The organism is Nocardiopsis sp. JB363, assembly GCF_900143625.1.
Classification (GTDB): Bacteria; Actinomycetota; Actinomycetes; order Streptosporangiales; family Streptosporangiaceae; genus Nocardiopsis.
The window spans coordinates 1-57671 of record NZ_FRFF01000140.1 but is presented as its reverse complement, the minus strand read 5'-3'; the positions used below and the strand labels follow the sequence as shown (position 1 = coordinate 57671).

At 69.5% G+C, this 57671-nt stretch carries 50 protein-coding genes and 1 tRNA gene (1 of these 51 running past the window's edge); 12 read left to right on the top strand and 39 right to left on the bottom strand.

The window, feature by feature from the left end; all coding sequences use genetic code 11:
* Window positions 1-1325 carry the 3' portion of an ABC transporter ATP-binding protein gene (locus tag BQ8420_RS22645; RefSeq protein ID WP_087101175.1) on the top strand. Its footprint begins 493 nt before the window's first position, so 1325 of the gene's 1818 nt are visible here — the last part of the coding sequence; the start codon falls outside the window, past its left edge; it ends in the stop codon at window positions 1323-1325.
* 39 nt (window positions 1326-1364) lie between these two features.
* Here BQ8420_RS22645 and BQ8420_RS22640 read toward each other — a convergent pair whose 3' ends face one another.
* The gene (locus BQ8420_RS22640) at window positions 1365-2399 is read right to left on the bottom strand and encodes an FAD-dependent monooxygenase (RefSeq protein WP_087101174.1); all 1035 of its coding nucleotides are present in this window, start codon (window positions 2397-2399) and stop codon (window positions 1365-1367) included.
* Window positions 2400-2476: 77 nt separating this feature from the next.
* On the opposite strand from BQ8420_RS22640, the gene BQ8420_RS22635 reads away from it, so the two are divergent.
* Window positions 2477-3028, top strand: a complete 552-nt coding sequence (locus BQ8420_RS22635) for a TetR/AcrR family transcriptional regulator (protein ID WP_087101173.1) — start codon at window positions 2477-2479, stop codon at window positions 3026-3028.
* Window positions 3029-3110: 82 nt separating this feature from the next.
* Here BQ8420_RS22635 and BQ8420_RS22630 read toward each other — a convergent pair whose 3' ends face one another.
* The 3 genes from BQ8420_RS22630 to BQ8420_RS22620 form a co-directional block, all read right to left on the bottom strand.
* The gene (locus tag BQ8420_RS22630; protein ID WP_087101172.1) at window positions 3111-4013 is read right to left on the bottom strand and encodes a carbohydrate ABC transporter permease; all 903 of its coding nucleotides are present in this window, start codon (window positions 4011-4013) and stop codon (window positions 3111-3113) included.
* Window positions 4010-4858, bottom strand: coding sequence for a carbohydrate ABC transporter permease (locus tag BQ8420_RS22625; protein WP_087101247.1), 849 nt, complete (start codon window positions 4856-4858; stop codon window positions 4010-4012). The genes BQ8420_RS22630 and BQ8420_RS22625 overlap by 4 nt, the downstream gene beginning before the upstream one ends.
* A gap of 85 nt (window positions 4859-4943) precedes the next feature.
* Window positions 4944-6251: an ABC transporter substrate-binding protein gene (locus BQ8420_RS22620; RefSeq protein WP_087101171.1), complete on the bottom strand. Its 1308-nt coding sequence runs from the start codon at window positions 6249-6251 to the stop codon at window positions 4944-4946.
* A 222-nt stretch (window positions 6252-6473) separates the two neighbouring features.
* Here BQ8420_RS22620 and BQ8420_RS22615 point away from each other — a divergent pair, with 222 nt between their 5' ends.
* Window positions 6474-7493, top strand: a complete 1020-nt coding sequence (locus BQ8420_RS22615; protein WP_200816053.1) for a LacI family DNA-binding transcriptional regulator — start codon at window positions 6474-6476, stop codon at window positions 7491-7493.
* A 32-nt stretch (window positions 7494-7525) separates the two neighbouring features.
* Window positions 7526-9139, top strand: a complete 1614-nt coding sequence (locus BQ8420_RS22610; protein WP_087101169.1) for an alpha-amylase family glycosyl hydrolase — start codon at window positions 7526-7528, stop codon at window positions 9137-9139.
* On the opposite strand, the gene BQ8420_RS22605 is transcribed toward BQ8420_RS22610, so the two are convergent.
* The gene (locus BQ8420_RS22605) at window positions 9136-10092 is read right to left on the bottom strand and encodes a YafY family protein (RefSeq protein ID WP_087101168.1); all 957 of its coding nucleotides are present in this window, start codon (window positions 10090-10092) and stop codon (window positions 9136-9138) included. The genes BQ8420_RS22610 and BQ8420_RS22605 overlap by 4 nt on opposite strands.
* Before the next feature lie 62 nt (window positions 10093-10154).
* On the opposite strand from BQ8420_RS22605, the gene BQ8420_RS22600 reads away from it, so the two are divergent.
* Entirely contained in the window at window positions 10155-11327 is a 1173-nt protein-coding gene (locus BQ8420_RS22600; protein WP_087101167.1) for an epoxide hydrolase family protein, read from the top strand.
* A 198-nt stretch (window positions 11328-11525) separates the two neighbouring features.
* Window positions 11526-12614, top strand: coding sequence for a serine hydrolase (locus BQ8420_RS22595; protein ID WP_369825532.1), 1089 nt, complete (start codon window positions 11526-11528; stop codon window positions 12612-12614).
* 335 nt (window positions 12615-12949) lie between these two features.
* Here the strand turns inward: BQ8420_RS22595 and BQ8420_RS22590 are convergent.
* From BQ8420_RS22590 to nadD, 4 genes are all read right to left on the bottom strand, one after another.
* Window positions 12950-13022, bottom strand: a tRNA-Ala gene (locus tag BQ8420_RS22590).
* A 77-nt stretch (window positions 13023-13099) separates the two neighbouring features.
* Window positions 13100-13723 carry a histidine phosphatase family protein gene (locus BQ8420_RS22585; protein ID WP_087101166.1) on the bottom strand — a complete coding sequence of 208 codons (624 nt, stop codon included), beginning with the start codon at window positions 13721-13723 and terminating at the stop codon, window positions 13100-13102.
* 47 nt (window positions 13724-13770) lie between these two features.
* Window positions 13771-14166, bottom strand: a complete 396-nt coding sequence (gene rsfS, locus BQ8420_RS22580; RefSeq protein ID WP_087101165.1) for a ribosome silencing factor — start codon at window positions 14164-14166, stop codon at window positions 13771-13773.
* Between the two features lie 60 nt (window positions 14167-14226).
* Window positions 14227-14898 carry a nicotinate-nucleotide adenylyltransferase gene (gene nadD, locus BQ8420_RS22575; RefSeq protein ID WP_369825531.1) on the bottom strand — a complete coding sequence of 224 codons (672 nt, stop codon included), beginning with the start codon at window positions 14896-14898 and terminating at the stop codon, window positions 14227-14229.
* A 224-nt stretch (window positions 14899-15122) separates the two neighbouring features.
* Here nadD and BQ8420_RS22570 point away from each other — a divergent pair, with 224 nt between their 5' ends.
* On the top strand, window positions 15123-16223 hold the full coding sequence (locus BQ8420_RS22570; RefSeq protein WP_087101164.1) for a M48 family metallopeptidase: 1101 nt from the start codon (window positions 15123-15125) through the stop codon (window positions 16221-16223).
* A gap of 95 nt (window positions 16224-16318) precedes the next feature.
* On the opposite strand, the gene BQ8420_RS22565 is transcribed toward BQ8420_RS22570, so the two are convergent.
* The 5 genes from BQ8420_RS22565 to BQ8420_RS22545 form a co-directional block, all read right to left on the bottom strand.
* On the bottom strand, window positions 16319-17686 hold the full coding sequence (locus BQ8420_RS22565; protein ID WP_235006427.1) for an aromatic acid/H+ symport family MFS transporter: 1368 nt from the start codon (window positions 17684-17686) through the stop codon (window positions 16319-16321).
* A gap of 82 nt (window positions 17687-17768) precedes the next feature.
* On the bottom strand, window positions 17769-18488 hold the full coding sequence (locus tag BQ8420_RS22560) for an alpha/beta hydrolase family protein (protein ID WP_369825530.1): 720 nt from the start codon (window positions 18486-18488) through the stop codon (window positions 17769-17771).
* Between the two features lie 24 nt (window positions 18489-18512).
* Window positions 18513-20897 (bottom strand): bifunctional salicylyl-CoA 5-hydroxylase/oxidoreductase, encoded by a 2385-nt coding sequence (locus tag BQ8420_RS22555; protein WP_087101242.1) that lies wholly within the window; start codon window positions 20895-20897, stop codon window positions 18513-18515.
* Between the two features lie 112 nt (window positions 20898-21009).
* Window positions 21010-22659, bottom strand: coding sequence for a benzoate-CoA ligase family protein (locus BQ8420_RS22550; protein ID WP_087101163.1), 1650 nt, complete (start codon window positions 22657-22659; stop codon window positions 21010-21012).
* 87 nt (window positions 22660-22746) lie between these two features.
* On the bottom strand, window positions 22747-23871 hold the full coding sequence (locus BQ8420_RS22545; protein WP_087101162.1) for an acyl-CoA dehydrogenase family protein: 1125 nt from the start codon (window positions 23869-23871) through the stop codon (window positions 22747-22749).
* 168 nt (window positions 23872-24039) lie between these two features.
* On the opposite strand from BQ8420_RS22545, the gene BQ8420_RS22540 reads away from it, so the two are divergent.
* The gene (locus BQ8420_RS22540; RefSeq protein WP_087101241.1) at window positions 24040-24927 is read left to right on the top strand and encodes a PaaX family transcriptional regulator C-terminal domain-containing protein; all 888 of its coding nucleotides are present in this window, start codon (window positions 24040-24042) and stop codon (window positions 24925-24927) included.
* A 23-nt stretch (window positions 24928-24950) separates the two neighbouring features.
* Here the strand turns inward: BQ8420_RS22540 and BQ8420_RS22535 are convergent, their stop codons facing one another.
* From BQ8420_RS22535 to BQ8420_RS22505, 7 genes are all read right to left on the bottom strand, one after another.
* Window positions 24951-25385, bottom strand: coding sequence for a RidA family protein (locus BQ8420_RS22535; RefSeq protein WP_087101161.1), 435 nt, complete (start codon window positions 25383-25385; stop codon window positions 24951-24953).
* On the bottom strand, window positions 25386-26213 hold the full coding sequence (locus BQ8420_RS22530) for an enoyl-CoA hydratase family protein (protein WP_087101160.1): 828 nt from the start codon (window positions 26211-26213) through the stop codon (window positions 25386-25388).
* Window positions 26210-26974, bottom strand: a complete 765-nt coding sequence (locus BQ8420_RS22525) for an SDR family NAD(P)-dependent oxidoreductase (RefSeq protein WP_087101159.1) — start codon at window positions 26972-26974, stop codon at window positions 26210-26212. Before BQ8420_RS22525 ends, BQ8420_RS22530 begins: the two co-directional genes overlap by 4 nt.
* 296 nt (window positions 26975-27270) lie before the next feature.
* Window positions 27271-28245: a hypothetical protein gene (locus BQ8420_RS22520; protein WP_087101158.1), complete on the bottom strand. Its 975-nt coding sequence runs from the start codon at window positions 28243-28245 to the stop codon at window positions 27271-27273.
* 302 nt (window positions 28246-28547) lie between these two features.
* Entirely contained in the window at window positions 28548-29939 is a 1392-nt protein-coding gene (locus tag BQ8420_RS22515) for a glutamate-5-semialdehyde dehydrogenase (protein ID WP_255404897.1), read from the bottom strand.
* A 46-nt stretch (window positions 29940-29985) separates the two neighbouring features.
* Window positions 29986-30432, bottom strand: coding sequence for a type II toxin-antitoxin system PemK/MazF family toxin (locus BQ8420_RS22510; RefSeq protein WP_087101156.1), 447 nt, complete (start codon window positions 30430-30432; stop codon window positions 29986-29988).
* Window positions 30433-30468: 36 nt separating this feature from the next.
* Window positions 30469-31050, bottom strand: coding sequence for a TetR/AcrR family transcriptional regulator (locus BQ8420_RS22505; RefSeq protein ID WP_235006426.1), 582 nt, complete (start codon window positions 31048-31050; stop codon window positions 30469-30471).
* Between the two features lie 40 nt (window positions 31051-31090).
* On the opposite strand from BQ8420_RS22505, the gene BQ8420_RS32045 reads away from it, so the two are divergent.
* Genes BQ8420_RS32045 through BQ8420_RS22495 form a run of 3 tightly spaced genes read left to right on the top strand, consistent with a single transcriptional unit; the run spans window position 31091 to window position 32810 of the window.
* Window positions 31091-31231, top strand: a complete 141-nt coding sequence (locus tag BQ8420_RS32045; RefSeq protein ID WP_160049394.1) for a hypothetical protein — start codon at window positions 31091-31093, stop codon at window positions 31229-31231.
* A complete protein-coding gene (locus tag BQ8420_RS22500; RefSeq protein ID WP_087101154.1) occupies window positions 31228-32064 on the top strand; it encodes an SDR family NAD(P)-dependent oxidoreductase in 837 nt (278 codons plus the stop codon). Before BQ8420_RS32045 ends, BQ8420_RS22500 begins: the two co-directional genes overlap by 4 nt.
* Entirely contained in the window at window positions 32061-32810 is a 750-nt protein-coding gene (locus BQ8420_RS22495; RefSeq protein WP_087101153.1) for an SDR family oxidoreductase, read from the top strand. Before BQ8420_RS22500 ends, BQ8420_RS22495 begins: the two co-directional genes overlap by 4 nt.
* A 66-nt stretch (window positions 32811-32876) precedes the next feature.
* On the opposite strand, the gene BQ8420_RS22490 is transcribed toward BQ8420_RS22495, so the two are convergent.
* The 16 genes from BQ8420_RS22490 to BQ8420_RS22415 form a co-directional block, all read right to left on the bottom strand.
* Entirely contained in the window at window positions 32877-33764 is an 888-nt protein-coding gene (locus BQ8420_RS22490) for an alpha/beta hydrolase fold domain-containing protein (protein ID WP_200816052.1), read from the bottom strand.
* Between the two features lie 113 nt (window positions 33765-33877).
* On the bottom strand, window positions 33878-35041 hold the full coding sequence (gene proB / locus BQ8420_RS22485; protein WP_087101239.1) for a glutamate 5-kinase: 1164 nt from the start codon (window positions 35039-35041) through the stop codon (window positions 33878-33880).
* Window positions 35042-35139: 98 nt separating this feature from the next.
* On the bottom strand, window positions 35140-36504 hold the full coding sequence (obgE, locus tag BQ8420_RS22480) for a GTPase ObgE (protein ID WP_087101152.1): 1365 nt from the start codon (window positions 36502-36504) through the stop codon (window positions 35140-35142).
* Between the two features lie 164 nt (window positions 36505-36668).
* Window positions 36669-36926, bottom strand: a complete 258-nt coding sequence (rpmA, locus tag BQ8420_RS22475; RefSeq protein ID WP_087101151.1) for a 50S ribosomal protein L27 — start codon at window positions 36924-36926, stop codon at window positions 36669-36671.
* A 13-nt stretch (window positions 36927-36939) separates the two neighbouring features.
* Window positions 36940-37251: a 50S ribosomal protein L21 gene (gene rplU, locus BQ8420_RS22470; protein ID WP_087101150.1), complete on the bottom strand. Its 312-nt coding sequence runs from the start codon at window positions 37249-37251 to the stop codon at window positions 36940-36942.
* A gap of 273 nt (window positions 37252-37524) precedes the next feature.
* Window positions 37525-40731 carry an Rne/Rng family ribonuclease gene (locus BQ8420_RS22465; RefSeq protein WP_087101149.1) on the bottom strand — a complete coding sequence of 1069 codons (3207 nt, stop codon included), beginning with the start codon at window positions 40729-40731 and terminating at the stop codon, window positions 37525-37527.
* Window positions 40732-40893: 162 nt separating this feature from the next.
* The gene (locus BQ8420_RS22460) at window positions 40894-41676 is read right to left on the bottom strand and encodes a TIGR03936 family radical SAM-associated protein (RefSeq protein WP_235006431.1); all 783 of its coding nucleotides are present in this window, start codon (window positions 41674-41676) and stop codon (window positions 40894-40896) included.
* A 652-nt stretch (window positions 41677-42328) separates the two neighbouring features.
* On the bottom strand, window positions 42329-44266 hold the full coding sequence (locus BQ8420_RS22455) for a TIGR03960 family B12-binding radical SAM protein (RefSeq protein WP_087101147.1): 1938 nt from the start codon (window positions 44264-44266) through the stop codon (window positions 42329-42331).
* Window positions 44267-44448: 182 nt separating this feature from the next.
* Complete coding sequence (gene rodA / locus BQ8420_RS22450; RefSeq protein ID WP_087101146.1) at window positions 44449-45627, bottom strand: rod shape-determining protein RodA; 1179 nt, start codon at window positions 45625-45627, stop codon at window positions 44449-44451.
* Window positions 45627-47732, bottom strand: a complete 2106-nt coding sequence (gene mrdA, locus BQ8420_RS22445) for a penicillin-binding protein 2 (protein WP_087101145.1) — start codon at window positions 47730-47732, stop codon at window positions 45627-45629. Before mrdA ends, rodA begins: the two co-directional genes overlap by 1 nt.
* 4 nt (window positions 47733-47736) lie before the next feature.
* Entirely contained in the window at window positions 47737-48297 is a 561-nt protein-coding gene (gene mreD / locus BQ8420_RS22440) for a rod shape-determining protein MreD (RefSeq protein WP_087101144.1), read from the bottom strand.
* Window positions 48294-49193 carry a rod shape-determining protein MreC gene (gene mreC, locus BQ8420_RS22435; RefSeq protein ID WP_087101143.1) on the bottom strand — a complete coding sequence of 300 codons (900 nt, stop codon included), beginning with the start codon at window positions 49191-49193 and terminating at the stop codon, window positions 48294-48296. The genes mreD and mreC overlap by 4 nt, the downstream gene beginning before the upstream one ends.
* 1 nt (window position 49194) lies before the next feature.
* Window positions 49195-50229, bottom strand: coding sequence for a rod shape-determining protein (locus tag BQ8420_RS22430; RefSeq protein ID WP_087101142.1), 1035 nt, complete (start codon window positions 50227-50229; stop codon window positions 49195-49197).
* Between the two features lie 256 nt (window positions 50230-50485).
* The gene (gene ndk / locus BQ8420_RS22425) at window positions 50486-50890 is read right to left on the bottom strand and encodes a nucleoside-diphosphate kinase (RefSeq protein WP_087101141.1); all 405 of its coding nucleotides are present in this window, start codon (window positions 50888-50890) and stop codon (window positions 50486-50488) included.
* A 160-nt stretch (window positions 50891-51050) separates the two neighbouring features.
* Window positions 51051-51455 carry a DUF4233 domain-containing protein gene (locus BQ8420_RS22420; protein WP_087101140.1) on the bottom strand — a complete coding sequence of 135 codons (405 nt, stop codon included), beginning with the start codon at window positions 51453-51455 and terminating at the stop codon, window positions 51051-51053.
* A gap of 34 nt (window positions 51456-51489) precedes the next feature.
* Window positions 51490-52839 carry a folylpolyglutamate synthase/dihydrofolate synthase family protein gene (locus BQ8420_RS22415; RefSeq protein ID WP_087101139.1) on the bottom strand — a complete coding sequence of 450 codons (1350 nt, stop codon included), beginning with the start codon at window positions 52837-52839 and terminating at the stop codon, window positions 51490-51492.
* Window positions 52840-52950: 111 nt separating this feature from the next.
* Here BQ8420_RS22415 and BQ8420_RS22410 point away from each other — a divergent pair, with 111 nt between their 5' ends.
* A complete protein-coding gene (locus BQ8420_RS22410) occupies window positions 52951-54189 on the top strand; it encodes a hypothetical protein (RefSeq protein WP_087101138.1) in 1239 nt (412 codons plus the stop codon).
* Between the two features lie 77 nt (window positions 54190-54266).
* Here the strand turns inward: BQ8420_RS22410 and BQ8420_RS22405 are convergent, their stop codons facing one another.
* The gene (locus tag BQ8420_RS22405) at window positions 54267-55673 is read right to left on the bottom strand and encodes an LVIVD repeat-containing protein (RefSeq protein WP_087101137.1); all 1407 of its coding nucleotides are present in this window, start codon (window positions 55671-55673) and stop codon (window positions 54267-54269) included.
* Window positions 55674-55804: 131 nt separating this feature from the next.
* Complete coding sequence (locus tag BQ8420_RS22400; protein ID WP_087101136.1) at window positions 55805-57214, bottom strand: LVIVD repeat-containing protein; 1410 nt, start codon at window positions 57212-57214, stop codon at window positions 55805-55807.
* Window positions 57215-57671 lie beyond the last annotated feature (457 nt).

Sequence of the window (57671 nt, the reverse complement as noted above, 5' to 3'; positions counted from 1 at the left end):
TCCTCACCCTGATGCCCACCCTGGCCAAGAACCAGGAGAGGGCGCAGAACTCGCTCGGCCTGATGGGCGGGGTCCTCGACGGGTCCCTGCGCGCGATCCGCACCGTCAAGGCCGGCCGCGCCGAGGAACGTCTGGGCGACCAGATCCTGGAGCACGCCCGGGACGCCGCCGCGTACGGCATCCGGTCGGTACGCCGTGAGGCGGTGGCGTGGACGATCGCCTCCGGTGGCATCCAGCTGGCGATCATCGCGATCCTGGGACTGGGCGCGCTTCGGGTGGCCTCCGGCGAGATCGCCGTCTCCACCCTGGTGGCGTTCCTGCTCTACGCGTTCACGCTGATGACCCCCGTCATGGAGCTCTCCCAGAGCGTGACCACCCTGCAGTCCGGTATCGCCGCCGCCAAGCGCATCCGCGAGGTGGAGGCCATCCCCCTGGAACCCACCGCCGAGGCCCCCGTGCGGCACCCTCGCACCCCGTCCTCCGGACCGGACGACCAGGCGAGGGCCGCGGTCTCCGACAACGGTCACGGGAGCCCGTTGCTGGAGCTGCGCGGGGTCACCGCCCGGTACGCCCCGGGGGCCGAGGCCGCTTTGGAAGGGGTCGACATCACCATCCCTCGGCACGGGCACACCGCCATCGTCGGCCCGTCCGGCGCAGGTAAGACCACGGTGCTGTCGTTGCTGCTGCGTTTCCTCGAACCCGAGCACGGTGAGCTGCTGGTGGAGGGCAGACCGTACCGGGAGTTGTCCCCACAGCAGGTCCGGGCGCACTTCTCCTACGTGGAACAGGACACCCCGGTGGTGCCGGGCAGTGTCCGCGACAACCTGCTGTTCACCCGCCCCGAGGCCGGCGAGGACGAACTCCATCGGGTGCTGGACGACGTGCGACTGGCCGACAAGGTGGCCTCGCTGGAGCAGGGCTTGGAGACCCCGCTGGACGCCACCTCGTTCTCCGGCGGGCAGCGTCAGCGCGTCGCCCTGGCCCGGGCGCTACTGGGGTCCCCGGACGTGCTGCTGCTGGACGAGGCGACCTCACAGGTGGACGCGATCACCGAGGCCGCCATCACCGAGAGCGTCCGCCGGCAGGCCGACCGCGGCGCCGTGGTGACCATCGCGCACCGCCTGTCCACGGTCATCCACGCCGACCGCATCCTGCTTCTGGAGGACGGCCGGATCCGCGCGCGGGGAACGCACCGGGAACTGTTGGAACGGGACACCCTCTACCAGGAGCTGGTCGCGGCCCTGCACATCGCCCAGACCGAGGAACGCGGCCGTGAGCGGTCCGATCACGACGGTCAGGTGGCCGCCGGGGCGTCCCCGAACTGAGCCGGGCGCGGCGACTCGGGAAAACCCCACCGACCCGGGTCAGGAAACGGTGGCGGACCCGCGGGCACGAGGCGGCCCGGCCGTGACGGCGATCCGGTTCACCACCCGGGAGGCGGCCACGATCCTGCGGGTGGGGCCTCGGCGGGCACGGTCGTAGCGGGCCAGCGCCCGCCGGAGGGAAGGTTCGGCCACCAGGGCCTCGGTCAGGGCGACGGCGTCGATCAGGGACTCGCAGGCGCCCCGGCCGAGGTTGGGCGCCATGGCGTGCGCCGCGTCGCCGATGAGCACGTGGCGCCCCCTCACGTAGGGGCCGAACGCCGGCAGGTCGTACAGGGTCCTTCGGTCCACACCCTGAAACTCGACACCGGCCACGATCCGGGCGACGTCGGCGTACCAACCGGCGTACTCCCGGCGTAGGACGGTGGCGTGGACGGCCGGGTCGCGCGAGGCGAGTTCGGTCTTCGTGAGCAGGCGCCGGTCCAGGGCCGCGTACCAGTTGGTGGTGTGGGCGTCGAGCGGGGTGATGCCGAAGATCCGACGCCCGCCCCAGACCTCGGTCACCTGTTCCACCCTTCCGGGCAGCGTTCCCCGGTAGGCGACGGAGCCGAGGGGGCGCGGCGGGGCGGCCCGGGAGAAGGCGGTGCGTCGGACGAGGCTGTGGATCCCGTCGGCGCCGATCACCAGGTCGTGGCCGTGGTCGGGGGCGAGGTCGGCGGCGGTCACGGGGGTGTTCCACCGCACGGTTCCGTCGGGGAGCGCCGCGACCAGCAGGTCGAGCAGGGCGGACCGGGACACCAGGTGGCCGCCGCGGCCCTTCGCACCGAACAGGACCCGGCCATCGGGGCGGCGCAACCTCATCATGGACGAGTGTTCGGCGCGGGCGCGGACCTCCTCGCCCAGGCCGAGCCGGTCCAGGGCGGACATGGCGCCCGGCCACACGCCGAGGGCGCCGCCGATGTCGGGCGGGCCGGTGAGTCCTTCGCACACCTCCACCTCCCAGCCGCCGTCGAGCAGTCCGCGGGCGACCGCGAGTCCGGCGATCCCTCCGCCCACCACCAGTGCCGTTCCGCGCATCGATGTCACCCCGTCCGCTCTCGACGCGTTCTTACTATGATCGTAGTACCCCATTACTACGAATGTAGTATGCCCCCATGTCCCAGACCAGAGCCCGCGCCCTCGACGCCGCCATCGACCTGTTGGGAACCCGTGGCCCGCACGCCCTCACCCACGGCAAGGTGGACATCGAGGCCGGCCTGCCCAAGGGTTCGACCTCCAACCACTTCCGCACCCGCGACGCCCTCGTGCGCGGGGTCGTGGAACGTCTGGAGGAACTCGACCGTCGGGACTGGGCCGACCTGAACGGGCTGGAGGTGACCACGGTCGAAGGGCTGGTGGACACCATGGCGCTGTTCATCTCGGAGATGACCACCACCCACCGGGTACGGACCGTGGCCCGATACACCCTGTCGATGGAGGCCACCCACGACCTGGAGGTGCGCGCGTCCCTCGATCGCGGGCACGACCTCCTACGGACCTGGGTCGTCGAGATCCTCACCGACCTGGGCGCGACCACGCCGCGCACCGCCGCACGAACCCTGCTCGCCTACGCCGACGGGCTCATCATGCACGCGCTGCTCCGCCCCGAGGTGGTGGAACCGCGCGGGCAGTTCCTGCGTGTGGCCCGCGCCTGCCTGTTCCCTTGACCTCTCGCGCCCCGGACGCACCGGTGCCCCGGAAAGGTCCGCAGGGGACTCCCGGGGCACCGGTCTTCGGGTGAACCCGACCTCAGCCCTTCACCGCCCCCGAGGTCAACCCCGCCACGATCCTGCGTTGCAGGACGAGCGCGAAGGCGATGAGCGGGATGGACACCAGCACCGAGGCGGCCATGATCTGACCGATCGGGTTCTCGTAGCCGACCCTCTCGAAGGTGCCCACGAAGACCGGGACGGTCTGCACGTCGAGGTCGCGCGGGGCGAACGAGAAGGCGAGCAGGAACTCGTTGGTGGCGTAGACGAACGTGAGGATGGAGGCCGCCCCCACGCCCGGCGCGGCCAGCGGCGCCACCACCTTCAGGAACGCCTGGAACGGGGTGGCCCCGTCGACCTTGGCCGACTCCTCGATCTCCTTGGGGATGCCCGCGAAGAACGTCGTCAGGATGAAGATGGACAGCGGCAGGGTCAGTGCCACGTACGGGATGATCATGCCCGCGTAGGAGTTGAGCAGGTTGATCCCGGTCCAGTCGTTGAGCTGCAGGTACATCTGGTACAGCGGGTTGACCAGGGCGACCGGCGGGAACAGGGTCGCCACCAGCGTGGCCGCCAGCAGCGCGAACTTGCCGGCCAGCGGTAGCCGGGCCAGCGCGTACCCGGCGAGCGAGGCCACCGGGATGCAGATCAGCGTGGTCACCGACGCCACGATCAAGGAGTTGCGCAGCGGGAACAGGAAGCCCTGGTCCACGACCTCCTGATAGTTGCCCAGACTGAACGGTCCATTGAGGATGTTCGGGTCGGTCAACGCCACCGACCCCGTGCGCAGGCTGGTCATCCCCATCCACAGGAACGGGAACAGGCACCAGGTCAGCACCACCAACAGCCCCAGCAGCTTGAGCGTCGCGGTCACGGCCGGCGGGGTACCTCGTTTGGGACGGTGGGCCGCGCGGGTCGCCCCCCGGGTCTGTGCGGCGCTCATCGCTTCTCCTTCCGCCCCACGTCACCGACCATGTGGCGGCCCATCCGGCTGATGAAGGCCAGGCCGACGAGCATGACGATGACGAAGGTGACCGTGGACAGCGCGTTGGCGTAGCCCAACTGTGGTTCGGCGACCAGGAACCGCTGCGAGTACACCGACAGGGTCGCCAGCGAGTTCGAGTACCCGGAGAACACGTACGCGAAGTCGAACATGCGCAGCGCGTCCACGGTGCGGAACAGCAACGCCACCACGATCGCGGGTCGCAGTAGTGGCAGCGTGATGGTCCAGAACCGTTGGAACACGTTGGCGCCGTCCATCTTGGCGGCCTCGTAGTAGTCCTTGGGGATGGTCTGAAGTCCGGCCAGGAGCAGCAACGCGACGAACGGTGCGGTCTTCCACACGTCGGCGCTGATGATGCCGACCATCGACCACGCCGGGTCGCGGAGCCAGTTGATTTCGGTGCCCAGCACCGCGTTCACGAACCCGGGGTTGTGGTCGAACATGTACCGCCACACCTGAGCGGCCACCGCGGTCGGGATCACCCACGGCACCAGGATGACCGCGCGGGTCAGACCGCGGCCGACGAACGCCTGGTGCATGATGAGCGCGAACGCCATCCCGACGACGAACTCCAGGGACACCGAGGCGACCGTGAAGACCAACGTGTTCTGCGCGGCGTTCCAGAAACCGGGGTCGGTCAGGGCACTGACGTAGTTCTCGACGCCCACGAGGTCCCGGTTGAACCCCCGGATGTCGTACAGGCTCATCCAGACGGCGTAGAACACCGGGAAGAGCGCGAGCAACGCCATGAAGGCGATCGATGGTGCGAGGAAGATCCGCCCTATCGCCCGCTCCCCCAACCCGTCGGCGCGCCTGCGTACGGCTTTGGCGACGTCGGGGGCGAGATCCGTGGAATCGGACATCGCGCCTCTACTCCCCGTCGAGCGAGTCGTCGGCGGCGGTGTCCACGGCCTGCAGGGCGCTGTCCGCGTCCTCCTGGCCGAGGAAGGCCGGGTGCAGGTTGTCCTGGATCTCCAGGGACAACGAGTTGTACCCGGGCACCGGCGGGCGTGCGTGCGCTTCGGCGAGGATGTCGCCGAGCATCTCGAAGTTGGGGTCGTCGGCCTCCTCATAGGCGCTGAGCATGGTCGGCGGGAGGCTGTTGTCGGCGAGGATGGCCTGCGCCTCGGGGTCGGTGGCGGCCCAGAGCACGAACTCGCTCGCCAGCTCCTTGTTCTCGCTGAGGCTGCTGACGGCGTTGTTGAGTCCGCCCAGGGCACTGGTGCTGCCCTCACCGGTGAAGGTGGGCAGCGGTGCCACCGCGAAGTCTCCGGCGACGGCGCTCTCCTCGTCCTCCTCGCCTTCCAGGAGCGGGACGGCGTAGGGCCAGTTGCGCATGTAGACGGCCTCGCCCGACTGGAAGAGGGCACGGGCGTCGTCCTCGACCATGGAGTCGAAGCCCTCGGCGAAGAAGCCGTTCTCCTGCCCCTCGACCATGAAGTCCAGGGCGGTCTGGGCGGCGTCGCCCTCCAGGAACGTGGAGTTCTCCTGGGATTCGTCGAAGAGTTCGCCGCCCGCGGACCAGAACATCTCCAGGTAGGTGACGACGAAGCCCTCGTACTGGTCGCCCTGGCCGACGAAGGGTGAGATGCCCTCCTCCTCGGCGGCTTCCATCCCGGTCTCGTAGAGCTCGTCCCAGGTGGTGGGCGGCTCGTCGATGAGGTCGGTGCGGTAGTAGAGGAAGGCTCCATTGGAGGAGTAGGGCAGGGCGTAGAGCTCCTGTTTCCACTGGGAGCTGTCGATGGCGCCGGGCAGGCTCACGTCCTCGATGTCGCCGCGCATGTCCTCCAGGCTCTCGACGTAGCCGAAGTCGGCGAACTCCCCGGTCCAGATGACGTCCAGACCGAGCACGTCGAACTCGCCGGCCTGGGCCTGCAGGTCCTGGAACATGGCCTGCCGCTGTTCGTCGGCGGTGGGGGCGAGGAAGAACACCTCGACCTGCTGCTCGGGGTTGTTCTCGTTCCACAGGCGGGCCACGTCCTCGTGGATGTGCCGGTCGGCGCCGGTGACCGCCCACACGAACTGGGGATCGTCGGTCAGACCGGCGCTCTCACCCTCGGCGTCGGATTCCTGACCGGGAGGTTCTCCGCAGGCGGTGGCCAGGGTGAGGACCAGGGTCGCGAGGACGGCACCACCCGCGCGCCATGAGTGCCGCCGGTGCCATGGAAGTGCTGACATGCCTCTCTCCTTTGCGCGCCTCCACGGGAGAGCGTGAGGCACAGCGTCGAGGGATCGGGACAACGCCCGGTTCGGTTGTTTGAAAACGATGCCATCGACTATGTGACCTAGTCAACAGAAATCCTCGAAGCTTCTGCATCAAGCGTGGCGATAGCGATGATATTGCTGGTGAATCTGTTGAAAACGTTGCCATATGCGGGTGATCACTCTTACCGTGGAGGCATGAGCAAACACCCGCCGAGCATGCGGGACGTCGCACGTCGCGCAGGGGTCTCACTGTCCACGGTGTCCCGTGTGATGCGCGGCGTACCGGGGGTCGCCCCCGCCGTCCGCGAACGTGTGCGCAACGCGGCCGACGAACTGTCCTACGTGGTCTCGCGCAACGCCTCCGGTCTGGTCACCGGGCGCACCGGCAGGGTGGCGGTGATCGTTCCGTTCCTGCAACCGTGGTTCTTCGGATCGGTCCTGGCCGGCATCAGCGACGGCCTACAACGAGCGGGCCTGGACATGCTCGTCTACCAGGTGGGCGAGCAGCGCGGACAGCGCGGTTGGACACGTTCGCTGCCGCTGCGACGCAACTGCGACGCGGTCATCACCGTGTCCATGGACCTGTCGGCCGAGGAGTGCCGGCACCTGGACGACATCGGCGTACCCCTCGTCCTCACCGGGCAGCGTCTTCCGGAGCGGGCCGGGGTGTTCATCGACGACCGGCAGGGGGCCGCCAAGGCCACGCGCCACCTGCTCAACCTCGGTCACACCCGAGTGGCCTTCATCGGTTCCGAGGCCGGTTCGTGGCGCAGCCTGAGCTCACGGGACCGGTTGGAGGGTTTCCAAGGCGCGATGGTCGAAGCCGGACTCGACGAGTGGAGCGTGTTGAGCACACCCGGCCACCGAGGTGGCGAACTCGCCATGGGCGAGCTCCTCTCCGACCACCGTCCCCCCACCGCCGTCCTCGCCGAGTTCGACGACATCGCCATGGGTGCGCACCGCACGCTGCGCCGGTCCGGTATCCCGGTACCCGGGTCGATCTCGCTCATGGGTTTCGACAACCACGAGGCCGCCGCGATCCTGGACCTGACCACGGTCGACCAGTCGCCCCGCGCGATCGGAACGGCCGCGGCCGACCTCACCGTGGACATCCTCTCCGGCGAGGCCCCACCGGACCGACACGTGGAGATGCCCACCCGGCTCATCCTCCGACAGTCCACCTCGGCCCCGCACCGACGCCAGGGACCGTCCTGAGCCGACGACCGACCATGCCCGAAGGAGAGAACATGCGACCGTGGTGGCGCGATGCCGTCCTCTACCAGGTCTACCCCCGCAGCCTCGCCGACTCCGACGGTGACGGGGTGGGCGACCTGCGCGGAATCACCGACCGCCTGGACCACGTGGCGGAACTGGGCGCCGACGGGATCTGGCTGTCGCCGTTCTACCGTTCGCCCTGGGCCGACGGTGGCTACGACGTGTCCGACTTCCGCGACGTCGACCCCCTGCTCGGCACGCTCGCCGACTTCGACACCATGGTCGAGGCGGCGCACGCCCGCGACCTGCGGGTGATGATCGACATCGTGCCCAACCACACCTCCGAGGAGCACCCGTGGTTCCGGGCCGCGCTGGCCTCCCCCGACGCACCCGAGCGGGACCTGTACGTATTCCGGGACGGACGCGGACCCGAGGGTGCCGAGCCGCCCACGAACTGGCGTTCCACCTTCGGTGGGCCCGCGTGGACCCGGGTGCCGGACGGGCAGTGGTACCTGCACATGTTCGCCCCCGAGCAACCGGACCTGAACTGGGACGACGAGCGGGTCCGTGCGGAGTTCCGGGAGGTCCTGCGGTTCTGGAGCGATCGCGGCGTGGACGGTTTCCGCATCGACGTGGCCTACGCGCTGGTCAAGGACCTGGAACCGCTGCGCGACCTGATCCTGGTGGACGGTGGCCGATTCGAGGACATCGCCGCCAACCCCGATCACCCCTTCCTGGACCGGCCCGAGGTGCACGAGGTGTACCGGGATTGGAACAGGGTGCTGTCCGACTACGACCCGCCGCGCACGACCGTCGCCGAGGTGTGGCTGCCCGGGGATCGGCGGGTGCGCTACACCCGACCCGACGAGCTCGACCAGGCGTTCAACTTCGAGTACCTCATGGCCCCCTGGGACGCGGACGCCTACCGACGGGTGATCGCCTCCTCCATCGCCGACGCCGCGAGGGTGGGCACCGTCCCCACCTGGGTGACCGGCAACCACGACGTGGTGCGCAAACCCTCCTCGCTGGGATTGCCCGCGGGCACCGACCCGCGCCGCTGGCTGCTGTCCGACGGCCGTGACCCCGAACCCGATCACGCCTTGGGCCGGGCCCGCGCCCGTGCGTTGACGCTGCTCACGCTCGCCCTGCCGGGGTCGGCCTACGTCTACCAGGGTGAGGAGCTGGGGTTGCCGGAGGTCGCCGACCTGCCGAGCGACGCGTTGGAGGACCCCCGATGGCGGGGCAGCGGGCACACCGACAAGGGTCGGGACGGTTGTCGGGTCCCCCTGCCCTGGACCCGGGAGGGCACCTCGTTCGGGTTCGGCCCGGGAGGTTCCTGGCTCCCCCAGCCCGAATGGTGGGGTGAGTACGCGGCCCAGGCACAGGAGGAGGACCGGGGTTCGACGCTGTGGCTGTACCGGAACGCGCTGCGGCTGCGTCGGGCCTTCTCGGGCGACGAGGTCCTGGTGTGGGACGACGCCCTGAACCGGGGCCCGGTGATCGCGTTCCGCCGGGGCGAGGTACTGGTGCTGGTGAACACCGGTCCCGAGCCGGTGCGGCTGCCGCGCGGGAAGGTGCTGCTGTCCAGTACCGACGTGGCGACCGAACTCCCCGCCGACGCCGCCGTGTGGTTGGGCGACGTCTAGGGATCGACGGCGGCGGCGCAGCGGCGGGCCTGGTCTCGGAAGGCCTCGGCCAGGCCCTCGGGACCCTCCACCAGGGTGAAGTCGGTGTGCGTCGAGGTGACCATCCAGACCAGGTCGTGCGGGGTCTCCGCGCCCAGGTGCAGCAGGCAGGAACCCTCGTCCACGGCCTCCACGACGCCCATGCCGGGCCAGACGCGGTCGGCCACGCGTTCGGCCGTCTCGTGCAGGCGGACCACCGCACGGTAGGGCCAGGTCTGTGCGGACAGTCGATGCGACAGATAGGCGGCCGCGTCCCCCCGCGGAGGCACCCGAGGAGTGAACCGGGGGCCGGTGGGGGCGCGCGGGGTGAGGCGGTCCACCCGGAAACCGCGCCAGTCCTCCCGGTCGAGGTCGAAGGCGACCAGGTACCAGCGGTCGCCGAAACTGACCAGACTGTGCGGTTCCACCCGACGGACCGACGTGTCCCCGTGCGCCCCGGTGTAGTCCACGCGCAGCACCTCGCGGCGGCGGCAGGCCTCGGCGACCGCCATCAGCGTGTCGGCGGAGACCGTCGGGCCGGGCTCGACCCCGGCCCTCACGGTGGCGCCGTGCAGGGTGTGCACCCGCTGCCGCAGTCGTGAGGGCAGCACCTGTTCCAACTTGGCCAGCGCCCGCCCCGAGGCTTCCTCGATCCCGCCCACCGATCCCGCCGTACGCAGACCCACGACCACCGCGACGGCCTCCTCGTCGTCGAGCAACAGGGGCGGCATGGCCGCGCCGGGACCCAACCGGTATCCGGCGGCGCCCTGGGTGGCGTGGACCGGATAGCCGAGTCCACGCAGCCGGTCCACGTCCCGGCGCACGGTGCGTGTGGTGACGTCGAGACGTTCGGCCAGGTCGGCACCGGACCGGTCCCGGTGGGTCTGCAACAGGGCGAGGAGCGCGAGCAGCCTCGCGGAGGTCGTTTCCGCCATGCCCACATTCTCGCGTGCGGTGAGGACCGATCCCGACCTAAGTGGTTCCTAGCGTGTGCGCCATGACGAACCCACAGAAGATCAGTCCCTTCCGCGTCGACGTCCCCGAGGAACAGCTGATCGATCTCCGGTCCCGGTTGGCGGGTACCCGTTGGCCCTTCGAACTGCCCGGAGTCGGCTGGGACCGCGGGGTCCCGGTCGATTACCTCAAGGAGCTGGCCGAGTACTGGCGCACCCGTCACGACTGGCGGGCCGCCGAGACCGAACTCAACGCGCACCCGCAGTTCACCACCGAAGTCGACGGACAGAACGTGCACTTCCTGCACGTGCGCTCACCCGAAGCGGAGGCCACACCGCTGTTGTTGCTGCACGGTTGGCCGGGCGCCGTGACCGACTTCCTGGACGTCATCGGACCGCTCACCGACCCGCGGGCCCACGGCGGCGACCCCGCGGACGCCTTCCACCTGGTGATCCCGTCCCTGCCGGGTTTCGGCTTCTCGATCCCGTTGGCGGGCCCGGGGATGAACGCCTCCCGGATGGGCGGGATCTTCCTCGAACTGATGGCCCGCCTCGGGTACGAGCACTTCGCCGTCCATGGTTACGACACGGGTGCGTGGGTGGCGCCGACCATCGGTGAACAGGCCCCCGAGCGGGTCCTCGGTGTGCACGTCAACGGGATGATCACCTTCCCGTACGGCGACGAGGAGACAAAGGGCCTGTCCGAGCCGGACCAGCGGCGGTGGGACTCCATGCAGGACCACAACGACGGTTACCTCCAGTGCAACGCCAAGCGCCCGCAGACGGTGGCCTACGGCCTGACCGACTCACCGGTGGGGCAGCTGGCCTGGATGGTGGAGAAGTTCAAAGAGCTCTCGATGCCGGAGGAAGGGCTGCCCGAGGAGAGCCTGGACCGCGACCGGATGCTCACCTGTGTGTCCCTGTACTGGCTGACCGGTACCGCCGCCTCGGCCGCGCAGATCTACTACGAGGAGATGTCGGCGAGCGACTGGGGCGATTCAGAGGCCTGGGACGCCGACGAAAGCGGCGCCGGGGCCAAGAGGGTGCCGACCGGAGTGCTGCTGTCGGCCCACGACGTGACCGTACGACGCTGGGCCGAACGCGACCACGACGTGGTGCGCTGGACCGAACTCGACGAGGGCGGCCACTTCCTGTCCATGGAGAAGCCGAACCTGTTGGTCGGCGACCTCCGCGCCTTCTTCCGCGACCTGAAGTAGGCCCGACGAGCCTCGTGACCCGTGGCCGGGTCCGGCCACGGGCCCTTCGCTCGGCACCGCGCCTACGCGCAATATCCTGACCGCTTCCTCAGCGGGCCGTTCTGCACCGACCGACCGCCCTTCGAACGGAGCGGGGAGCTCATTGGACTCCCACCGCGAAGAACCGAACGAGGTGCCGACGGCACTGGAGACGACGACGTGATCACGACCCCTTCCCCCGACAACCACGTCCCCGCCGACCTCGACGCGCGGATGCGGCGCCTGTTGGAACGGCTCGTGGGCCGTGGCGACGTACACCACTCCTGCGTCGCCGTCACCGGCCGCGGCCACCACTGGGCGGCCGCGCGAGGCCCGGACGATCTCGGCTTACGACCCGAGACCCCGTTCTTCGTCGCGAGCGTCACCAAACGCTTCATCGTCACGCTGGTCCTCCAGGCCCACGAGCGCGGCGAACTCGACCTGGACACGCCGTTCACCGTCTACCTGCCCGAGGTCGCCGAGGTCCACGTCCTCGACGGGGTCGACCACACGCCCGCCATCACGCTGCGGCACCTGGCGAGCCACACCTCGGGGCTGCCCGACCACTTCGAGAAACGCCGTGAGGGGCGCAGTCTGAACGAGCACCTCGTGGCCGGGCGGGACATCGGCTGGACCTTCGAGGACACCCTGCGCACCACCCGCGAACAGCAGCGGCCGTACTTCCCACCCCAGGACCTCTCCACCGCGCGGCAGAAGGCCCGTTACTCCGACACCGGTTTCCAGCTGCTCATCCGTGTCCTGGAGCGGGCGACCGGCCGTTCTTTCGGTGCTCTACTCACCGAGCGGATCCTCGGCCCCCTGGACCTGAAGGGCACCCGCCCGCCCGGCTCACCACCTCCAGGGACGTCCCCGCTGCACACGAGACAGCGCCGAGTCGAACTCCCCGCCCTGCTCGCGTCCAGCAACGACCTGTACAGCACCACCGGTGACCTGATCACCTTCCAACGGGCGCTGCTCGACGGAAGGCTCCTGGACGACCCACGCCCGCTCACCGAACGCCGCAACCGGCTGCGCAACCTCCCGATGATCCACTACGGGCTGGGCACCATGTACTTCAACGTGCACCGGCTCATGACCGGTGGGCGAGCACCCCTCACCCTCGTCGGCCACGCCGGCGGTACCGGGACCTGGCTGTTCCACTGCCCCGAACTGGATCTGCACCTGGCCGGGACCATCGACCAGACCAAGGGGGCCGCGGTCCCCTTCCAGTACCTGGCCGGATTCCTGAACGCCTGGCGGGCGCCGTGAGCCCTCTCCCCCGAAAAAACAAGGCCCGCACGGAAAGGTTGCGCAGCAACCGACCATGCGGGCCCACCGGGGGCTGGGGGTCGCCCCCCAGAAGAAACGACAAAGGCGACCCGGCGAGGCGGCCGAAGGCCACCGAGCAGGATCGCCCTGAGTCTCGGGGGTCTGGGGGTCGCCCCCCAGAAGAAACGACAAAGGCGACCCGGCGAGGCGGCCGAAGGCCACCGAGCAGGATCGCCCTGAGTCTCGGGGGTCTGGGGGTCGCCCCCCAGAAGAAACGACAAAGGCGACCCGGCGAGGCGGCCGAAGGCCACCGAGCAGGATCGCCCTGAGTCTTGTGGAGCTATGGGGATTCGAACCCCAGACCTCCTCCATGCCATGGAGGCGCGCTACCGACTGCGCCATAGCCCCTTGTGGGAGTCGCCGGGGCTCACGCCCTGTCGACTCCCTGAACTTTAGCGGATGATCGGCTGTTCGTCGAAACGGAATCAGGCGTCGTCGCTGAGGACGACGGGTTCGGGGAGGCTGGCGGCGTTGTGTTCCATGAGGCGCCAGGTGTGGCCGCGGGCCTGGAGAACGGACCAGCAGCAGTTGCTGAGCGGTCCGAGGAGTTCACGGCGTTCATCGGGAACGTCGAGCATGCGGGCGATCCCGACGCGGAGGGCGGCCCCGTGGCTGACCATGACGAGGAGACCGCCGGCGGGGGTCTTGGCGAGCCCGCGGTCGATGGCGGCGCGCATGCGGTCGCCGACGTCGGCGATGGCCTCCCCGTCGGGGATGTCCATGGTGGGATGTTCGGCGGGCCAGCGTTCGGCGAGTTCCGCCGCGGTGTGCCCTTCCCAGGATCCGCCGTAGCGTTCGCGTAGGCCCTTGTCGTATTCCACCGGGAGCCCACTGGCGCGTCCGAGGTATCCGGCGGTGTCGGCGGCGCGTTTGAGGTCGGAAGCGACGATGAGGTCGGGGTTCAGCGTGGCGAGCAGCCGACCGGCCCGTTCGGCCTGGGCGTGGCCGACCGGGTCGAGGTCGATGTCGGTCTGCCCCTGGAAGCGTTTCTCGACGTTCCAGGCGGTACGTCCGTGCCGCCAGAACAGCACACGAGGGGTGTCACTCACGTGGTGTGTCTCTCTTGTCCGGCGACCGGTGCGGCCGCGTGGGCCTTCTACTCGTCCAGCGGGGTGCGTTCGGCTCCGCGCGAGCCTTCGGGAAGCTCGATCTCCGGGCAGTCCTTCCAGAGCCGTTCGAGCCCGTAGAAACCGCGCTCCTCCTCGTGCTGGACATGGACGATGATGTCGGCGTAGTCCAGCAGGACCCAGCGGCCGTCGCGTTCGCCTTCACGTCGGACGGGCTTGGCGCCGGACTTGATGCGCAGCTGGTCCTCGACCTCGTCGACGATGGCGCGGACCTGGCGGTCGTTGGGCGCCGAGCACAGCACGAACGCGTCGGTGATGATGAGTTGTTCGCTGACGTCGTAGGCGATGATCTCTTGGCCGAGCTTGTCGGAGGCGGCCTCTGCGGCGACCTGGACGAGTTCCACTGCCCTGTCGGTGGCTGTCACGTTGTGATTGCTGCCTTCACTTGATCGGGTGTCGACCGGCGACGGTTACGGTCCGTCGCCTCATGGCTCCAGGTAGAGCCCGGTCTTGTTGATGTAGCGGACGATGCCCTCGGGTACCAGATACCAGACGGGTTCGCCCTTGCGGACGCGTTCGCGGCACTCGGTGGAGGAGATGGCGAGCGCGGGTACCTCCACCAGGGAGACCTTGCCTTCGGGGAGGCCGGTGTCGCTGAGACGGTGTCCGGGCCGGTTACAGCCTACGAAATGCGCGAGGTCGAAGAGTTCATCGACGTTGTGCCAGCTGAGGATGGCGCCGAGGGCGTCGGCTCCGGTGATGAAGTACAGCTCCACGTCGGGCCCGTAGGTGGCGCGCATCTGGCGGAGGGTGTCGATGGTGTAGGTGGGACCGGAGCGGTCGATCTCGACGCGGTCGACCCGGAACTGGGGGTTTTCGGCCGTGGCGATGACCGTCATGAGGTAACGGTCCTCGGACGGAGTGACCTTGTCCGGATCCTTCTGCCAGGGTTGCCCGGTGGGGACGAAGACGACCTCGTCGAGGCCGAAGAGGTGGGCGACCTCACTGGCGGCCACGAGGTGGCCATGGTGGATGGGGTCGAAGGTGCCGCCCATGATTCCGACCTTGGTCGGGACCGCGCCGGCTCGTCTCGGTCTCAGCGCGGGTTCGCCCTGGTGGGAGGCGCCGGTGGCCTGTTCCGTCACTGTGCGCTCCATTTCGCCGTGGTCACTGCCCTATTTGCCGCTTTCGGCCATCTGAGGTTAGCCGACCCGAGGCATCGGAAGGTGGGGGCGTGCCGTGCTGTCGCCGCCTTGAACTGCTCGAACAAGGCGTGCGCCCGCATCCTTCCCCGCAGGTCGTGAAGGACGGACCAAAACACGTCATATCTCGTTTGGCCAAAACCGTGGCCAAGCCGCATCGTGACGCATAGCATGCCGATATGGCCAACTCACCAGACCGTGTCCGCGCCCGGCTCACCGATATCTCCCCGCGTGCCTACGAGCACCCCGCCGATCGTGGTGCCCTGGTCGCGCTGCGGTCCTTGACCGGTTTCGACACCCTCGTCAAGTCCGTGTTCGGGCGGATCAACGAACGCTCCCTGCGCCTGATGTTCCTTTCCAGCGCCGTGCGGGTCAGCCCGACCCAGTTCCCCGAACTGCACGACTACCTGCGCGACGCCGCCTACGTCCTGGACCTGGACGAGGTGCCCGAGCTCTACGTCAAGATGGACCCCCAGCCCAACGCCATGGCGATCGGCCGCAAGAAGCCGTTCATCGTCATGACGACCGGCCTGTTCGACCTGTTCGACGCCGAGGAGAAGCGGTTCGTCATCGGGCACGAGGTCGGGCACGTGCTCAGCGGCCACACCATCTACCGCACGTTGCTGTTGTTGCTGGTGTGGCTGTCCACCAAGATCATGTGGATCCCGTTGGGCGCCATCGCCATCCAGGCGATCATGGCGGGGCTGCGGGAGTGGCAGCGCAAGTCCGAGCTGTCCAGTGACCGGGCCGGACTGCTCGCCTGCCAGAACCCGGACGCCGCCAAGCGTGCCCTGATGAAGCTCGCCGGTGGTTCCAACCTGTCCCAGATGAACCCCGACGCGTTCCTGGAGCAGGCCCGCGAGTACGAGGGCGGCGGCGACGCCGTGGACAGCGTACTGAAGCTGATGACCACCATCCCGACCACGCATCCCTTCGCGGTGGTCCGGGTGGCCGAGCTGCACCGGTGGGTGGAGAGCGGCGGGTACCAGCGCATCGTCGACGGCGAGTACCCCCGTCGTTCCACCGACCGCGACGCCAGTGTCTCCGAGGAGGCCGGCAACGCCGCCAGGTCCTACCGGGAGGAGTGGAACCGCACCAGCGACCCGCTGGTCAGCACCCTGCGCGGGGTGGCCGGTGGGGCCGGGCGCGCGGGCGGCCGCATCTTCGACTCGATGGCGGACCGCTGGCGGAACGGCGGGAACCAGGCGGGTGACCAGGGCGACTCCGGTCCGGGCACCTCGAACGGCTCGAACGATTCGAACAGCTCGAACGGCAACTGATCTCGGCCGGCACGCGGTCTCGGGTAACGGCGGGGGTGGAGAGCGGGACCTGTGCGTCCGGCTTCTCCTCCCCCGCCGTTCGTCGTGCCGGCGGGTCAGACGCCCCCGGTCCGCGGCGACGCCGCCTTGGACCTGGGAACCACCAGCACGGCGATGGCGCCGATCAGCGCGGGCAGTGCGAACGCGTAGAAGTTGACCGCGATGCCCATCCCGGAGGCCATCACCAGGCCACCGTAGATGGGGCCGATGATGGCACCGATCCGGCCGATGGCCAGCGCCCAGCCGAGCCCGGTGGCGCGCAGGGCCGCCGGGTAGAAGTTGCCGGTGTAGGAGTTGACCAGGATCGTGGTCCCGATCGTGCAGGCACCGGCCAGGGCGACGAACACGTACAGCAGCGCGGTGGGCGGTTCCAGGCTCATCGCCAGGATGCAGGTCATCGCGATGACGAACATGGTGGTGACCACCGGCCGTGATCCGAACCGGTCGGCGAGCGCGCCGCCGGCGGGTGCCCCGATGATGGCTCCGGCGTTCAGCACCAGCAGGAACGTCAATGAGGATCCCAGCGGGAAACCGGCGGAGAACATGATCCCGGCCAGCCAGGTGTTGAGCCCGTAGACCAGCAACAGACCCATGCCGTTGGCGACCCAGAACAGCAGGGTGCCGGCGAGGAGACGACGACCGAAGAGTGCGCCGACGTTGCTCATGGCGCCGCGTTTCTCCCCGGCCGGCGCGGCGGTGTCGGGTTCCTCCAGGGTGACCCCGTACCGGGCGGCCAGGGCCCGGGCTTCTTCCTCCCTGCCTCGGGCCCGCAGGTAACCGGGCGACTCGGGCAGGGCGAAGTAGGCCAGCGGCACCAGGATCAGGGCGGGCAGGGCACCGATCCAGAACATGGTCTGCCACTCGAAGATCGCCAGGACCGGGATGGCCACCAAGGCCGCGCAGATGCCGCCGATGGCGTATCCGCTGAACATCAACGCGTTGGTCATGTTCCTCTTGCCGGGCTCCGCGTACTCCATGGTCAGGGCAATGGCGGTGGGGATGACACCGCCCAGCCCCAGCCCGGTGAGGAAGCGCAGCAGTCCGAAGACCTCGGGGCTGGGCGCGAACGCGGTGAGCACCATGCCCACGGAGAACCAGAGGACGCAGCCGATGATGATGCGGCGCCGGCCGACGAGGTCGGTGATGGTGCCGATGAGCAGTGCTCCCAGCAGCATGCCGATGAGCGCGTAGGCACCGAGGGTGCCGGTCTGGGTCTCGGTGAGACCCCACTGCTGGTCTTCGAGGATGCTGGGGACGACGGCGCCGTAGACGGTCAGGTCGTAACCGTCGAGGATGATCGCGAAAGCGCAGATGGCCACGACGATCAGCCGTTTGTGCCGGCTCACCGGCGGACCGTTCGCTCCGGGTGTGTCAGGGGTGCCGGGTGTATCGGAGGTGGAGGGGTTCGGTCGTCTGGAGCTCATGGGCAGGCCCGCCTTCCGGGGGGAGGGATGGGTCGGCACGCCCTTGTGCCGTTGTGGGACCCCGGCGGCCGGGTGTGGTGGATCAGCCGGTGCCGAGGGTGGCACGCACGGTGCGCCAGGCGGTGTGCGCGGGATCGATGACGGCGAAGTGGTCGGCTCCGGCGATCTCGTGGTGGTCCACGCGGTCGCCGGCGGCTCGGGCCGCGGCCGTGTAGTCGCGGCTGTGTTCGACGGGGACGCGTTGGTCGTCGGCGCCGTGCACGATCAGTTGTGGGACTCCGATGGGCAGCCGGTGCAGGGGCGAGGCTTCCGCGTACAGCTCCGGGGCGGGGTCGGGGCCGAGGAAGGGTGCGACGGCGTCCTCCCCCAGCCCGGCGTCGGCGCAGCGGCGCAGGTCGGTGATGGGTGCGAGGGCGACCACGGAGGTGATGAGGGAGTCGGCGGCGGTCATGAGGCCCAGGTGGCCACCGGCGGAATGTCCGATGGCCACCACACGTGAGGTGTCCAGCCCGCCTTCGCGGTCGGCGGTGGCGGCGATCAGGTCCAGGGCACGAGCGACGTCGTCGACGGTCCGGGGCCAGCCACCGCCGTCGGCCCCGGTGCGGCGGTACTCGACGTTCCACACGGCCCAGCCGGCCTCGGCCAGGTCCTCGGCCAGGGGGTCCATGAGGTGCGCGTCGTGCAGGTCCCGCCACCAGCCGCCGTGCAGCAGGACCGCGACCGGGGCGGGACCGTCGTCCCGTCGGGGCGCGTGACGGTGGACGATCTGGCTGGGGTGGTCACCGTAGGCGATCGACACCATGGTCTCCCTGGGGCTGACGCGGCACTAGGTCGTGCTGTGGGGACGCCACCGGCGGTGCCGGGTGGAGTCGTCGCTGGAACGTAGCAGTTCGAGTCGGGGCCGGGGCCCGTCGGTGCGGCCGGTGGGGGGTTTGCGGTCGCCGGCCCGGAACGGGATCGGCCAGGTGACACCGGGGCCGGCGTACTCCTGTTCGGCGGCGGCGTGGAGGGTCCAGTGCGGGTCGTACAGGTGCGGTCGGCCCAGGGCGCACAGGTCGGCGCGGCCGGCCAGGATGGTGGAGTTGACGTCGTCGTGGGAGGAGATGGCGCCCACGGCGATGACGGGGACGCCGAGCTCGCGGCGGACGCGTTCGGCGTAGGGAACCTGGTAGCTGCGACCGAACGCGGGTTCCTCGTCGGGGGTGACCTGTCCGGTGGAGACGTCGATGGCGTCGGCTCCGGCCGCCACGAGGGCACGGGCGATCTCGACCGCGTCATCACCGCTGGTGCCGCCCTCGACCCAGTCGGTGGCCGAGATGCGCACGGTGAGGGGTTTGTGGTCGGGCCAGACGGCGCGGACGGCGGCGAGGACCTCCAGGGGGTAGCGGAGTCGGCCGGCCAGGTCGCCCCCGTAGGCGTCGGTGCGCCGGTTGGTGACCGGGGACAGGAACGAGGACAGCAGGTAGCCGTGGGCGCAGTGGAGTTCGAGCAGGTCGAACCCGGCGCGGTCGGCGGCCCGGGTCGCGGCGACGAAGTCGTCGCGGATGGCGTCCATCGCGGCCCGGTCCAGTTCCCGGGGCACCTGGTTGACGCCCTCCCGGTAGGACAGGGGCGAAGGGGAGACCAGGGGCCAGTTGTCGTCGGGCAGGGGCTGGTCGATGCCCTCCCACATCAGCTTGGTGGAACCCTTGCGTCCGGCGTGTCCGAGTTGCACGCCGACGCGGGCCCGGCTGTGGGTGTGCGCGAAGTCGGTGAAGCGACGCCAGGCGGTTTCGTGTTCGGGCGCGTAGAGTCCGGCGCAGCCGGGGGTGATGCGGGCGTCGGCGGACACGCACACCATCTCGGTCATGACGAGGCCGGCGCCGCCGAGCGCCTTGCCGCCCAGGTGGACGAGGTGGAAGTCACCGGGGGTGCCGTCGGTGGAGGAGTACATGTCCATGGCCGAGACCACGACCCGGTTGTCCAGCTCCATCCGGCCCAGACGGAAGGGGTGGAACATGGGCGGTCGGAGGTCGGGGGTGTCCTCGTCGGGGACCGTCTCGCCGACGATCTCCCGGGCGACCTCGCGGGCGAACCGGTCGTCGACCCGGGCGACGAACTCCGGGTCGCGCAGGCGCAGGTTGTCGTAGGTGACTCGGCGGCTGCGGGTCAGCAGGTCGAAGGCGAACGGCAGCGGGTCGGCGTCGACGTGGCGGTGGATGTCCTCGAACCACTCCAGGCTGGCCTGGGCGGCGCGTTGGGTGCTGGTCACCACGGCTCGGCGTTCGTCCTCGTAGGCGGCCAGGGCGTTCGGCACGTCGGTGTGTTCGTGCAGGCACGCGGCGAGCGCCAGGGCGTCCTCCATGGCCAGTTTGGTGCCGGATCCGATGGAGAAGTGCGCGGTGTGGGCGGCGTCGCCGAGCAGGACGATGTTGCCGTGGCGCCAGGTGCGGTTGCGGACGGTGGTGAAACGCTGCCAGCGGGAGTTGTTGGGCACCAAGCGGTGCGGGCCCAGGACGTCGGCGAACAGCTTCTCGCAGCGGGCGATGGCGTCGAGATCGCTCTCCCCCGGGGCGAGGTCGCGGTCGGTGAATCCGGCGGCGTGCCAGACGTCCTCGGCCATCTCGACGAGGAACGTGCTGGCGTCGGCCGAGTAGGGGTAGCAGTGCAGCTGCATGAGCCCGTGCGGGGTGCGCAGGGTGTGGAAGTTGAACGCGTCGAAGACCAGGTCGGTGCCCAGCCACATGAACCGGTTGGCACGGGGTTCGAGGGTGGTGCCGAATGCGTCGGCGTGGGTGGAGCGTGTGACGCTGTTCGCGCCGTCCGCGGCCACCACGAGGTCGTGTTCGGCGGCGAGTTCGGCGGCGGGCGGCGCCTCGGTGCGGGTGTGGACGCGCACCCCGAGTTCGGCGCAGCGGGCGCGCAGGATCTGTAGGAGGGCGCGACGGCCGATGGCGGCGAACCCATGCCCGCCGGAGGTGGTGACGGTGCCGTCGTGGTGGACGTCGATGTCGTCCCAACGGGCGAACTCCGCGGCGAGCCGCTCGTAGACCCGGGGGTCGGCGTGTTCGATGCCACCGAGGGTCTCGTCGGAGAGCACCACACCGAACCCGAAGGTGTCGTCGGGTGCGTTGCGTTCGTAGACGGTGATGTCGTGGGTGGCGTCGAGCTGTCGGGCCAGGGCCGCGAAGTACAGTCCCGCGGGTCCCGCACCGATACACGCGATGCGCATCGCGCCGCCTTCCTGTTCGTTGACGTCCTGGTGTGCCATCGGGAGCGCTCCGCCCCGCCCGTCGGGAAGGAGCCGCCCCACCGTCACGGGGCGCGTTCGCGCACGTTCGGTGTCACAGGGCGCCCTCCCGCAGACGGAAACGTTGGAGCTTGCCGGTGGGGGTTCGGGGCAGTTCGTCGACGAAGACCACCGAGCGCGGTGTCTTGTACGGGGAGATGCGGGAGCGCACGTGTTCGCGCAGGCGATCGGCCAGGTCGGTGTCGGCGGTCAGGCCCGCTCGCGGCACCACGTAGGCCCGCGCGACCAGGCCGCGTTCGGGGTCCCGCACCCCCACCACCGCGGCCTCCTCGACGTCGGGGGAGGTGAGCAGTGCCTCCTCCACCTCGGCGGGGGCGATGTTGTAGCCGGCGGAGACGATCATGTCGTCGCTGCGCGCCTTGTACCAGAAGTAGCCGTCCTCGTCGCGCACGTAGGTGTCCCCTGTGTGGTTCCAACCATGGCGGACGTACTCGCTCTGGCGAGGGTCGTTCAGGTAGCGGCAGCCGACGGGACCGCGGACCGCCAGGTGCCCGGGTTCGCCATCGGGGACGGGGGTGCCCTTGTCGTCCAGGATCGTGGCGGTGAATCCGGGGACGGGCCTGCCGGTGGAACCGGGGCGCATGTGGTCGTCGGTGGAGGAGATGAAGATGTGCAGCATCTCGGTGGCGCCGATACCGTCGAGCAGCCGCACGCCGGTGGCCTCGAACCACTCCTGCCAGGTGGCGGCCGGCAGATGTTCTCCGGCGGACACGCACCGGCGCAGGGTGGACAGGTCGCGGTCGCCGCGACCGGCCGCCATGGCCCGGTAGGCGGTGGGCGCGGTGAACAGGATCGTGGCGCCGCGTTCGGTGACGGCGTCCAGCAGCGCTTCGGGGCGCGGTCGTTCCAGCAGCACGGTGGCGGCCCCGGCCCGGAGCGGGAAGATCAGCAGCCCGCCGAGTCCGAAGGTGAACGCGAAGGGCGGGCTGCCCGCGAACAGGTCCTCGGGTTCGGGCTTGAGCACCTGCTCCGCATAGGTGTCGGCGATGGCGAGCACGTCGCGGTGGAAGTGCACGCATCCCTTGGGGTCGCCGGTGGTGCCGGAGGTGTAGGCGACCATGCAGGCGTCGTCGGCGGCGGTACGCACGGCGGTGAACGGGGTGGGGTGGGCGTCCACCCGTTCGGTGAGGTCGTCGGGGCCCGGTCCCCCGTACACCAGGGTCGAGGGGGCGTCCTCCCCCACCTGTCGGGAGGCCTCGGTCAGATCGTCCAGGAAACGGGCGTCGCACAGCGCGTGGGCGACGCGGGCGGAGCGCAGGATGGTGGTGAGCTCACCGGCGCGCAGCACCGGAAGGACGGTGACGACCACGCCTCCGGCCTTGAGCACGGCCAGCCAGCAGGCGGCGAGCCAGGGCGCGTTGGGTCCACGCAGCAGTACCCGCTCCCCCGGCCGCAGTCCGCGTTCCTCCACCAGGACGTGGGCGATGCGGTCCACCCGGTCCCGCAGCTCTCCGTAGGTGAGCGTTTCGTGTTCGCCCACGACGCAGCGCCGGTCGGCGCCGTGGCGGGTGATGGTGCCGTCCAGGAGTTCCTCTGCGCAGTTGAGCCGTTCCGGCACGTCCAGTGGTTCGAGGAGCGGCCACTGCTCCGGGGGCGGCAGGTGGTCGCGGGTGAAGGTGTCCTCGTACGCGCTCGGGGTCAGGGGCGGTGGGAGCGGGTGGTCGGGCGACGGAGAGTGCGACATTGCTGGACCTCCGGGGACGGGGTGCGACAGCGGGCGGCGTGTCCGTGGTGACGGCTCGGTGTCGGCGCGTTATCGGCACAGTGTCACTTACATGTGGCGGGCGATGATCTGGCGCTGGACCTCCGAGGCGCCTTCGTAGATGCGGGGGGCGCGGACCTCCCGGTACAGGTGTTCCAGGAGGTGGCCCCGGTGCAGGGCACGGGCGCCGTGCAGCTGGACCGCGGAGTCGACCACGTACTGGGCGGTCTCGGTGGCGAAGAGCTTGGCCATGGCCGCCTTGAGCGTGACCTCGGGTCCGCCGGAGTCGTACTCTTCGGCGGCCGCGTACACCAGCAGGCGGGCGGCCTCGGTCCGCGTGGCCATCTCGGCGAGCGTGTGGGCGACGGTCTGCAGAGCGTTGAGGGGACCACCGAACGCACGGCGGCTTCCGGTGTGCTCCTTGGCGGCGTCCAGGGCGGCCCGGGCCATACCGACGGCGAACGCGCCGACGCTGGGGCGGAAGAGGTCCAGGGTGCGCATGGCCACCGAGAACCCCTGGTCCGGGGCGCCGACCAGGTCGTCGGGGCCCACCTCGACCCCGTCGAAGACCAGGTGTCCCAGGGCGTGCGGGGACAGCATCTCCAGGGAGTCACCGGACAGGCCGGGGCGGTCGGCGGGGACGCAGAAGGCGGTGACGCCTCGGGAACGGGCGCCCGGGGTGGTGCGGGCGAAGACGGTGTAGAAATCGGCGTCCGGCGCGTTGGAGATCCACGTCTTCTCCCCGTGCAGGCGCCAACCGTCGCCGACCGGCTCGGCGCGCAGCTCCAGGGCCGCGGCGTCCGAGCCCGCGTCGGGTTCGGAGAGGGCGAAGGCCGCCACCGCCCGACCCGCGGCGGCCTCGGGGATCCACTTCTCACGCTGTCGGTCGGTCCCTGATTGAAGGAGGGGGTAGGTTCCCAGCCCTTGGAGGGCCAGGGCGGTCTCGGCGTGGGTGTCGACGCCGGCCAGGTGTTCGCGGAGCAGGCACAGCCGGGTGGCGGGAGCCTCGCGCAGGGGTCCGTCGTCGGCCGTGCCGGGGAACAGCGCGGGCAGCAGCCCGCTCTCGCCCAGGCTCTGGAGCAGCGCCCGGTCGACGCGCCCCGGTTCGCCGGGGGAGGTGGTGTCGAGTTCGACCGCCCGGTCGGCGACCCAGCGGGCGAACTCGTGGTCGTTGTCGTTCGGCGGGAGCGCCATGGGCGACCTCGACTCTCTGGGATACGTGATCCGCCTCACTCTGACGATGCACCCATAACGTGACGGCCGTCAAGAGAGTGATATGAAGTTACCGGGAAAACGAACGTGACGGACGTGAAAGTCCGAGCACCACAGGGGGTCGCGAACATCGGCGGCTATCGTGTTCCCATGATCCCCAACAGCGACCGAGCAACCCCGGAGACCACCACCGACGCCGACCGCGTCCTGCGCCGCCCCCGGGCCCTGATCGTGTCGTTCTTCGGCACCTACGCCCGAGACGTGGGCGGGTGGATCGGGGTGGCCGACCTGATCGCGTTGATGGCCGGACTCGACGTCGACGGTCCCTCGGTCCGCTCGGCGGTCTCCCGGCTCAAACGCCGTGGGCTGCTGGTGTCCGAACGGCTGGGCGGGGCGGCCGGCTATCGGCTCTCCGACGAGGGACGTCGCATACTCGGCGAAGGCGACCAGCGCATCTTCGGGCACCGGGTGGCCCGCGCCGAGGACGGTTGGGTCCTGATGGTGTTCTCCGTGCCCGAGTCCGAGCGTCGCCGCCGGCACGCGCTACGGACCCAGCTGACCCGGTTGGGGTTCGGCACCACGGCCGCCGGGGTGTGGATCGCCCCCGCCCACCTCACCGACCAGGCGCGCGCCACCCTGCGCGAGCTGGACCTGGAAGAGCACGCGGAACTGTTCCACGCGACCCACCTGGATTTTCGCGACCTGACGACGTCCGTGGCGCGTTGGTGGGACCTTCCCGCGCTACAGGCGATGTACCGGGGCTTCCTCGACGAACACGAGCCGGTGCTGACCGCCTGGCGACGCCGGGGCACACGTCCGGAGCAGGGCCCGGAGCAGCGGGCGACGGCCTTCGCCGACCACCTGCGCGCGGTCGACTCCTGGCGAAGGCTGCCGTTCCTCGACCCGGGGCTGCCGCCCGAGCTGCTGCCCGACCGGTGGGCGGGCAGCAGGGCCGCGCGTGTCTTCTTCGACCTGCACGCCCTGCTGCGCGAACCCGCCCTGGAGCACGTGCGTACCACCGTCGCCCCCGGCGGTTGACGGCGGCGACAAGCGAACACCGCCTATTCGGTCGGTCCCGGGATGACGGCGTCGCAGACCAGCTCCAACAAGGCGCCGGGTTCGAACAACTCGGCCACGCCGAACAGCGCGACGGCCGGGTAGTGACGCCCCATGTGGGCGCGGTAGACCCGGCCCAGCTCCCGTCCCGAGACCCGATAACCGGGCACGTCGGTGGTGTACACGCACAGACGGACCAGGTGTTCGGGTGAGCCTCCACAGGCTCGCAGGGCGGTGACGACATTGGCCAGGGCGCCGTCGAACTGGTCGACCAGGGACTCGGCGGCCAGGCGCCCGTCGGGCCCGGAGGCGATCTGGCCCGCCAGGTGGACCAGGCGTCCCGGCGCGGGGACCACCGCGTGGGAGAAGCCCGGGTTGGGCCCGAGTTCGGGCGGGTTGACCAGCGTGTGCGGGGTGGGCGGCAGGTGCACGGGTTCCACTCAGCGTCCCTTCCATTGGGGGGTGCGGCGACCGGTGAAGGCGGCGTGGAACTCGGCGTAGTCCTCGCTGCGCATGAGCAACGCCTGGGTCATGGACTCCAGTTCGATGGCCCCGGACAGGCTCATGTCGAGCTCCCGGGACAGCAGGGCCTTGGTCTGGGCGTGGGCGAAGGAGGGTCCCCGCGCCAGACGTCCGGCGAGCCGTTCCACGGCGGTGTCGAGCCCATCGTCCTCCACCAGTTCGCTCACCAGACCGATCCGTTCGGCCTCATCCGACTCGACGGTGTCGCCGAGCATGAGGATGCGCGTGGCGTTGCCCAGGCCGACCATGCGGGGCAACAGATAGGCGGCGCCCATGTCGGCCCCGGACAGCCCCACCTTGGTGAACAGGAACGCGAAGCGGGCCGAGCGGGCCACCACCCGGAAGTCGGAGGCCAGGGCCAGCACCGCGCCGGCGCCGGCGGCCATCCCCTGGATCCCGGCGACCACGGGGATCGGGCATTCGCGCATCGCCCGGATCACCTCCCCCGTCATGCGGGTGAAGGCGAGGAGTTCGTCGGGGGCCATCTCCAGGGTGCGGCCGATGATCTCGTCGACGTCGCCACCGGAGCAGAAGGCACGGCCCTCGCCGCGCAGGACCAGCACGCGGGTGTCGTCGCGGTGCGGTAGTTCCAGCAACAGGTCCCGCAGATCGGCGTAGGCCTCGAAGGTGAGGGCGTTGAGCCGGTCCGGGCGGTTCAGGGTGACGGTGGTGACCCCGTCGACCTGTTCCAGGTCGAAGTGGTCCCACCGATCGGTGAGCGGCACTGAGCCGCGAAAGGCGCTCATCGTTGTGTGTCTCCTCCATCCAGGGTGAGGGACTGGCCGTTGACCGCCCCGGCCAGGGGGCTCGCCAGGTAGGTGACGGCGGCCGCCACCTCCTCGGGTTCGATGAGCCGGCCCAGGGGCGTGGACTCGGCGAGGGCGCGTTCGGCACGTTCGGGGTCGCGTCCGGTGCGTTCGGCGATGCGGGCCACCGAGTGTTCGGTCATGGGGGTGCGCACGAAGGAGGGACACACCGCGTTGACGGTCACGCCGGTGCCGGCGACCTCGTCGGCCACGGAACGGGCCAGGCCGAGGACGGCGTGCTTGGCGGCCGCGTAGGCGACGGTGTAACGGGTTCCGGTGTGCGCGGAGGTGGACGCGACGAAGACCACGCGCCCGTGGTCGCGTTCGAGCATGCCGGGCAGCAGGGCACGGGTCGGCAGGAACGCGGAGGTGGCGTTGGCGTCGATGTGGTGTCGCCACAGGTCGAGGTCGGTGTCGCGCAGTCGTGCGCTGTGCGCGGCGCCGGCGTTGTTGACCAGTACGGATACGGGGCCGAGCGCATCGGCCAGTTCGGACACGGCGGCCTCGTCGGTGAGGTCGCAGGCGTGGGTGGTGACGGGGTGTCCCCGTTCCCGAGCGTCGTCGACGAGCGCTGCGAGGCGGTGGGGGTCACGGCCGAGGGCGACCACCTCGTGTCCGGCCTCGGCGAGCGCGAACACGACGGCCCGTCCGATGCCACCGGAGCCGCCGGAGACCACGGCGAGCCGTTGGGAGTCAGCCATGGCGCGAACATATCACTCGACCATGACCGTCGTCACGGGTACGACATAAACCGGAATACCGGAGAGAGGAGCCACGCGTCCCGGCGTCGCGACCCGAAGACATGGGGCGAAGGCACGGACCGGAAGCACGGACCGGAGGCATAACGACGGCAGCGCCGACGGCCGGTGGCCGTCGGCGCTGCCGTGATCCGCTTCCGTTCGAGCACCGACGAAAGTCGCGCTGGCCCGGGACGAGCAGGAGTTCCCGGTTCCGTGCCAGTCGGGGTTCGCCCGTGCGAACCCCGACTGACGCGGTGTTAGAAGGCGGGACCGGCCTCGATGGCCGCGTCCACGGTCTCGGTGCGGGCTTCCTCGACCTGGTCCTCCAGGTCGGCCTCGTGGGCCTCGAACTCGGCGGTCACCTCGGCGGCCAGCGCGCGCATGGCGACCTCCTCGGTGACGATGCCGCCGCGGACCCGGTTGGCGTCGCCGATCTGGGCGGTCGGGCTGTTGTCGGTGGCCACCAGGTCGCCGCCGACGATGTTGTTGTCGATGTAGGCGCCACCGGAGATGCCGGTGACGGACAGGTCGCCGTCGACGTAGTTGACCGAGGCGCAGAAGCCGTCGGTCTCACCGTCGCCGACCGCGACCGGGCCGGAGCTGTCGCTGTAGGTGGCGTTGCCCAGGACCTCGCTGTCGCACAGGATTCCACCGGAGGCGGAGCCGTTGACGGTGAGGTCGCCGCGGACGACGCTGTCGTAGATGTCGGCGTAGACGACGCCGTCGGCGTTCACGCCGTCGGCGATGCGGCCGCCGTTGACGTAGAGCTCACCGGTGGTGGCGTCCACGGACGCGGCGGAGGCACCGACCACGTAGACGAAACCGTCGTTGGCGGAGCCTTCGGCGGCCTGGGCCCGCAGGGTGGCGACCGAGGTGCCGTCCTCCAGGTAGGTGCCGTAGGAACCGGAGTTGACCACGTCGCCGTCGACCGAGGTGTCGGAGGCGTCGAAGTAGGCGTCGCTGTCGACGGACACCTCACCCTCGATCGCGCCGGAGATGATGTGGAGGTTGGCGTTCTCCTCGACGGTGACGTCGCCCTGGATGACGGTGCCGTCCAGGAAGCAGCTCGCACCCGAGGGGACCTTCAGGTCGGTCGGCAGGGTGATCTCACCGCCGTGACCGGAGCACAGGGTGACCAGATCGGCCTGGGCGGGGGCGGCGATGAGGGTGACGCCGCCGATCGCCAGAGCCGCGGTCGCGGTGGACGCGGCGATCTTACTCCCGAGCTTCATGCGGGGGATTTCCTTTCGTCGTGACCGGTGGGGGCCGGACGCTCCTGATTCGAGTGCGGGAAGAGCGCCGTGTGACACCACAGTGAAAGTACCGATCAGCGACCGCTTTGGGAATACTTGTCCGAGGAAGATTCGCTTCCCTCCAGGTATCGACAAAGGAAACAGCCGAGGTGAGGCACGTGACGGTCATGGCACGTGTGCCCACGGGGGCAGGGGATCACCACGGTGACGCGGGAGCGGAAAAGGGCCGCCCGGTTCCCCGGACGACCCTTCCCCGACGTGCCACGACGCCCGTCGCGTGATCACTTCAGGTGGCCGTCACCGGTGACCACGTACTTGGTCGATGTCATTTCGGTGAGGCCCATCGGACCCCTGGCATGCAGTTTCTGGGTGGAAATACCGATTTCCGCACCGAATCCGAACTCGCCACCGTCCGTGAAACGGGTGGAGGCGTTCACCATCACCGCGGCCGAGTCCACTCGGGCCACGAAGTACCGGGAGGTGGCGAGCGAGTCGGTGATGATGGCCTCGGTGTGCTGGGTGGAGTACCTGCGGATGTGTCGCAACGCCGCGTCGACGTCGGGCACCACCCGCACTGCCAGGTCCATGGCCAGGTACTCGGTTCCCCAGTCCTCCTCCGTGGCCTCGACCACCGTAGCCTCGGTCGGGTGGGCCGCGGCGATCTCCAGTACCCGGGGGTCGCCGTGCACGGTCACACCCGCCGCGGCCAGGGACTCCAGCACCCGCGGCACGAAGGCGTCGGCGACCGCCTCGTGCACCAGGAGCGTCTCCGCGGAGTTGCACACCGAGCAGCGCTGCGCCTTGGCGTTGGTGGCGATGGCCACCGCCTTGTCCAGGTCGGCGTCGGCGTCCACGTACACGTGGCACAGGCCCTCGCCGGTCTCGATCACCGGAACGCTGGAGTCGCGCACCACGGCCTGGATGAGCGAGCCGCCGCCGCGCGGGATGAGCACGTCGACCAGGCCACGCGCGCGCATCAGCGCGGTGGAGGACTCACGGGTGCGCCCTGGGACCAACTGGATCGCGTCGACCGGCACCTCGGTGCCCTTCAGCGCGTCCCGCAGCACCCGCACGATGGCGGTGTTGGAGCTGTAGGCGGAGGACGATCCCCGCAGCAGCGCGGCGTTCCCGCTCTTCAGGCACAGTGCGGCGGCGTCGACGGTGACGTTGGGCCTGCCCTCGTAGATGATCCCGATGACACCCAGCGGCACACGGATCTGCCGTAGGTCCAGACCGTTGGGGAGCACCCCGCCGCGCACCGACTCGCCCACCGGGTCCGGCAGCTCGACGATCTCGCGCACGGCGTCGGCGATGGCCTCGATCCGCCGTGGGGTGAGGGTGAGCCGGTCGATCATGGCCGGGCTGGTGCCCTCGGCGCGGGCGCGCTCGACGTCCTCGGCGTTGGCCGCGACGATCTCGTCGGCCCGCTTGACCAGGGTGTCGGCGATCGCGGTCAGGGCGGCGTCCTTGGCCGCTCTGCTGAGCGTGGCGAGGTCGACGGCCGCGTCCTTGCCGCGTCGGGCTACGGCGTGGACCTCACGCTCGATGTCACTGTTGACTGTCATCTTCTGGCTTCCTTGCTCGGGAGGCCGCCCCGGCCGGTGGCGCCTGCGGCGTCGAAGGGCACCGTCGCCGGAGGGATTCCTTCCAGCGTATAGCGCCCGCTCGACCACCGCGGGAGTTGTCCACAGGCCGAGACGGTCCCGGGGTCGGAAGGGGTCAGCGCCAGCCGTAGCGGTCGCGCAGAACGGCGGCGACCTTCCAGAAGATGCCCTCGTCCATCACGGCGGCCTCGCGGCGGATGTCGTCCTCGTCGAACTCGAAGAGGCGGTCCACTCGCAGGTAGGAGTCGCGGCCCTCACGGTCCCAGGGGCCGGAGCCGATGGGCAGCCAGTCCTGGCGCTCGTGCTCGTCGGGGCGCTGGGAGGAGAGCATGAGGCCGTGCAGGTGACGGCCCTTGCGGCCGACCACCAGCATGGGTCGGTCCTTGCCTTGGGAGGCGTCCTCCTCGAAGGGCACCCAGGTCCACACGATCTCGCCGGCGTCGGCGAGCCCGTCCTTCTCCGGGGCGTAGACGAGCTTGGTGGCGTTGCGTCCGGTGGGGACCTCGCGGACGGCGCCCTCGTGCGGGTGGGAGTCACTGTGCTGTGTCGTGTGTTGGCTCACGCACCGCATCCTAGGGGCGGTTCGGGGCGGGCATGGTCACTCGGGTGGGTCCAGGTCGAGCAGGGCACGGAGCGCGCGGACGCAGTGGTCGGTCTCCTCGGCGAGCGCGCCCTCGCGCACCGGGGTCCGGTTCAGGGCGCGGTCCTCCACGTAGGCGGTCCAGGACCGGGTGGTGGGCGCGTGGACCTCGGACAGGTCCAGCAGGGCGCGTACGCGCTCCCCCATGGACGCGCGCAGGTCGGCGACGAGCGCGCCGTCGAGGGTGACCGGACCGCCGCCGAAGACCAAGGCCAGGTACGAGTCGCGTCTGCGCTCCACCTGTTCGAGGTAGCGCTCCACGAACTGCGCCACCGCGGCCCAGGGCTCCAGTCCCTCGTCGGGTGCGGTGTTGCGCAGTACCCGTCTGGCCGCCGCCGCGACGACTGCCTCGTGGAAGGCGGTCTTGTTGGGGAAGTAGTGGAACAGCAGCCCCCGGGAGATCCCGGCCTCCTTGGCGACCTCGTCGATCGCCAGTTCCTGGATGGGCCGTTCCACCAGCATCCGAAGGCCGATCCCGACCAGTTGGCGCCTGCGTTCGTCCTGGGTCATCCGCGTCCGCCGCGGTGCTTCCTCGCGCACGCTATTGAGCATTGCTCAACCAGATCGTAGTGTCAACGCCATGGACTTCGCACCCTCCGCGCGCGCCACCGACCCCATCCCTCGGGTACACGCGTTCATCGAGCCCGAGATCGACCCCGCCGATGCGCACCGCGGGGTCGTCACCCGCCTGGAACCGATGAAGCACGGAGCCCAGAGATGACCGCCCCCACCGGAACCGGCCGCAGGGTCCTGGTCACCGGCGGTGCCTCCGGGCTGGGCGCCGCCCTGGTCACGACCCTCACCGCCCGCGGCGATCGGGTGATCGCCGCCGACCTGGCCGAGACCGCTCCCGACGGGCTGCCCGCCGGCGCCGAATACCTGCGTCTGGACGTGACCTCCGACGACGACTGGGCTGCCGCCCTCGCCCACGTGGAGGAGCGCTGGGACGGCCTCGACATGCTCGTGAACAACGCGGGCGTCGCCGCGGGCGGGCGCATCGACTTCCTCACCATGGACGACTGGCGGTGGATCACCGAGATCAACCTGTTCGGCGCGGTCCGGGGATGCCGCACTTTCACCCCGCTGTTCAAGCGACAGGGCTCGGGACACATCGTCAACACCGCCTCCATGGCGGGGCTCGTCCACCCGCCGACGATGAGCTCCTACAACGCGGTCAAGGCCGCCGTGGTGGCGCTCAGCGAGACCCTCCAGCACGAACTCGCTCCGTACGGCGTGACCACCTCGGTGGTGTGCCCGTCGTTCTTCCGCACCAACCTCGCCTCCTCCCTCAGGGGCGGCGACCCGGCCGTGGAGGCCTCGGCGACCAAGCTGATCAACGGATCGAAGCTGAGCGCGGACGACATCGCCGCCCGGGTCGTCAAGGGCATCGACCGGGGCAGGCCCCTCATCCTGACCGACCGGGACGGGCGCGTCGCCCTGCGCGCCAAGCGCCTGCTGCGCCCCCTGTACGACCGCACGATGCGCCGCGTGGCCGAAGGCGTCCGCCGCCGCGTCGAACGGGATCAGACGAACCCCACGGAGAAGCACGCATGAGCAAGGGAACGATCATCATCACCGGGGCCTCGGCGGGCCTGGGCGCCGAGATGGCGCGTCAGTTCGCCGCCCTCGGCTACGACCTGGGACTGAGCGCCAGACGCACGGACCGGTTGGAGGCGCTGCGGGAGCAGATCGTCAGCGCGCACCCCGACCGTCGCGTGGTGCTCAAGGCCTTGGACGTCACCGACGACGAAGCCGTGTTCCGGGTCTTCGAGGAGATCGCGGCCGACTTCGGCACGGTGGACCGGGTGATCGTCAACGCCGGGCTGGGCAAGGGCGCGGCGTTGGGCAAGGGGCGCTACGACGCCAACCGTCAGACCGCCGTGACCAACTTCCTGGGGGCCCTGGCCCAGGCGGAGGCGGCCATGAAGATCTTCCGGGCCCAAAGCCGCGGCCACCTGGTGATGATCTCCTCGATGTCGGCGCTGCGCGGCATGCGCAAGGCCATGACGGTCTACGCCGCCACCAAGGCGGGCGTGGCCGCCATCGCCGAGGGTCTGCGCTCGGAGCGGGTCCCCGGTCTGGACGTGTCGGTGATCTACCCGGGCTACATCCGCTCGGAGATGAACGAGCACGTCCGGCAGAAGACCCGCTTCATGGTGGACACCGAGGTGGGTGTGCGTTCCATGGTGGCCGCCATCGAGAAGCGCAAGGTCAAGGCGTACGTCCCGGCGTGGCCGTGGGTGCCGATCGGGTTCGCGATGAAGCGCCTGCCCCTGTCCGTGGTCAGGAAGCTGTCGTGAGCGACGCCGAGGGATGATCCGTCGAACCGGACGTTGAGCCGCCCCGGCCTCGGGACCGGGGCGGTCTCACAGTTCCTCGACGGTCCGCATGATCCGGGCCCGCGCCTGGCCCCCTTCGGGGATCGGGAGCAACGGGTGGATGTGGACGGCGCCCTCCTCCTCGAACAGATGCACCTCTCCCCCGGCCCGGGTCACCTGGTCGTACATCCGGCGGGTGTCGGGCCAGAGCAGGTCGCGGGTGCCGATGTACAGGTCCATGGGCGGCAGACCGGCCATCGGCCCGTAGATGGGGCTCAGGCGGGGTTCGGTCAGGTCATCGCCGCCCGCCCACTCCTTGGCCGCCTCCATGAGCCCGACCGGGTTGAGCCAGGGGTCCGCGCCCTCGACCTCCAGGATGTCGGGGTTGGACATCGTCAGGTCGAGCCACGGAGAGATCAGGACCAGACGCGCCGGCTCGGGCAGGTCGACCTCCGGCAGTGTCTGGGCCAGGGCGAGGGCGAGCCCGCCGCCGGCGGAGTCCCCGGCCAGTAACGTGCGCGCCGGATCGACGTCCGCCATCAGTTCCCGGTACACCTCGTGCAGGAACCCGAAGGCCTCCCGGTAGGTGTGTTCGGGGGCCAGCCCGTAGATCGGCACCTCCACCCGACACCCGGCGTCGACCATGCGGGAGATCAGGACCCCGTGCCACCCGGAGATCTCGCTGACATAGGTACCTCCGTGCAGGTACAGCACGGCCTTCTCGGGTTCCCTGACGTCACGGGGCCGCACGGTGAAGGTGGAGAAGCCACCGACCTGCCGACGCGTGATCCAGTGCCGGCGGGTGAGCCAGAGCGGAGGGGACGGCTCGTCCTTGGGCTCGTGCATCCACTCACGAGCGCCCTCCACCGACCCCATGGGGCCCTTGCGTACCACCCGTAGCCCCAACGACAACAGGTGGGTCACCAGACTCGACATGGGAGTCACCCTCCTCAGGACGTTCCGCCCCAAAGCCTTTCACGGACCGGCGCCGACACCCCGGGAAGGGCGCACTCGGCGCGGAGAGATCTCGGACACTTCGGGCCGCCTCGTCAGAGCAGGACGAGGTCGTCGCGGTGGACCAGCTCCCGCTCGTAGGTGGGGCCCATCTCGCGGGCCAACCACCGGGTGGAACGGCCCATCAGGTCGGGGACCTCGGCGGCATCGTAGTTGACCAACCCTCGTGCGACCACCGTGCCCGACTCGTCACGCAGGTCCACCGGATCACCCGCGCTGAACTCGCCGTGCACCTTCACCACCCCGGCGGGCAACAGCGACGCCTTCTCCTCGACCACCGCCCTCACCGCCCCCGGGTCCAGGACCAGGCTCCCCCGGCCCGCGGTGGCGTGCGCCAACCACAACTGTCGAGCGGAGGGTCGGCGGCCGTCGGCCGGGGCGAAGAACGTACCCACCCTCTCCCCCGCCAAGGCGTCCCGAGCGTTGGCCGCCGAGGTCAGCACGGTGTGCACGCCGGCCTCGGTGGCGATACGCGCCGAGTCCACCTTGGTGACCATGCCACCGGTGCCCACACCACGTTTGCCGGTGCTGCCGATGTCGATGCCGTCGAGATCGGTGGAGCCCCGGACCAGGCGCACCACCGAGGTGCCCTCGTCGGCCGGGTTGCCGTCGTAGAGGGCGTCCACGTCCGAGAGCAACACCAGTGCGTCGGCGCGCATCAGGTGGGCGACCAGGGCCGCCAGGCGGTCGTTGTCACCGAACCGGATCTCGTGGGTGGCCACGGTGTCGTTCTCGTTGACGATCGGCACGGCGCCGATGTCCAGCAGGCGGCGCAGCGTGCGCTGGGAGTTGCGGTGCTGAACGCGCCGCATCATGTCCTCGACGGTGAGCAGGACCTGGGCGGCGGTGAGGCCGTGCCCGGCGAGTTCGGCGGTGTAGGAGGCCACCAGCAGCCCTTGACCGACACTGGCGGCGGCCTGCTGGGAAGCCAGGTCACGAGGGCGCCGGACCATACCCAACGGGGTCATGCCGGCCGCGACCGCACCGGAGGAGACCAGGATCACCTCCTGGCCGAGGGCGCGGCGCGCCGCCACCACCTCGACCAAGTCCCGGATACGGCCGGCGTCGATGAGTCCGTCGGGGGTCGTCAGTGAGGAGGACCCCACCTTGACCACGACTCTGCGGGCCTCGGCCACGGAACGGCGACCGGCCGCCTCCAAGGGTTCGATGTACTGGTGTCGGGTGTCTGCGCTGTGCACCACGAGGAGCTTTCCATCCGTGGCACGGCGCCCGGACGGGCGCCGTGCGCGTACCTGTGTGGGTTCGGCTGGTATGGAGCGGCCGGTCCCCGCGCGGGTCAGCCCAGCCGGGCGTCGGTTCCGCGCGGGCCCGACGGGACGGCCTCCGCGTCGAGCGAGTCGTCCCAGTCGAAGACCACCGAGTCCTCTTCGGTGCCGATGCGCACCTCGGCTCCCTGGGTGGCACCGGCCTTGGCCAGGGCCTCCTCGATACCGAGCTTGTTGAGTCGTTCGGAGAGGTAGCCGACGGCCTCGTCGTTGGAGAAGTCGGTCTGACGCACCCAGCGGGCCGGCTTGTCGCCGCGTACCCGGAAGACGTTGTCGCCCAGCGGGACCACCTCGAAGGGGGTGTCGCCGATGAGCTTGGGACGCAGCACGATGCGGGTGGGTTCGGCCACCGGCTCGTTCTTCCGGGCGGTGGCGACCTGCTCCCCGAGCGCGTAGGAGAGTTCGCGCAGGCCCTCACGGGAGGCCGCGGACAGCTCCATGACCTTGTAGCCGCGCTCCTCCAGCGTGGGACGGACCATGTCGGCGAGCTCGCGGGCGTCGGGTACGTCCACCTTGTTCAGGGCGACCACGCGCGGACGGTCGGACAGGTCGACACCGACCTGCTCCCCGTAGGCGGCCAGTTCGGCCTCCAAGGCCTCCAGGTCGCTGACCGGGTCGCGGCCGGGCTCGAAGGTGGCGCAGTCCAAGACGTGCAGCAGGGTGGAGCAACGCTCGATGTGACGCAGGAACTCCAGGCCCAGCCCCTTGCCGTCGCTGGCACCGGGGATGAGTCCGGGCACGTCGGCGACGACGTACTGGACGGAACCCGCCTCGACCACGCCCAGGTTCGGGATGAGGGTGGTGAACGGGTAGTCGGCGATCTTGGGCCGGGCCGCGGACATGGCGGCGATCAGCGAGGACTTTCCCGCGCTGGGGAAGCCCACCAGACCCACGTCGGCGATGGTCTTCATCTCCAGACGCACATCGACGTCCTGGCCCTCCTCGCCCTTGAGGGCGAAGCCGGGGGCCTTGCGCTTCTTGGAGGACAACGCGGCGTTGCCGAGACCGCCGTTGCCGCCCTGGGCCAACAACAGACGGGTGCCGTGACCCACCAGGTCGGCGATGACCTCACCGTCCGTCCTGGTGACCACGGTGCCCTCGGGCACGAACAGGACCATGTGCTCGCCGTTGGCGCCGGCCCGGTGACCACCCTGGCCGGGCGTTCCGTTCTGGGCCGTGCGGTGCGGCCTGCGCTGGTAGTCCAGCAGGGTCGCGGTCTGGGCGTCGACCTCCAGGATGACGTCGCCGCCCCGGCCGCCGTTGCCGCCGTCCGGCCCACCCAGCGGTTTGAACTTCTCACGGTGCACGGAGGCGCAGCCATGCCCGCCGTTCCCGGCCTTGACGTGCAAGACCGCCTCGTCGACGAAGTCAGGCATTGCTCTCCCCGTAGCTCATGGGCCACCGCCTCCTGGCGGAGCCGTAATACGACGTGCCACTCGCGCGATGCGCGCCGGTCCTCGAAGGGACTCTCCAGTGACAACGCCAAGGGCGGGCCAGTGTTCCCTGGCCCGCCCCGAAGAAACCGTCGTCGCGGCGCAGCCTAGACGGCGGCCGGAACGATGTTCACGGCCTTGCGACCGCGGAAGTTCCCGAACTTGACTTCACCCTCGACCAGTGCGAACAGCGTGTCATCGCCACCGCGACCGACGTTGGCGCCGGGGTGGAACTTGGTGCCACGCTGGCGGATGAGGATCTCACCGGCGGAGACGGACTGGCCACCGAAGCGCTTCACGCCGAGGCGCTTGGCATTCGAATCGCGACCGTTCTTGGTGGACGAAGCGCCCTTCTTGCTTGCCATTTCTCCAGGCCTCCTACTTCGCCGCGATACCGGTAACGCGCACCTGGGTGTGCTTCTGACGGTGACCCTGGCGCTTCTTGTAACCGGTCTTGTTCTTGTACTTCATGATGTTGATCTTGGGGCCCTTGGTCTCACCGAGGACCTCGGCGGTGACCGAGTAGCCGCTCAGCTTGTCCAGCTCGCTGACGACATTGTCACCGTCGACCACAAGGATGGGCTGCCACGTGAGGGTGGCACCGGTCTCATCGGAGACCCTGTCGATGTTCAGGACGTCGTCGACAGACACCTTCTCCTGTCGGCCGCCCGCTCGCACGATCGCGTACACCGGGGAACTCTCTTCCTGCTCGCTCAACGAATAATGCGCTCACTCATGACCGTGATGCCACGATCCACGAATCGCCTGTAGCGGGGCGCGGGGATCTGAGGGAAACAAACCCACCTGGTGGAGAGCACTGCGGTCTCGGGGCGCGCGAACACTTGGGGCGCGCCGACGCACCGTCCATCAGATTACCATCGCCCTGGTACGGACCCGCACAGTAGGTCCGGTCCGAACCCGGTCGTTACCGGGTCCGGACCGCGATTTCGTCCCGCCTGGTCCTCAGCCCGCGTCGACGGAGGAACCACCGGTCGGTGAGGTCACCGCCGTCTTGGTCCGCCGGGTACGACGGCGCTTGGGACGTTCGGTGGTGCCTTCGGCGTCACCGTCGGCGGGGGTCTGTCCGGCGTCGGCCGAGTCGGACTCGTCACCGTCCGCCTTCGCCTGCTCACCCTCACCGCTGTCGGCCTCGGCGGCCTTGCGGGTGGTGGTGCGCCGACGGGTCCTCTTGGCGGGGGCCTCCTCGACCGGGGTCTCCGCGGTCTCCGAAGAAGCCTCCGCCGCCGCGGGGGCGGCGTCGGCCGCCTGGGCCGCCTCCACCGTCTCCTCGGCCGCCTTCTTCGCCCTGGAGGGGCGCTTGCGGGTCCGCTTGGCGGGGGCCTCCTCCGCCGATCCGTCGGAGCCCTCGGCGCCGCCCTCGTCGGCGTTCACGGTCGGCTCAGCGGCCGCTTCCGCCATGTCGGCCTGAGCGCTCGTGGAAGCCTTGTCAGTGCCCTTGCGACTCCGGGTCCTCTTGGCGGGCTTGTCGTCCTGCTCCGCGGCGTCCTCGGCGATCTCAGCGGCCCGGCCGCCCTGATCGTTCTTGTCCGCGGGCTGCTCGGGCTTGTCGGACTTCTCCGCCTTGTCACCCTTGTCGGTGCTCGTGTCGGCCGCGGGCTCGGCGTCGCCCTTGCCCTTCTTCTTCTTACGACCGTTGCCGTTGCCGTTGCCGTTGCCACCACCGTTGCCGCCGCCCTTGTTCTCCACCGGTTCGGAGGAGAGCACCAGGCCACGGCCGTTGCAGTGGTCACAGTTGTGCGAGAACGCTTCGAGCAGGCCCTGGCCGACCCTCTTACGGGTCATCTGGACCAGCCCGAGCGAGGTGACCTCGGCCACCTGGTGCTTGGTGCGGTCCCGGGACAGGCACTCCAGCATCCGGCGCAACACCAGGTCGCGGTTGGACTCCAGCACCATGTCGATGAAGTCGATGACGATGATGCCGCCGATGTCGCGCAGCCGTAGCTGTCGGACGGTCTCCTCGGCCGCTTCGAGGTTGTTCTTGGTGACCGTCTCCTCAAGGTTGCCGCCCTGACCGGTGAACTTGCCGGTGTTGACGTCGACCACGGTCATGGCCTCGGTGCGGTCGATGATCAGCGAACCACCGCTGGGCAACCACACCTTGCGTTCGAGGGCCTTATTGATCTGCTCGTCGATCCGGTAGGCGGAGAAGACGTCGCCGTCCTCGGACCAGTGCGAGAGCCGCTCGGCGAGGTGGGGCGCCACGTAGTCGACGTACTCGTGGACGGTGTTCCAGGCCTCGTCTCCGGAGACGACCAGGCTGGAGAAGTCCTCGTTGAACACGTCACGGACGACCCGGATCGTCAGGTCCGGCTCGCTGTTGAGCAGGGACGGGGCGCTCGCCGACTTGGACTTGCGCTTGATGGAGTCCCACTGCTTGGTCAGGCGCGTGATGTCGCGCTCCAGCTCTTCCTCGCTGGCGCCCTCGGCCGCGGTACGCACGATCACGCCGGCGCCGGAGGGCATCACCTTCTTGAGGATCTGCTTGAGGCGGGCGCGCTCCTTGTCGGGGAGCTTGCGGCTGATACCGGTCATCGAACCACCGGGCACGTACACCAGGTAGCGGCCGGGCAGGCTGATCTGGCTGGTCAGGCGGGCGCCCTTGTGACCGACCGGGTCCTTGGTGACCTGCACCAGGACGGACTGGCCGGACTTGAGCACCGACTCGATCCGCTTGGGCTGGCCTTCCAGGCCGAAGGAGTCCCAGTTGACCTCGCCCGCGTACAGCACGGCGTTGCGGCCCTTGCCGATGTCGACGAAGGCGGCCTCCATCGACGGGAGTACGTTCTGCACCCGGCCCAGGTACACGTTTCCCACGTAGGAACGGTGCGTGGCGCGGTCGACGTAGTGCTCGACGAGGACGTCGTCCTCAAGGGTGGCGATCTGGGTGCGGTCGCCGATGCTGCGGATCACCAGGTCGCGCTTGACCGCCTCACGGCGGGCCAGGAACTCCGACTCGGTGACGATCGGGGCGCGGCGCCGGCCCTGCTCGCGGCCCTCACGGCGACGCTGCTTCTTGGCCTCCAGGCGCGTGGAGCCGCGGACCGCCTGGACCTCGTCCTCGATGGGACGTTCCTGGCGGGGCTCACGCACCTTGACCACGGTGTTGGGCGGGTCGTCCGAGGTGCTCTCACCGTTGCCGGACGAACCGGAACCGGAGCCGGAAGCGGAACCGGAACCGGAGCGGCGGCGACGCCGACGGCGCCGACGGCTGCTGCCGTGTTCGTCATCGTCGTCGGAGTCGTCATCGGAATCGGCGGACGTCTCGTCCCGCCCCTTGCCGGCCTTGGTGTCGGTGCCCCTGGTGTCCTTGTGGCGCTCTTTGGCACCGCCTTCGTCGGACTCGACGGCGTCGGTGTCCTCCGAGTCGTTCTCCTCGGGGCCTCGCGAGCGGCCGCGGCCACGGCCGCCCCGGCGACGGCGGCGACGGCTGGGGCGCTCATCGGTACCGGTCTCCTCAGCGGGGGCCTGCGCCTCCGCGTCGGAGTCGTCTCCGGTCTCCTCGTCCCTGGTCTCGACGGCCTTGCGGGCCTTGGCCGGGACGTTCTGTTGGGCGACCGGAGGCTGGAAGAGCATGCCACCGGGCGGGGAGAAGACGGCCCCCGTGGTCTCGGTGGCGCTCTGCTGTTCCTCGACCTCGTCCTCGACCTCGACCGTGTCCGGGGCGGGAGCCTCGACGGTCTTGGGCGCGCGGGTGCGCGTGCGGGAACGGGTACGACCGCGGGAGGAGCTCTCCTCGGCGTCGGCCTTGTCGCCGGCGGATCCCCTCGTGGGGGCGCTCTCTCGGGCCGAGTCGCGCGAGGTATCGTCCTCGGCCGCCGTTCGGGTGCGCCGACCACTGGTGGCGGCTGGAGCGTCCTCCGGCCGACCCGCGGCGCGGACCGTGCGCTTGCGCACCGGCGTGCGCGAGGAGGTATTGACCGTACCGCCCTCACCGGAACCGGCCGCCTTGGTACTCGGCGTGGTCGGTGGGGTGAAGACGTCCGCGGGTTCGGGGGGTGGTCCGGCCGCGCGGCGAGCGCCCTTGGCGGGCGCGGGTGTGGTCACCCGAACCCCGCCGTCCCCCGCTGGGGGCGCCACCGCCGTGTTCTCGGTTGTTTCAGTTGTAGCCGCGGTGCCGTCGGCACCGCTCTTGGGCTCGTTGTCGAGCATCCGGGCGGTCTCCCGTCAAAGTTCTCGGGCGCGCCGTCGGCCGCGTACGGTCCGACGCTGCGGCTCGCGAGAACTGTCGTCGCTGTGTCAGCGCCGGCGACACCTGAGTGTCGCCGGGGCAAAGTTCTGTGGTTTCGCCCATGTACCCCGCGTTGGAATCGCTCATAGGTGCGATCCCGTCATGGGCGATGACGGCCGTGCTGCCCGAGTGCGTCGATCGTTCGTCTCATCGTGTGCGGACCCGGTGCTCTCTGTGGTGGGAGCTTCGGGTCGGTCCGCGTCGAACGGGTCGGCGATCGCACCTGTCACCTCGTTCAGCGGCCCCTGCGCCAGCCGGGTCATCATGGGTGATGACGGCGGCGCGAAGTCGGCCACGTGGCGAAGGCCGGTCAGCACGTCGTCTGGTCGAACAGCAGGTGTCGTGTGCCGTACGACCATTCGAAGTATGGCATATGTCGTGTGTCGCTCCCCTGGGGCGCGCCCGTGGGGACCGTCGCACACGTCGATACCGAGTACAGCCGGGCGGGTGTCGAAGCGGCGTCGGCCCTTCTTCGTCATCCGTTCCACCTCGACGCTTTCGGCGGCCAGGTAGTCGGCCACCGCCTTGGCGGCGTCGTCGGGGTCGACGTCCGCCATCTCCACGCGCCATACGGAGGCCTGAAGCCGGTCGGCCAGGCCCGGTGTGCGGGCCTCGACGACCTCGAGTACGTCGATCCCGTCGGGCATGGCCGCGTCGATCGCGTCCCTGACCTGTTCGGGCCGACACTCCTGGGCCATGGTGAGCTCAAGATACTCCGCCTCGCTGGCGACCCCTGTGGGAGCCGCACCGGTGTAGGAGATCTTGGGATGTGGTGAGAAACCGGCGGAGAACGCCACGGGTAGGGAGGCCCTGCGTAGGGCTCTCTCCAGGGACCGGGCGATGTCACGGTGACTCGCGAATCGCATACGTCCACGTTTGGCGTAGCGGACACGGAGCCGTTGGCCGGGTTTGGCGGTGGAGGGTGAGGTGGTGCCCTCATGTGCGGGGGGCAGCTCAGCTCCTTTCCTCATGCCCCCTGTGTACGGGCCGTCGATGGCGACCCGAAGGGGCTGTTCCTCAGTCCTGTTCAGCGTACGGTGCGCCGTGGTGCACATGCGCCAACAGGACTACGCATACCGGTTCTTGCCCCGCTGACCTGGAATCGAAAAGTCTCGAACCGATTCCGGGCGGTCATCCGAACCGGCGTTCACCACCTGAACACGAGGGCTCGGGAAAAAAATCCAAAGAAAATCCGCAACCGATGGCAACCCATCGGAGCGCCCGGGAGTCTTACTTCACGTAGGGCCCGGCGCGAGCGGGGCGCCGGGCCCTACACCTTCCTCCCCGGGAGACTTCGGCCCCACGGAACGCGACGCGGACACGAAGGACGCGAGCACACCGCAGGGCGAAGACACCCGGAGCGCGAATTTTACTCCTTCACCCCAGGACACACCAGTGCCCTGGGGTTCTTTGTGTCCCACCAGGCGCGCACGACTCACCGCTCATGCCCCACGCGGGCGCACCGGGGTCCGGAACGGCACCCGTGCGCCCGCGTGGGCCCTCATCCGCACACGCTGGTCAGATGACGGTCAGTGGCAGCGTCGAACGGCCCTCGGCCGGGTCGTTGATCTGGATCTCGGTACCCATGCTGGGACACACCCCGCAGTCATAGCAGGGGTTCCAACGGCAGTCGTCGATCTCCAGCGAGTCCTCGCCGTGCAGGGAGTCCTGCCAGTCCTGCCAGAGCCAGGACCGGTCCAGCCCGGCGTCCAGGTGATCCCAGGGCAGGACCTCGTCCTCCTCCCGATCACGGGTGGTGAACCAAGCCAGGTCCACGCCGGTGCCGGCCAGACCGATCTCGGCCGCCTTCTCCCAACGGTCGTAGGAGAAGTGCTCACTCCACCCGTCGAAGCGGCCGCCTTCCTCCCAGGCCTGTTCCACGATCCGGCCCACGCGACGATCGCCCCGGGACAGCAGCCCCTCGATGATCGATGGTCGTCCCTCGTGGTAGCGCAGACCGATCGACTTCCCGTACTTGCGGTCGCCGCGCAACCGGTCCCTCAACTTGCGCAGCCGGGCGTCCACGTCCTCGTGGGAGGTCTGGCCGACCCACTGGAACGGCGTCTGTGGCTTGGGCACGAACCCGCCGATGGAGACCGTGCAGCGGATGTCCTTGCGTCCGGTCACCTCGCGGCCGGTCCGGATGACCTCGGTGGCCAGGTCGGCGATGGCCAGGACGTCCTCGTCCTCCTCGGTGGGCAGCCCGCACATGAAGTACAGCTTCACCTGACGCCACCCGGCCGCGTAGGCGGCGGTGACGGTGCGGATGAGGTCCTCTTCGGTGACCATCTTGTTGATCACGCGACGCATGCGCTCACTGCCGCCCTCGGGTGCGAAGGTCAGTCCGGAACGGCGGCCGTTGCGGGTGAGTTCGTTGGCCAGGTCGATGTTGAAGGCGTCGACCCGGGTGGAGGGCAGGGACAGGCCGGTGTTGGTGCCCTCGTACTCGTCGGCGAGGTTCTTGGCGATGTCGCCGATCTCGCTGTGGTCGGCGCTGGACAGGGAGAGCAGCCCGACTTCCTGGAAGCCGGAGTTGCGCACCCCCTCCTCGACCATCTTCTGGACGGTCTCCTGGTTGCGTTCGCGTACCGGCCGGGTAATCATCCCCGCCTGGCAGAAGCGGCAACCGCGGGTGCAGCCGCGGAAGATCTCCACGCTGTAGCGCTCGTGCACGGACTCGGCCGTGGGCACGATGGGCTTCTTGGGGTAGGGCCACCGGTCCAGGTCCATCACGGTGTGCTTCTGCACCGTGCCGGGTACCCCCGGACGGTTGGGCGTGTAGGCGGCGATCCGACCGTCGTCGTGGTAGGTCACGTCGTAGAAGCGGGGAACGTACACCCCACCGGTCGCGGCCATGCGGAGCAGCAGCCCATCGCGCCCGCCCGGTTCGCCCTCCTCCTTGAATTCCCGGATGATCTCGGTGACGGCCAGGGTGATCTCCTCGCCGTCGCCCAGCACCACCGCGTCCAAGAAGTCCGCGATGGGTTCGGGGTTGAAGGCCGCGTGCCCACCGGCCAGGACGATCGGGTCGGCCTCGGTGCGGTCGGTGGAGCGGCGTGGGATGTCGGCCAGGTCCAGCGCGGTGAGCATGTTGGTGTAGCCCATCTCGGTGGCGAAGCTCATCCCGAGCACGTCGAAGGCGCGCACGGGGCGGTGTCCGTCGACCGTGAAGAGCGGGACGCCGTGCTCGCGCATCAGCTTCTCCATGTCCGACCAGACGGCGTAGCCGCGTTCGGCCAGGACCCCCTCGCGTTCGTTGAGGATCTCGTACAGGATCTGCACGCCCTGGTTCGGCACGCCCACCTCGTAGGCGTCCGGGTACATCAGTGCCCAGCGGACCTGGGTGTCGTCCCACTCCTTGACCACGGAGTTGAGCTCACCGCCCACGTACTGGATCGGTTTGCTCACCCGACTCAGCAGGGGTTCGAGACGCGGAAAGAGACTTGCGACGGACATGGTGTAGGCCTTCGATCGGCGGACATCGTGTCTGCCCGGCACCTGGGCCGGATACCCGCGGGGTCGTTGTTGCTCACGCGCGGTGGATCTCCCAGGTTACCGTCGCGGCGGCTCTCCGACCCGTTTTCCACAGGCCGGTTCGTCCGGACCCCTGCCCGTGGTGAGGCCCTGGTCGAAAGGGCTCAGTACTCGAAACCGCGATCGCGGGAGTTGACGCCCAGCACCAATCCCAGGGCGAGCATGTTCCCCATGATGGCGGTGCCGCCATAGGACACGAACGGCAGCGGCAGACCGGTGACCGGCAGGACCCCCAGGCACATACCGATGTTGATCAGTCCCTGGAATCCGAACCAGGTGGCCACTCCCACGCACAGAATGCGCGGGTAGGGCAGGTCGCATCCCAGGGCGACGCGCAGGATCCGCCAGATGACCACGCCCATCAGCACGATGATCACCGCGGCACCGACGAAACCGAGTTCCTCGCCCGCCACGGTGAAGATGAAGTCGGTGTGCTGCTCCGGCACGAACCGGCCGTGGGTCTGTTCGCCCTGGAACAGGCCGGTGCCGTCGAACCCACCGGACCCCACCGCGATGAGGGCCTGCGCGGAGTTGTACCCGGAGCCCTGCGGGTCGGAGGCGGGGTCCATCAGGGTGGCGATGCGGTCGACCTGGTAGGGCTCCAACATGTCGAACCACCACACGGCGAAGGCACCGGCGGCCCCCGCCGCGAGCATGCTCCCCACCCACGCCAGGTGCGCCCCCGACAGGGTGAGCATGCCGAGGAAGATCGCGCACAACACCAGGGTGGTTCCCAGGTCGGGTTGGAGCATGACCAGGGCCAACGGGATCGCCACGAACAGCAGGCACAGCAGCACGTCGCGGCTCATCGGCCGTGTCTCGCCGTCCCGGGGTTCGCCCAGGAAGGTGGCCAGGATCAGGATCAGTCCGACCTTGGCCAGTTCGCTGGGCTGGAACTGGAATCCGGCGATCACGAGCCAGCCCCGCGAGCCGTTGATGACCGCACCCAGTGGGGTGAGCACCAGGATCAGGGCGATGACCGTCACCGCGTAGGCGATGGGCGCGTAGGCGCGCACCGTCCGATAGTCGATCGTCGCCACCACCAGGCACACCACCCACGCCACCCCCAGGTGGGCCAGGTGGCGCAGGAGCGCGTCGACGGAGTCGCGAGGGTCGCCACCGTCACCGGGCAGCGTCGCCGACCACACCAACAACGCCCCGATCACTCCCAGGACGAGCACGGAGACGACGAGGACCCAGTCGAGGCGTCGAGCGTTCCCCGCGGCGTCGGCCGCCCTGCGGCCCAGGTTCCGCCCCCGAGACGTCCCCGCGTACGTGTCCATCAGGGCTCCAGAGGGTCGATGGAACCGTCCGAGCGAACGGTGGGCAGGTCGGAGTGGGGCTTGCCGTCGGGCAGTAGTTCCTTTCCGTCCCCGATCCCGTAGATGGCCTCGTAGATCTCGCCGGCGATGGGCGCGGCCGTCTCGCCACCGGTACCGCCCTGGGAGACCAGGACGGCCACCGCGTACTGCGGATCGTCGGCCGGCGCGTAGGAGGCGAACCAGGACGACACCTGGCGCTGCTCGGCGTCGGCGCTACCGGTCTTGCCCGCTACGGACACCTCGTCCTGCGGGAAGTCGCCGAAGGCGCCGCCACCGGTACCCGTCTTGGTCACCTCGGTCAGCGCCTCCTGCAGGTAGCGAAGGGTCTCGTCGCTGACGGGAAGCTCGCCTTTGACCGTCGGTTCGATGGGTTCCACGTCGGACCCGTCCGCGGAAACCAGGGCCTTGGCCACACGCGGCTCGTACAGGGTGCCGCCGTTGGCGATGGCGGCATAGGCGGAGGCCAGCTGCAACGGGCTGACCAGGACGTCGCCCTGGCCGATGGAGAAGTTGACGGCCTCGTTGGCACGCCACTCGAAACCCTCGACGCAGTGCTCGTGCGCGAGCCGCTGGAGGTAGGAGGCGTGTGCCGGATTGGTCTCGGCGATCTCCGGGTACCCATCGTCGGCACGGGCACAGTTGCCCTCCCGGGTCTCCTCCCAGAAGGTGCGCTTCCACTCGCGGTCGGGGATGCGACCGCCGGTCTCGTAGGGCAGATCCACCCCGGTCGGCGAACCGAACCCGTAGCCGCGGGCCATCTCGGCCATCGCTTCCTTCGGCTCACCGTCGGGGTGCAGGCCACCGTCCTGTTGCCACATCTGGTAGCCGAAGTTGTAGAAGACGGTGTTGCAGGACTTGACGATGGCCTGTTTCAGGCTGATGCTGCCCTGTCCAGCGCCCGCGTAGTTCTCGTAGGACTGCCCGGCCAGGCTGACCGAACCGGGGCAGGAGTAGCTGTCGTGCAGCGAGTAGCCGTTCTCGACCGCCGCCGACATCGACGACACCTTGAAGGTGGAGCCGGGCGGGTAGGTGCCCTGGACGGCTCGGGAAAGCAGAGGTTCGCCCGCTTCCTCGCTGAGGATGTCGTCGAAGGTCTGCTGGTCGATCCCGCCCTGCCAGATACTCGGGTCGTAGGTGGGCAGGCTCGCCATGGCGACGACTCCGCCGTTGGTGACGTCGAGGACCACGGCGGCGCCGGAGTCGGCCCGGTACTTGGGTCGCGCGCCCTCCATGCCTCGGGCGAGCGCCTTCTCGGCGGCCTTCTGCACCTCGACGTCCATGTGGGTGACGATGTGGCGGCCGGCCACGGGCAGTTCGTCGGAGATCACGTCCATGACCTCGCCGTGGTTGTTCACGCCCAGGGTGCGCAGACCGGCGGTGCCGCGCAGTTCCTGGTCATAGACGGCCTCCAGACCGTCGCGGCCCACCTGGTCGATGCCGGTGAACCGGGTGCGCAGTTCCTCTCGTGCGTCGAGTTCCTCCTGGGTGACGGGCTGGAGGTAGCCGAGCATCTGTCCGGCGTGCTCGCCCTGCGGGTACTCGCGCGAGGCCTGGGCCTGGGCGGTGATGCCGGGAAAGTCCTCGGCGCTCTCCATGATCTGCAGTGCCACCTGGCCCTCGATCCCCTCCGCGAGGGTGACGGGCTGGTAGGGCGAACCGGGCCAGCAGGGGCGCTCGACCTCGGGACTGCACAGCCGAACGCGCTGTTGGAGTTCCTCCACGGGGATGTCGAGAACCTCGGCCAGGTTCGTCAGGACCTTCTCACCGCCGTCCTCCATCCCCTGGAGTTCGTGGTAGTCGGCGGAGACGACGAGTTCGGTGCGGTTGTTGACCAGAGGACGGCCGGACGAGTCCAGGATCTGGCCTCGGGTGGCCGGCACGACCAATTGCTGGTGGTGGTTGGCCACGGCGAGCTCACGGTAGTGATCGGCCATGGGCACCTGCAGGTACCACAGGCGGCCCACCAGAGCGGCGAACATGAGCAGCACCATGAACTGAACGAGGAGCAGACCGGCCCGGCCGAGTCTGCGGCCGGGGAGCGTGGGGTCGACGGGCGGCTTGCGCACGATGTCACCACCCGCCTACGGAGATCGGCCCCTGGATGGTCGCGAAGTCCTCCCCGGTGAGCATCCATCGCACGCCCAGGACCGGCAGGGTGACCAACGGGGCGACCAGGGTGGTCGCCAGGGTGCCGATTCCGACGTTGGCGGCCACCGAGCCCACGGTCACGTGGGCGTCGCCCATGACCAGCCCGATGAACGCGTACCCGAGTCCTACGATGAGAGAGCCCGCGACCACGACGCCGAGGGCGGACCACCGAGAGATCCGGCCGCCGGCCGAACCTCCCAGACCGGTGTTGGCACGCAACAGGGCCACCAGGTAGGCGGCCACGCACAACACCAGGGCGTAGCGGCCCATGGGGTGCTCGGCGGGCGGCATGACGTCCATGGCCAGCCCGGCCGCGAAACCGCAACCGGCGGCCGCGGCGGGGCTCGTGGTCAGGGCGACCGCCACGACGGCGGCCAGCACCAGGTCGGGACCCGACCCCCAGTCGAAGGGGAGCCGGTTGACGATGGTGGCCTGGACGAGCACCGCGACGGCCACCATGAGCAGGGTTATGACGGACCTCATTGGTCCCCCTCCGGTTCGGGCTTGGGCGGCAGAAGGGAGTCGCGCGGGTCCTCGGACGGACCCTTGACGACCACTCCCACCACGTCCAGGGCGGCGAAGTCCACCGCCGGGGTGATCCGGGCGATCCGGCTGAGCGCGCCGGGCGCCACCTCTACCTCGTCGACGGTTCCGATGGGCACCCCCGGCACGAAGGGCGCGCCCTCGTGCGAGCCGAGCGTGACCACCCGGTCGCCCTGGTCGATGGGCGCCTCCAGGTCGAACAGTTCCAACGTCATGTCGGCCTCGGGGCCACCGGGAACGCTCCCCCCGGTGATCGCGCCGATCTTGCGGGACTCCTCCAGGCGGGCGCCGACCGAGGAGTTGACGTCGGTGGCGAGTTTGACGGTGGCGGTGCGCGGACCGGCCTCGATGATCCGTCCCACCAGACCGTCGCCGTTGACCACGGTCATGTCCGTTTCGATACCGGAATCCGTGCCGGCGTCCAGGGTCGCGGTGTGCGCGTAGCCGCGCGCGGTGGTGCGGGTGACCGCCTGGGCCGGAACGACCTCGTAGGCGCCGAGGCCGGACAGGTGCAGCATGTCGTCGAGCTTTTCGGCGCGGTGCTCATCGATCCGGGCGGCCTGGAGTTCGGACTCCAGTTCGGCGTTGGCGTCCTCCAGTTCGCCGATGCGGTCGGCCGCCTCCGGACCTGCGCTGAACCCTTCGTGGACACGGACGAACGGCCCGGAGACCAGACCGACACCGGCGGCGACGGGCGCGAAGACCAGTTCGCCACCGCTGCGGGCGATCGAGGTGACCGGATCACCGCTGGGACGCGCGTCGACGACCAGCAGGACCAGAGCGACCGCGACCAGCACCGCGAGGACCAGCCGGGACCGCGTGGTGTCGCTCAGCATGTCAACGCCGCCGTTCCGGGACGAGGACCTGGTGCAGGCGCTCGTAGTTCTCCACGCAGGTGCCGGAGCCGATGGCCACCGAGTCGAGCGCGTTCTCGGCGACGTGGATGGGCATTCCGGTCTCGTGGAGGAGTCGTTCGTCCAGGCCGCGCAGCATCGCGCCGCCCCCGGTCACGGCCACTCCGCGGTCCATGATGTCGCCGGACAGTTCCGGCGGGCACTTGTCGAGGCTGGTGCGGACCGCGTCGATGATCGCGATGACCGGTTCCTCGATGGCCTGGCGCACGTCGGACTCCGACATCACGATGGTCTTGGGCAGACCGCTGACGAGGTCGCGTCCACGCACCTCGGCGTGCAGCTCCTCCGCGCCGGTCGGGTAGGCGGAGCCGATGGCCACCTTGAGCTCTTCGGCGGTGCGCTCCCCGATCATCAGGGAGTACTCCTTCTTGACGAAGGTCATGATCGCCTCGTCGAGCTCGTCACCGCCCACCCGGATGGACTGGGAGGTGACGATGCCACCCATGGAGATGACGGCGACCTCGGTGGTGCCACCGCCGATGTCGACGACCATGTTTCCGGTGGGTTCGTGCACGGGCAGCCCGGCGCCGATCGCGGCGGCCATGGGCTCCTCGATGATGTAGACCCGCCGGGCCCCCGCCTGGTAGCCGGCCTCCTTGACGGCGCGGTGTTCGACGGAGGTGATACCGCTGGGCACCGCGACGATGATGCGGGGCTTGGCGAAGTGGCGGCGGCGGTGGATCTTCTGGATGAAGTAGCGCAGCATTCGCTCGGTGACCTCGAAGTCGGCGATGACGCCGTCCTTGAGCGGTCTGATGGCGGTGATGTTGGAGGGCGTGCGCCCGATCATCTGCTTGGCCTCGATACCGACCGCCACGATCTTGCCGCTCGATGTGTTGAGCGCGACCACAGAAGGCTCGTTCAGTACGATTCCGCGCCCGCGCACGTACACCAATGTGTTGGCGGTACCCAGGTCGACGGCCATGTCCCGGCCTAGAAATGCAAGGTTGTTCGGCATGTAACGTCCTCAGAGGCGCCGTACAGGCGTGGAAGCGCGGACGACCATACGTAGTCGTTCCGGCACGTTATGTATGCAGTCCCCCGTATCGTAACCCTCGGCACTTAGCCCGTTACGCAAACACACCGATTCGTTGCTCCCGCACCGGACATACGGCACGGAGAACACCACCGAACACCCCGGAAACGACGAACGCGCCCCCGAAGGGACGCGTCACGTCGATACTCGTCGGCCCCGAGGGGCCGCGCCGGAACCCTTACAGGTCCGGGAAGAAGAGCTTGATCTCGCGCTCGGCCGAGTAGGTCGAATCCGAACCGTGCACGATGTTCTGCTGCACCTCCAGGGCGAAGTCGCCGCGGATGGTGCCCGGGGACGCCGTCACCGGGTCGGTGGCACCGGCCAGGGCGCGGAAGGCCTCGATGGTGCGCTCACCCTCGACCACCATGGCGACCAGCGGGCCACCGGTGATGAACTCCACCAACGACTCGAAGAACGGACGCTCGGCGTGCTCCTCGTAGTGCGTCTTGGCGGTGTCGGCGTCGAGTGTGCGCAGCTCCATGGCGACCAGGTTCAGACCCTTGCGCTCGATGCGCGAGATGACCTCGCCGACGATGTTGCGGCGGACGCCGTCCGGCTTGATGAGAACGAGAGTGCGCTCCACGTGCGTTTCAACTCCTCACTGGACCCCCGCGCGGCACAGGCGGGGCCGAAGCCCTCGGCGAGGCTGCGCGCGGTGGGGTGTACGGGTGTGCGTCCGGGACCGGGAGATGAGGGATGGCCCGCTCGGCGAGGCCCCTGGACCCGCCCGGACGTGCGTCACACTATCGCGTTTGCGGCCCCGACGACGCGGTGGTCACATCGTCGCCACCGGAACCGCCCTCGTTCTCCAAGGCCTCGGCACGCGCGTCCTGGACCGCTCGCATCTCGTCGGTCCGACGGCCCAGGATCACCCCGGTCACCCACAGGGACACGAACACGATCGCGACCAACAGAGCGCCGCTGACCATGAACGAGCTGAACAGGAAGGCGGCCTGCAGACCCCAGGCGGCGTAGTGCGCCCAGGTGTGCTTCTGCAACCCGGACAGCAGCAGCGCGGCCACGGCCATGCCGCCCCACACCCCGCCGGCGAGGGAGGGGTCCACCCCCTCCAACTGGATGGCGATGGGGATCGCCAGACCGATCACCACGGCCTCGAACACGAGCACTACGGCACAGACTATGCGCACGGCGTTTCCCTTCGTAGGAGCATCGTGTCGCCCGCTAACCGCCGGCGCCGCGCAGCAGGTGCACGGCGTCTCCAGAGGTGACCACGGAACCGGTGACCAGCACACCGACCCCACCGAACTCACCTTCCGCCTCCGCCAGGGCCACGGCCCGGTCGATGGCGTCGTCGAGTCGGGGAGCCATGTGCACCCGGTCCTCACCGAAGATCTCTTCGGCGAGCACGGCCAGCCTCTCCGGTTCGAGGGAACGCGGCGAGGAATTACGGGTGACGACGATCTCGTCGAGCAGTGGTTCCAGGGGATCCAGAATCCCCTCGACGTCCTTGTCGGCCATGATGGCCACCACACCGATCAGCCGGGAGAAGGTGAAGGCCTCCTCCACCGCGGCGACGGTGGCGGTCATACCGGCCGGGTTGTGTGCGGCGTCGGCGATGACGGTCGGGCTGGTGCGCACGACCTCCAGACGCCCGGGTGCCTCCAGCTCCGCGAAAGCCTCGACGACGATCCCGGGATCGAGCCCGATGGCGTCCTCGGATGCGGAGAAGGCCTCGACGGCGGCGATGGCGACGGCGGCGTTGCCGGCCTGGTACTCGCCGAACAGCGGCAGGAAGAGGTTGTCGTAGGTCCCGGTGAGGCCCTTGATGACGAGCTGCTGACCGCCGACGGCCACCTCACGGGAGGTCACCCCGAACTCCAGGCCCTCACGTGCGACGGTCGCGCCGACCTCGGCGGCGTGCCGGAGCAGGACCTCCGCGGCGGGCAGCGGCTGCTGCGCGACCACCGCGACGGAGTCGGGTTTGATGATGCCCGCCTTCTCCTCGGCGATGCCGTCGAGGGTGTCGGGCAGGTACTCGGTGTGGTCGATTCCGATGGGTGTCACCACCGCGACGTCTCCATCGACGACGTTGGTGGCGTCCCAGGTGCCGCCCATGCCGACCTCCACCACGGCGACGTCCACGGGGGCGTCGGCGAAGACGGCGTAGGCCATGACGGTGAGGACCTCGAAGAACGACAGCGGTGCGTCGTTCATCGAGTCCGCCATCTCGATGTAGGGGCGGATATCGTCGTAGGCCTCGACGAACTGCTCTTGGGAGACGGGCTCACCGTCGACGACGATGCGTTCGCGCATCGTCCGCAGGTGCGGGCTGGTGTAGCGGCCCACGCGCAGGCCCCGTCCGCGTACCAGGGCGTCGATCATGCGCGCCGTGGACGTCTTGCCGTTGGTCCCGGTGACGTGGATGACCCGGAAGTTGCGCTGCGGATCGCCCAGGAGGTCCAGGATGGAACGGACCCGATCCAGGCGTGGATCGATGTCGGTCTCCGGGGTGCGGGAGAGGATCTGCGTGGTGACCTCGGCGTAGCGCTCATCGGCGCTTTCGCCGCTCACGGGGTCTCGTTGATCGGGGTGTACACCCGCGTCAGTGTACGCGGCCCCACCTGGGCTCGGGCTCGGGGTCGACCGTGCGAAGCCCGACGTCACCGCGACCATACTTGGGGTATGCCAAGCCTTGACCCCTTCTTCTCCGAGTGGGCCGGTCGCGCCCCCGGACAGGCCCGGAGCCTGGACCGGGCGACCGCCCTGCTGACGGCCCTGGGCCTGTCCGGCGAGCGCGCCCCGGTGCTGGGGGTGGTGGGTTCCAAGGGCAAGGGCAGCACGGCGACCGTGGCCGCGGCGACCCTGTCCGCCGCCGGGGCGCGCACGGTCCTGGTGACCGGGCCGAGTTTTCGGGGGTACCGCGAACGTGTGCGGGTGAACGGGACCTCCGTCACCGACGCCGAATTGGACGCCTTGGGCGCGGAGATCGAGAACGCCCGGGCGGCTCTCCCCGGACACGGGGGTTACCTGGCCCCGAGCGGGTTGTTCCTGGTCGCGGGCCTGCTCAAGGCCCGGGAGATCGGCGCCGACTTCTGCGTCCTGGAGGCCGGTATGGGTGGTCACCGGGACGAGCTGCGTCTGGTCGGCCCCGAGGTCGTGGCACTTGGCATGGTCTTTGCCGAACACGTGGGCGTTCTCGGCGATACCGTGACCGAGATCGCCCGGGAGAAGACCCGGGTGGCCGGTGATCGCACCCGGGCCCTGCTCTCTCTGCCGCAGAACCCCGAGGTCTCCCCCGTCATCGAGCGAACCCTCGCCGAGGTCACCGCCGGCCGTGTCTCCCCCGAGATCGTCGACCCGGATCTCCCCGGTTCAGAGCCGCCTCCGGCCCTCCGTCCCCCGGGCCTGTCGGCCGCCTCGGGCGTCCTGGGCGTGGCCGCGGGGGCCCGCGCGCTCGAACTCCTGGGCCACGATCCCGCCCCCACCGACCGTCTGCACCGTGTCTTGGGGACCCTGAACCTGCCCGCTCGGTTGTCCGAGCACCCCGTGCCCGGCAGCACGACCGCCCGAGCGTTGGTGGACTCGGCCATCGACCGTGTGGGAGTGGCGACCGCCCTCGCACGGGCCCACGCCCGCTGGGGCGGTGTCGACCACGTGTTGCTGTGCCTGCCGGACCACAAGGACGTCTCCGGCGCCATCGGCGCCCTCGGTGGAACTCCGGTCACCGCCGTGCGCCTGCCCGAGGCCCACCTGCGCTTCGACCACGACCTGCCCGCCCACTGGGACCGGGTCGACGCCGAGAGGCTCACCCCGGCCTTCGTCGCGTCCCTGGGCGACCGTGTCCTGGCCCTGGGCACCGTCTACTTCACCGGCCGTATGACCGAGGTCCTGGACGCCCCCACCGACCGACTCTTCGACTGACATTTTCGAGCGGGCTCTGACACGAGTGCGGGGTGGGGGAACGTTCCCCCACCCCGTGTCCTCGTCTTGTCAGCGGATCAGCGGCCGGGTCGGTAGCTCGGTTGGGTCTGCGGGTTGAACTCGTCGTAGGTGACGCGTTCGGCCGGACGCAGACGCGGATCGGTCAGTTCGAGGACGTCCAGGCCCCGGCGCATGTCCGAGGAGTAGACGTGGCCGTTGTAGTAGTAGGCCGACCAGGAGCTGCCGTTCTCGATGTCGGGGTCGATGCGGTCGTCCGGGTCCCAGTGGCCGATCTCGCGGGGGTTCTTCGGGTCGTTGAAGTCGATCACCGAGACACCGCCCTGGTACCAGGCCTGCACGAAGTAGTTCTGGCCGGGCACCGGGATCAGGGAACCGTTGTGCGCCACGCACACCTGCTCGTCGCCCTGGTGGCGTTCCAGCTTGTAGTAGGACTCGAAGTCCAAGGTGGCGTCGGTGCCCTCACCGTCCAGGGTGAAGATGGCGTTCGCGCCGCGTTCCGGGCCGATCTCCTCGGTGCAGGTGGCCGCGCCACCGCCGCCGAGTTCGTCGGTGAAGATCACCGTGCCGGCGTCGTTGGTGAAGGTCGCCGAGTGCCAGAACGCGAAGTTCTCGTCCTGGACGACCTCGGTCACGACCGGCTCGACCGGGTCGGAGATGTCCATGAGGACGCCGTCGCCCATACAGGCGCCCGCGGCCAGGTCCTTCTCCGGGAAGGCCGTGATGTCGTGGCAGCCCTCGGTGGGACGCAACAGACCATCCTGGTCGTGGTTGCCACCGTCAGGGAAGAGCACGGGCTCGCTGACGAGCGCGGCCGAGGCCGGATCGTCCAACGGCACCTCGATGACGGAGATCTTGTCGTGCGGCGGCTGACAGTTCGGGAACTCCTCCGCCGGGGCGTAGGAGGACACGTACACGTATTCGCGCTCGTCGTCACCGGGCACGAGGGTGAGGGTGTGCGAACCGCAGTCGGTGCGCACGGCCGCCACGTACTCGGGGTTCGCCTTGTCGGAGATGTCGAAGACGCGCACACCCTCGAACCCGTCCGGGTCGGTCACCGGAACCGCGGGGGCGCCGCACTCGTCGCTCGCGTTGGGATAGTCCACGGCGAAGTACACCAGGTCGCCGCTGACCGACAGGTCTCCCTGGCCACCCGGGCACAGGACCTCGGAGACGATCTCCGGGTCGGCCGGCTCGGAGACGTCGTAGATGACGAACCCGTCGTAGTTGCCGCCGATGACGTAGTCACCGGTGAAGGCCATGTCCGAGTTGGTGTTACTGACCGCCTCGGGCTTGGGCAGATTGGCGATGTGCTCGACGTTCTCGCTGGTGACGTCGTCGGAGGGCGGGGGATCGGTCTGGGCGCTCGCCGGGCCGAGCAGCCCTGCGAGCAGGGTCGCCGCCGCGGTGAGGGCGACGACGGTCGATCGTCGAAGTCCTCCGCGTCTCGGGGAAGCTGCGGGCATGCTTTCTCCTGTTGGTCGCATAGAGGGCGGGGGCTGTATGCGGCGGGGCCGCGGCGAACGCCGCGGCCCCTGGACCTCCCGTTTGCCCTGACTCCCCAGGAGGAGCCACCGGGAGGGATTCGTGGGGTCGGTCAGCGGCCGGGTCGGTAGCTCGGCTGCGACTGGGGGTTGAACTCGTCGTAGGTGACGCGTTCGGCGGAACGCAGACGCGGGTCGTCGATCTTCAGGACGTCCAGTCCACGGGTGATGTCGGAGGAGTACACGTAGCCGTTGTAGTAGTACGCCGACCAGGAGCCGCCGAGGACGAGCTGATCGTCGTCGATCGGGTCACGGTCGAAGTGGCCGATCTCGCGGGGGTTCTTCGGGTCGTTGAAGTCGATCACCGAGACACCGCCCTGGTACCAGGCCTGCACGAAGAAGTCCTGGCCCGGGACCGGGATGAGCGAGCCGTTGTGGGCGACGCAGTTCTCGGTGGCGGTCTGCACACGCGGGAGCTTGTAGTAGCTCTCGAAGGTGAGTTCGGGGTCGTCGTCGGTGCCGCCGATGGTGTAGATGGCGTTGGCGCCGCGCTCCTCCCCGTACTCGTCGGTGCAGATGGCGCCGCCGCCCCCGCCGAGCTCGTCGGTGAAGATCACGGTGCTCGCGTCGTTGGTGAAGGTCGCCGAGTGCCAGAACGCGAAGTTCTCGTCCTGGACGACGTCGGTCACCACGGGGTGGGCCGGATCGGAGGTGTCCATGAGGATGCCGTCGCCCATGCAGGCACCGGCGGCCAGGTCGATCTCCGGGTAGGCGGTGATGTCGTGGCAGCCGGTGGTCCCGGCGTTGCCGCCGTCGGGGAACAGGATCGGCTCGTTGACCAGGGCGGCCTCGGACGGTGCGTCGATGGGGATCTCGACGATGGAGATCTTGTCGTGCGGCGGCTGACAGTTCGGGAAGTTCGCGTTGGGCGAGTAGGAGGACACGTACAGGTAGTCGTGTTCGCCGTCCTTGCCCGGGACGAGGGTGTGGGTGTGCGAACCGCAGTCGGTGCGCACGGCCGCCACGTACTCGGGGTTCGCCTTGTCGGAGACGTCGAAGACACGAATGCCCTCGAACCCGTCCGGGTCGGTCACCGGAACCGCGGGGGCGCCGCACTCGTCGCTCGCGCGCGGGTAGTCGACGGAGAAGTACACCAGGTCGCCGCTGACCGACAGGTCTCCCTGGCCACCCGGGCACAGGACCTCGGAGACCACCTCGGGGGCCTCCGGTTCGGAGATGTCGTAGATGACGAAGCCGTTGTAGTTGCCGCCGATGGCGTAGTCACCGGTGAAGGCCAGGTCCGAGTTGTAGTCGTCCATCGCCTCGGACTTGGGGAGGTTGGCGACGTGGGAGACGTTGGGGCTGGTCTCCGCGTCGCTTTCGAAGGGGGTGGTGTCGGCGGCCGCACCGGCGGGGCCGAGAAGGCCCACGGTCAGGAGCGCGGTCGCGGTGAGGGCGACACCGGTGAGTGCTCTGCGGTGAAGCGGGCGCCTTGCACGGGGGTGGGCGGGGGATGACGCCATACGTACTCCTGATTCCTCATGGAGCGAAACAGAAAGAACGTACACAGTTCAACATCAATATGTACAGAGGGAAGCAGAACAAACATGGCCCTTGACACGGTGTCGATCCGTCCCGCTCCCGCTACGCACGGTGTCTGGTCGATCGGTCGATACCGAGGGCCGCCGGGGCACCGCGCCCCTCCCCCGCCCGCGGACGGCCGAAGGAGCGGTACGGCGGGTCACCTCCGACGGTGACGTCTTCCTGTCCTCGGGGACACACGATCGTGGCCACCACGGACATCACCACGAACCCGCCGGACGCGCTTCCACACCGGCGAAGCCCGCCGGACACGACCGAACGAAGACGCGTCCCGCACTGGACAAAACACCCACGGAGTGAGTAGCTGTCTCTTATACACAACAGACGCTGCCGACGAATAGAGAGGTGTAGATCTCGGTGGTCGCCGTATCATTAAAA

Excerpts from the sequence above, each read along its gene's own strand:
- BQ8420_RS22570 (WP_087101164.1), top strand. The coding sequence starts at position 15,123 with ATGGCCAACTCACCAGACCGTGTCCGCGCCCGGCTCACCGATATCTCC.
- BQ8420_RS22635 (WP_087101173.1), top strand. The coding sequence starts at position 2,477 with ATGTCCCAGACCAGAGCCCGCGCCCTCGACGCCGCCATCGACCTGTTG.
- BQ8420_RS22500 (WP_087101154.1), top strand. The coding sequence starts at position 31,228 with ATGACCGCCCCCACCGGAACCGGCCGCAGGGTCCTGGTCACCGGCGGT.
- BQ8420_RS22525 (WP_087101159.1), bottom strand. The coding sequence starts at position 26,974 with ATGGCTGACTCCCAACGGCTCGCCGTGGTCTCCGGCGGCTCCGGTGGC.
- BQ8420_RS22630 (WP_087101172.1), bottom strand. The coding sequence starts at position 4,013 with ATGAGCGCCGCACAGACCCGGGGGGCGACCCGCGCGGCCCACCGTCCC.
- BQ8420_RS22560 (WP_369825530.1), bottom strand. The coding sequence starts at position 18,488 with ATGGTGTCGATCGCCTACGGTGACCACCCCAGCCAGATCGTCCACCGT.
- BQ8420_RS32045 (WP_160049394.1), top strand. The coding sequence starts at position 31,091 with ATGGACTTCGCACCCTCCGCGCGCGCCACCGACCCCATCCCTCGGGTA.
- BQ8420_RS22460 (WP_235006431.1), bottom strand. The coding sequence starts at position 41,676 with ATGCGATTCGCGAGTCACCGTGACATCGCCCGGTCCCTGGAGAGAGCC.
- obgE (WP_087101152.1), bottom strand. The coding sequence starts at position 36,504 with ATGCCTGACTTCGTCGACGAGGCGGTCTTGCACGTCAAGGCCGGGAAC.
- BQ8420_RS22545 (WP_087101162.1), bottom strand. The coding sequence starts at position 23,871 with ATGGCGCTCCCGCCGAACGACAACGACCACGAGTTCGCCCGCTGGGTC.
- BQ8420_RS22610 (WP_087101169.1), top strand. The coding sequence starts at position 7,526 with ATGCGACCGTGGTGGCGCGATGCCGTCCTCTACCAGGTCTACCCCCGC.
- BQ8420_RS22540 (WP_087101241.1), top strand. The coding sequence starts at position 24,040 with ATGATCCCCAACAGCGACCGAGCAACCCCGGAGACCACCACCGACGCC.
- rpmA (WP_087101151.1), bottom strand. The coding sequence starts at position 36,926 with ATGGCAAGCAAGAAGGGCGCTTCGTCCACCAAGAACGGTCGCGATTCG.
- BQ8420_RS22550 (WP_087101163.1), bottom strand. The coding sequence starts at position 22,659 with ATGTCGCACTCTCCGTCGCCCGACCACCCGCTCCCACCGCCCCTGACC.
- mreD (WP_087101144.1), bottom strand. The coding sequence starts at position 48,297 with ATGAGGTCCGTCATAACCCTGCTCATGGTGGCCGTCGCGGTGCTCGTC.
- mreC (WP_087101143.1), bottom strand. The coding sequence starts at position 49,193 with ATGCTGAGCGACACCACGCGGTCCCGGCTGGTCCTCGCGGTGCTGGTC.
- BQ8420_RS22465 (WP_087101149.1), bottom strand. The coding sequence starts at position 40,731 with ATGCTCGACAACGAGCCCAAGAGCGGTGCCGACGGCACCGCGGCTACA.
- BQ8420_RS22490 (WP_200816052.1), bottom strand. The coding sequence starts at position 33,764 with ATGTCGAGTCTGGTGACCCACCTGTTGTCGTTGGGGCTACGGGTGGTA.
- BQ8420_RS22565 (WP_235006427.1), bottom strand. The coding sequence starts at position 17,686 with ATGAGCTCCAGACGACCGAACCCCTCCACCTCCGATACACCCGGCACC.
- BQ8420_RS22555 (WP_087101242.1), bottom strand. The coding sequence starts at position 20,897 with ATGCGCATCGCGTGTATCGGTGCGGGACCCGCGGGACTGTACTTCGCG.
- BQ8420_RS22520 (WP_087101158.1), bottom strand. The coding sequence starts at position 28,245 with ATGAAGCTCGGGAGTAAGATCGCCGCGTCCACCGCGACCGCGGCTCTG.
- rodA (WP_087101146.1), bottom strand. The coding sequence starts at position 45,627 with ATGGACACGTACGCGGGGACGTCTCGGGGGCGGAACCTGGGCCGCAGG.
- BQ8420_RS22405 (WP_087101137.1), bottom strand. The coding sequence starts at position 55,673 with ATGCCCGCAGCTTCCCCGAGACGCGGAGGACTTCGACGATCGACCGTC.
- BQ8420_RS22410 (WP_087101138.1), top strand. The coding sequence starts at position 52,951 with ATGCCAAGCCTTGACCCCTTCTTCTCCGAGTGGGCCGGTCGCGCCCCC.
- nadD (WP_369825531.1), bottom strand. The coding sequence starts at position 14,898 with ATGGAGCGCACAGTGACGGAACAGGCCACCGGCGCCTCCCACCAGGGC.
- BQ8420_RS22455 (WP_087101147.1), bottom strand. The coding sequence starts at position 44,266 with ATGTCCGTCGCAAGTCTCTTTCCGCGTCTCGAACCCCTGCTGAGTCGG.
- BQ8420_RS22430 (WP_087101142.1), bottom strand. The coding sequence starts at position 50,229 with ATGCCGAACAACCTTGCATTTCTAGGCCGGGACATGGCCGTCGACCTG.
- BQ8420_RS22605 (WP_087101168.1), bottom strand. The coding sequence starts at position 10,092 with ATGGCGGAAACGACCTCCGCGAGGCTGCTCGCGCTCCTCGCCCTGTTG.
- BQ8420_RS22495 (WP_087101153.1), top strand. The coding sequence starts at position 32,061 with ATGAGCAAGGGAACGATCATCATCACCGGGGCCTCGGCGGGCCTGGGC.
- BQ8420_RS22615 (WP_200816053.1), top strand. The coding sequence starts at position 6,474 with ATGAGCAAACACCCGCCGAGCATGCGGGACGTCGCACGTCGCGCAGGG.
- BQ8420_RS22640 (WP_087101174.1), bottom strand. The coding sequence starts at position 2,399 with ATGCGCGGAACGGCACTGGTGGTGGGCGGAGGGATCGCCGGACTCGCG.
- BQ8420_RS22400 (WP_087101136.1), bottom strand. The coding sequence starts at position 57,214 with ATGGCGTCATCCCCCGCCCACCCCCGTGCAAGGCGCCCGCTTCACCGC.
- BQ8420_RS22530 (WP_087101160.1), bottom strand. The coding sequence starts at position 26,213 with ATGAGCGCCTTTCGCGGCTCAGTGCCGCTCACCGATCGGTGGGACCAC.
- BQ8420_RS22620 (WP_087101171.1), bottom strand. The coding sequence starts at position 6,251 with ATGTCAGCACTTCCATGGCACCGGCGGCACTCATGGCGCGCGGGTGGT.
- BQ8420_RS22600 (WP_087101167.1), top strand. The coding sequence starts at position 10,155 with ATGACGAACCCACAGAAGATCAGTCCCTTCCGCGTCGACGTCCCCGAG.